This window comes from Falsibacillus albus (assembly GCF_003668575.1).
Classification (GTDB): domain Bacteria; phylum Bacillota; class Bacilli; order Bacillales; family DSM-25281; genus Falsibacillus; species Falsibacillus albus.
The window spans coordinates 122,082-179,752 of the sequence record NZ_RCVZ01000003.1 but is presented as its reverse complement, the minus strand read 5'-3'; the positions used below and the strand labels follow the sequence as shown (position 1 = coordinate 179,752).

Below are 57,671 nucleotides of genomic sequence, written 5' to 3'. Positions count from 1 at the left end.
AAGCGGATTACAGCAGGCGAATGATGGAATTGTTCAAATCATAGACGCTCTGAACAAAGCAAATAATAAATTTGAAACAGCGAATTTAAGCCAACAAACGGTGGCGGAAGGGCTTAAAGGACTGATTGCTGCACTGGACCAGCAAAAAACCGGGTTGGATCAATTGGCGGATGGCCAAGGCATGATCGTCGACAATATGCCGAAGTTTTCCAATGGGCTGGCGGGAATCAATGACGGACAAAAGCAGCTTTTATCAGCTTTCGAAGGGTTAGATTCACAGTTAAGTCAACTGACGGATGGGCTTGATCAAAGTGTGGATGGCTTGAATCAAGTGTCAGAAGGAATTGGATCGGCGCAGGGCTATTTATCCGGACTATCCGGTTCTTCAAGCATGAATGGATTCTACTTGCCTCCTGAAGTGTTGAAAAGCAAGGATTTTGCACAAGCGATCGATGCCTATATGTCGAAGGATCGCAAAGTGATGACGATGGATGTCATATTCAAGGAAAATCCATATTCGAACGAAGCGATCAGCAAGGTGGATAACATAAAATCAGCAGTGAAGAGATCGGTGAAAGGAACAAAGCTTGAGAATGCGGTAGTGGCTGTCGGCGGGATCACAAGCACAAATGCCGACTTGAACAAGATGTCGAATAATGATTATTCGCGTACGGTTGTGTTGATGCTTCTAGGAATCGGAATCATCCTTGTGTTCCTTTTCCGCTCCATCATTATGCCAATCTATATCATCGGATCGCTCATCTTGACGTACTATACATCGATGGCGATGAATGAAGCCATATATGTAAATTTATTAGGATACACGGGCATAAGTTGGGCAGTCCCATTCTTCGGCTTTGTCATTCTGGTGGCACTCGGGGTCGATTACAGCATCTTCCTGATGGATCGCTTCAATGAATATCGCAATCTATCAGTGGCGGATGCCATGCTGCTTTCCATGAAAAAGATGGGCACGGTCATCATTTCGGCTGTTGTCATCCTCGGTGGGACGTTTGCGGCCATGATGCCTTCAGGTATGCTTTCATTGCTGCAGATCGCTTCGATCATCCTGATTGGTCTATTACTCTATGCATTTATCATCCTGCCGTTATTCATCCCGGTCATGGTGAAGAATTTCGGCAAAGCCAACTGGTGGCCGTTTAAAAGAGAAGAACAATAGCAGATTAAGCCCGCCTCCATCGTGCCTGGCACCAAAGGGGCGGGTTTATCTGTTATTTTTGTATCATTGTTGCTAATTGAAATAAGAAAAAAATTTAATTTCCGCTGCAGGATGCTCGCTTTCCGAGGGCCTCATACGAAGTGAGGTCGTTCGATGTTGGAACACGACGTGCCGAACTTAATCGAACATCCGCCCCATCCTCTCCTCGCTCCGCTGCGGGGTCTCGCCTTGCCCGCTGATTCCTCCGGAGTCTCGCACCTTCCGCTACAATTCAGCATGGTGTAATTATTTTTTTGCAAAGCTGCTAAAATCAACAATTTTTTTATAACAGCTTTTAGAGATGATCAGACTAGAAAGGAGAATATGATGATGGTAGCGAATTGATTCATAGAATAATAGTGAAAGGACCTTCCATCATGTCTAAATCCGATAATATGCTTTCCATTCTTTGGCTCTTGAAAACAAGGAAGCGGATGACCGCCAAAGAGCTATCCGAGGAGCTCGAAATCCATATACGGACGATCTACCGCTATATCGATGCTTTATCTGCCAGCGGTGTGCCGATTATAGCAGAAGCAGGGCATAATGGAGGGTACAGCTTGCTGGACCACTCAATAGAAGCCCCGCTGTTTTTCAATCTTGAAGAGCAGAAGGCGCTGATTCATGCAGCCTCGTTTGCAAAAGAGGCAGGCTATCCATTTGGCAAAGAATTAGAGGCGGCCGTTTCGAAGCTGAAACTATACACCAATGAAAGCCAGCGGACCCGGATTGATCGTCATATAAACGGCTTCGAGGTGATCAGCACCTCCCACTCGCATCAGTTGGAAAACTTTTTGAAGGAACTGGAGCAAGCCATGGTCCGGAACCATACCCTCACCATGGTCTATCAAAAGGGCGAAAAAGACACCCGTACATCGAGGAATATCGATCCATATGGACTGGTCCATTGGAAGAATAAATGGTATGTCGTTGCCTACTGCCACTATCGGAATCAACCGAGAAGCTTCCGGGTTGATCGAATTAAGGAATTGACCAACACCGATGCAGTATTTGAAACTCCAGTCGATTTCTCCCCAAGGGAATTTTTCATGAAATGGATGCTTCCCGACCCATGCGAGCAAGAAGAAAAAGTGCTTATCCACCTTCATGGCAGGGAACAAGCAATCGCAGACTTGTGCCAGCATTGGTTTATCGGAAGAGTCGTGAAAGATTGTACGGATAAAGATCTCTATCTGGAAGTGAGTGAAAAGGAAGCGATTTCCTATCTCCCTTACATCTTTATTTCATATGGACAATCGATTGAAGTAAGGAAACCATCTTTTTTAAAGAACAAAATGATCTCAGTCATTCAGGACTTGCTGAACCACCATCAAAATGGCGATCACTGACAGCGGATGTCAGTGATGTCCAGATATAATAAAGGGAACATCTTTATAAAAGGAGAGAATAAGGGCATGAATAAGAAATTCTACGACTACCATGTTTGGGCGAACAAACGAGTGTTTACGCATTTAAAAAGCCTGCCGGAAGGAATTTGCGATAAGGAGCTGGACAGCGGCTTCCCTAGTATATCCGCCGTTTTGAAGCACATCTATTTAACCGATTTTGTTTGGCTGCAAACGATGCAAGGGTCTGCCTTTGATGAGACCCGGCAGTTAGCAGTCAAGAAAAGAGGACTGATTCAAGAGCTTTCTCTACAAGAGCTGGAAGCTGAATACGAAGTGCTTGCACATAGCTTCAATAAATTTTTTCAGGAGAATAAGAGTGTCATGGATCAAGGGTTTACGGTCAAACATCCCGAGCTGGGGGAAGTGGAAACGACATTGGCTGATTTAGCGCTGCATGTGTCGAATCACGGAACCTATCATCGTGGAAATATTACAACGATGCTCCGGCAGATTGGACATCCTGGCCCATCGACGGATTATGTATATTTCATTTATGAACACGCGAAGCAATAGATTGGAAAAAATATACACATAATGATGCGATCATGAATAGAATATCACAAGCGGACTTGCCGATAATGGTGGGTCCGTTTTATTTTTTGCCAACTGATCGAATATCTCAAAAAAAAAACAAAAATGAAACAGGATGTAAGGAATTTCGTGGTATATGTCGAATTACATAAGTAGGATGCCTTCATACCTATAAAATCTGAGAATCTACATATGGAAGGGGAAACCATGAAGAAATTATCGATGCTTATTTTTGTCGTGCTCATTATCTCTGCCATCATTCCACTGGTCAATATCATAAAAATTTATCCGCTGTTATTCGGGCAGGCGCCAAAAGTGAAATCAAAAGCGCCCGTCTACAGAGCGGTCATCATCTCCGCTCACCTTGGTGATCCGTATTGGGATGAGATCATCGAAGGTGCAAAGGCTGAGGCGAAATCCAATTCTATCAATCTCGATGTGGAGGGCTCCTATCGTGCGAATCCTGAAGAAATCAAAAAGGCAATGGAAGTTGCAATCGCCTCAAATGTCGATGGGATGATCTTGGTCGGCCTCGAGGAGCCGCGTTTCGGAAGCATCATCGATAAAGCCACAGTGAAAGGAATACCCGTATTTACCGTCGGAGCAGATATCCCGACAAGCCTGCGGAAGGCATACATAGGAACGAATCATGAACAATCCGGGAAGCTCGTTGCTTCCAATCTTCGTAAATTATTCTCCACTTCTGAAAAAATAGGAGTCGTCAGCCTGAACCAGGACTCCGATATTGAAGAGGAAAGGTGGAAGGGACTATTTGAAACTCTATCAAAGACCCACGAGCATATCTATCAATATACGAATGGTGATTCACCTTCCATCGAGACGCAGACAAGGGAATTGCTGAACCAATATCCCGATTTGAAAATTTTCGTCACGATGGGGCCGAATACAGAGGAAAAAGTGATTGACGCGATTGAGGAGCGCTACTCTATGAACGGAATAAAGATTTTCTCGTTCGATGACACAAAAAAGGCGAGGGAATTGCTTTCAAGCGGTGAAATCAATGGTGTCCTTCTCCACTCGAGGCTGGATATGGGAAAGAAAAGCATCCAACTTTTAGCACAGTGGCTAAACAAAGAAAATCTACCATTGCCGACGCATGTTTATACAGATATTCAGTTTATAGAGGATAAAAAATCATGACAAAAATACAAAAAAATATTTTGCAATTAACCTTGACGATTTTAATCATCATGGGCTCGTTTTGGTTTTTGACAAGTTATTTAACAGACCAGGCGACAAAAAAATACAATCAAATTTTAGAGAATTACCTTCTGCTCAACAATATTTCCACTCTCAGCTCCAAAAGTCATGAAAGCTTGAGCACCTTGTTGAATGACCCTACTTCAAAAAATAGAGCGAAATATAATCAAGAAAAGCAGGAATTGCTTTCCAATACGAAAAGACTGTCTGAGGTTGAGGATGAACATAATAAAATCATTCTGACAAACTATGAATCCCTGATTAAGAATCAAGTGGAGGCGATGGATCTGGCTAAGCAATTTTCCGATCTGGGTCTGACGGACACCGTGACGAAATATTATGAAGAAAGCCTGCAAATCTCTCAATTCATCGATGATACGACGCTGGAACTCTTCAAGCAAAAGCTGAACGATCAAAAAAAGCTTTACAAGGCCATGATGGAGCTGAGCAAAAACTTACAGCGATTGGGGATGTGGACACTGACGCTTGTTTTATTCCTCTCCTTGCTGTTCTCCTATTGGTTTTCAAAAGGAATGACAAAATCGATATTCGAGTTGACCGGTGCGGTGAAAGAAATATCTGCCGGCAATCTGGATCGTACGGTGCAGATCGATGGAAAAAGGGATGATGAGATCTCCTATTTGGGACGTGCCTTTGACGATATGAGGCTGAACATCAAGCGGTACGTAGAAGAATTGAAGAATAAAGCCAAACTTGAAAAGGAACTTCAGGAGCATCGTCTGCTTCTAAAGGAAAGTGAACTGAGCCGCCTGCAGAATCAAATCAACCCCCACTTCCTCTTCAATACACTGAATATGCTTTCTAAAAAGGCATATTTAGAGGGAGCGGGTGAAACGAGTGAGCTGATTACATCTGTTGCAAGTGTTTTGAGGTACAACCTCCATGGGAATGACCGGACGGTGCTTCTCCGTGAAGAAATCGTCCTTTTAGAGGAGTATTTAACGATTTTGAAGGCGAGGTTCACCAATCGGATCGAATATCAAATCGTGAATGAATGCCATGCGAATATGATGAAGGTTCCGTGCTTCATATTACAGCCGATTGTAGAGAATGCCTTTACCCACGGCATCGAGCCAAGGGAAAGGGGCGGACATATATATGTTTTCATCAAGGACGATGTGGATGGACTACGTATCACAGTGGAAGATAACGGGATCGGAATGAGCGAGGAAAGATTAAATGAGATACGAATTGGAAAGAGGCGCGAAGGTCAAACGACTGGCGGCATCGGATTAAGCAATGTCATGAAGCGTCTGGAGCTTCATTACGGGCAAAAAGGCTTGCTGAAAATTATGTCTGAAGAAGGAAATGGAACACGGATCGAGATTTTGTTGCCAAATGAACAAAGGGAGGATTTAATTTGAAGCTATTAATTGTCGAGGATGAAGAAATCGAACGAATCGCATTGCTGCAAATACTTTCACAATCCCATGCCGAGTGGGAGTTCTGTCTGGCCGAGAATGGCAAACAGGGAATCGATGCGGTAAAAGGATGGGAGCCTGACGTCATTTTGATGGATATTAAAATGCCGCTCATCGACGGTTTAGAAGCATCTGAGAGGATATTAAGGGAACATCCTTTCATCAAGATCATCATCGTTTCTTCCTACGACACATTTGATTATGCTCAAAAGGCATTGCGGATCGGAGTGAAGGATTACTTGCTGAAGCCGAGTAAACAAAAGGAAATCATTCATACGGTTGAAAAAGTCGTCCTGGAGGCAGCGGAAGAGAAAAGGGACAGGGAAAAAGAATTGGTCCTGACTCAAAGGGTAGAGGCTATGCTGCCATTTGTCGAAAGTGACATTGTGACACAGCTTATCTTTGACTATGTTCATGCGATTCATTTGGAAGAGAGCCTCAAATTGGTCGAAGTGGATGAAACAGTTCATTTTTATATGCTCGTCCTTCGGCTCGATGGGGGGACAAAAGAGGAGAGAGCCGCTGGATTCAATGTGATCAAGGCTGCCTTGAAGAGCAGGAATAAATGCTGGTTCGGACCATTTTCCGGGTCACAGGCACCTATCATTTTATTTTACTCCGAACAGCAAGCATCCTATAGGTCACATGCCTACCAATGTACCCAGCATATCTTCGATTCTCTCAAACCCGGAAATGTGGAAGCGACTGTTGGCATCGGGAGGATGGTAATGAATTTGGAAGAGGTCAGAACCTCCTATTATGAGGCGTTGAGAGCTTCGGGTAAGGCTTTTCAAAAGAAGCGGATCAGCTTTTATACAGAGCTTATTGAAAAGGAGGACGATGGGGCATCGATGTGGGTGGAAATCGAACAAAACATCATGGAGCAGTTCTATCTTGGAAATGAGGATCAGATTAGGAGTCTATTGGCGAATTGGATGGAACAGCAGGCAGCATCTCAAACAGCCTGTGAGGAAATCCAACAAAAATTGATCGATTTGTTTGCCATTATGAAAAGGTACCTCGAGGAAATCGGCTATAGCTATACGAAATCCTTTCCATTAATGCCGCTATTGACTTACAGGCATTTGAAAGCAGAACTGAATCAATCGCTCGATCATTTGTTTTTGTTTCTAGAACAGAACAGCCAGAAGCACGAATCAGAAATTGCATACAAAGTAAAAAAATATATAAAGGATCATTTCACGAAAAAGGATATGTCGCTTGATACGCTCGCCGAAGCGTTCCAGCTGACTCCCCAGTATATAAGCAAAATTTTCAAGGAACAGTGTGAAATCAGCTACATCGATTTCTTGACGAAGTGTCGGATCAAGCATGCCAAAAAGCTGATGGAAGGGCAGAAATCGTTGAAGGAGATTGCCTATTTGGTCGGCTATCAAGATCCGAATTATTTTAGCAGGGTTTTCAAAAGGACATGCCAGATGTCCCCTTCCCAATATAAACGCTCCTTGATTGTTTCAAAAAGATAAGCACAATTTTTGAAAGCGCTTTAAGATAGTGCTACTCATTTTAAAAAAGTGAAGGAACTATTACAATTGAACCGCTTTCATTGATGCTAGTCTAATAGTGTAAGAGAAATGAAGAGGAGATGAAGGGGAAATGAAAAGAACAAAGGGATTAGCCATTATCAGTCTTATTCTTGTGCTTCTGTTATCGCTTGTTGGTTGTACATCGGGCACAGATACTGCCGCAAGCGGCGCAAAATCAAAGGATAAAAAAGACGGGAAAATTACGATCGGTTTCTCGCTTGACACATTAGAAGAGGAACGCTGGCAAAAAGATAGGGACTTATTCGTTAAAAAAGCAGAAGATCTTGGAGCAAAAGTAAACGTTCAAGCAGCAAACGGCGATGATGCAAAGCAAATCTCCCAAGCTGAGAACTTGATCAGCCAAGGGGTCGACATCCTCGTAGTCGTTCCACATAATGCCGAAGTTGCGGCTTCAATTGTGGAAATGGCACATAAAGAAGGCGTCAAGGTAATTTCTTATGACCGTTTGATCAAAAATTCAGATGTGGATCTATATGTATCATTTGACAACGAACGTGTAGGGGAAATGCAGGCAAAAGCGATCACTGCCCTTGTACCGAAAGGGAACTATGTCATGATCGAAGGAGCGGACACGGATAATAACGCTCATTTATTCAAAAAAGGACAGATGAATATCCTTCAGCCATTGATTGACAGCGGGGATATCAAGGTTGTCTACGATCAATGGACGGATGAATGGGATCCTGCCAATGCGTTGGCGAACATGGAAAATGCGTTGACTGCGAATAAAAATAAAGTTGATGCTGTTGTGGCAGCAAACGACGGAACAGCGGGCGGAGTCGTTCAAGCGCTGGCAGCACAAAACCTTGCAGGAAAGGTACCGGTTTCCGGTCAGGATGCCGAGCTGGCGGCTGTGAAACGAATTGTAGATGGGACACAAACGATGACGGTATATAAACCGATTAAATTGATTGCTGAAACAGTCGCTGAATTATCAATCAAAATGGCGAAAGGCGAAAAAGTCGATACAACAGCTACAGTAAACAATGGCAAAATCGATGTTCCATCCATTTTGCTTGACCCGATCGCCGTAACAAAAGATAACATTGACGACACGATCGTCAAGGATGGATTCCATTCCAAAGAAGATATCTATAACTAATAGCTGTGGTGTACGGGGCTGATTCATGGATGCGGGCAAGGGAAAAGCTGCTCAATATGGATCAGTCCCATCCATTTAGCGGAAGACGAATATGGTAAGGAGGAAATATAAGCGTGAGCATAGCACTGGAAATGAAATCTATCACCAAGGAATTTCCCGGTGTAAAAGCATTGGATGATGTCACCTTTCATGTCAATACAGGGGAAGTCCATGCCCTTTGCGGAGAAAATGGCGCCGGGAAATCTACGCTGATGAAGGTGCTGAGCGGACTTTATCCACATGGCACTTATTCAGGAACGATATTGATCAATGGCAAGGAACAATCCTTTCAATCCATAAAAGACGCCGAAGAAGCAGGGATATCCATCATTTATCAAGAACTGGCATTGGTAAAACAGATGACCGTCGCCGAGAATTTGGTCCTTGGCAACGAGCCCTCCAAGTTTGGGATCGTCAATAAGAACGACATGGTCCAAAGAACGGAAAAATGGCTCAATGAAGTAGGATTGGAAGGCGTCCGGGCAGACACCGTAACAGGGACGCTTGGAATCGGACAACAGCAGCTGATTGAAATCGCCAAAGCATTATCTAAAAATGCGAAGATCCTTATTTTAGATGAACCGACAGCCGCCTTGACCGAAAAAGAAGTAAAAATCCTATTGGAGATTTTAAGGGAGTTCAAGAAAAAAGGTGTAACGTGCATTTATATTTCCCATAAGCTCAGCGAAGTGTTCGACATAGCTGATCGAATCACTGTGCTGCGGGATGGACAAACGGTTGCCTCCCATTCGGTGGCTGACCTAGATGAGGATAAAGTCATCGCCTACATGGTCGGACGAGAAATAAAGGACCGCTTCCCGCGGCTTCCATCCGAGGCTAAAGAATCGGTGCTGTCCGTAAAAAATTATTCTGTCTACAAAGCGGAGCTCCCGGATAAAAAGGTCATCGATAACGTCTCTTTTGAAGTAAGAAAAGGTGAAATCCTCGGTATTGCCGGGCTAATGGGTTCGGGGAGGACAGAGTTGGTGATGAGCCTATTCGGGGCATACCCTGGAAAAAGTGAAGGCTCCGTTGAAATCGAAGGGAATAACGCAGCCATTAAAAATACATCGCAGGCCATTCAACACGGTTTGGCCCTCGTTTCCGAAGATCGAAAAAAATATGGCCTCGTACTCAATATGGATATTAAAAACAACATATCCATGTCAAGCCTGAAGAGTATATCTCCATTTTCCATCATCAATCGGAATGAAGAAATCCTTGGAGGAAACTTTTATAAGCAAAAGCTTCGTGTGAAAGCACCGACCATCGAAACAGTCGTCGGGACTTTAAGCGGTGGGAACCAGCAAAAAGTCGTTTTGGGTAAATGGCTTATGACAAAGCCGAAGGTCCTGATTCTCGATGAGCCGACCCGTGGAATTGATGTAGGGGCAAAGCTTGAGATTTATCAAATCATGAATGAGCTGGTGAAAGAAGGAGTGGCGATCGTCATGATATCTTCCGAGCTTCCGGAGGTTCTCGGGATGAGCCATCGCGTGCTTGTCATGTCTGAAGGGAAATTCACGGCAGAATTCAATGCGGAAGAAGCGGATCAGGAAAAAGTGATGAGAGCAGCGACGGGAGGAAAGGTTTCATGAATACAATTACGAATAAGACCAATGTTGATTCAAACGTGGTTGTAAAGGAAAAAAAGGTGAACTTATTTAAGCTCGATATGCGGGCATATTCGATGATCGGGGCACTGCTGGTCATTTGGATTTTATTTACTATTTTAAATGATACATTTTTGACTCCAAGAAATCTGTCCAATCTGTTTTTGCAAATGTCTGTTACCTCCATTCTATCGATTGGAATGGTGCTTGTCATTGTATCCGGTCAAATCGATTTATCCGTCGGCTCACTGGTTGGTCTGACCGGTGGGGTAGGGGCGATATTGAATGTTTGGTTCGGATGGAGCCCGGTCGCTGTCATCGCCGCGACAGTGATCCTCGGAGCATTGATTGGTCTGTGGCAAGGCTGGTGGATTGCCTATCGGGCGGTTCCGGCATTCATCGTTACGCTCGGGGGGATGCTCATATTCAGGGGGGTTCTGACAGGGATCACGGACAGCCGCACAATCGCTCCGCTGACACCAGACCTGAAAATTATCGGGCAAGGCTATATCATCCCGCTGGTAGGAATGATCCTCGGTACGGCGACCTTGATTTTTACCGTATACTATATCATCAAGCAGCGAAATGATCGGATTAAATATGGTTTTGAAGTATTGCCGATGAAATGGACGGCGGCCATGATCATCGGGATTGGCGCATTGATCATGGGATTTGTGTATTTAATGAATTCGTATCAAGGTATTCCCATTCCATTTATCGTTGTCATCGTTTTGGCAGCAGTCTTCACGTTCATTGCGAAGAGTACGGTATTCGGCAGACAAGTTTACGCACTTGGCGGAAATCCAGAAGCGGCCGTTCTTTCCGGGATTAACATCAAGCGCAGGATCCTGATGGTATTTGTCCTAGGGAACACGTTGGCTGCAATCGCTGGACTCATCCTTACGGCCCGGGTCAATGCGGCAACGGTAAGCGCCGGAAATATGTATGAATTGGATGCGATCGCGGCATGCGTCATTGGTGGAACGTCACTGATGGGCGGCATCGGCACCATCCCTGGGGCCATCGTCGGCGCATTGGTCATGGCAAGCCTCGATAACGGCATGAGCATCATGAACATTGATTCCTTCTGGCAGCTGATCGTAAAAGGAAGCATTCTGATTTTAGCTGTCTGGTTCGATATCTACAGCCGGACGAAAAATAAAACTTCGTAAAACTCCGTCCCGAATGGGGCGGTTTTTTTATGATTTACTGGTTCAGGATTGGGGAGTGATCTCAAATACTCTTTTTGAGATCTAGTATCCAGCAAAATAAGCTTTCAACAACATGATTGAGACCTGAAATCGGATTAAATCGTCAAAAGGGTGTCCCAAAGAGTCCGGAGGAGACCTAAAATCCGATTAAATCATCAAACCAATGTATCAATTGAGTCCGACCCAATATGACACCACCGACTCATTCACTCTATTTACAGCAGCCACAAGGCCAACCGACCATCCTCCTCGTAAACATCTGAACATGGACAACTTGCAGAATTCACAAAATTGCGATTATAATGACAAGGATAAACGATTAAGGGGAGGACATAATGAGTCAAATCATTCAATCTTTTCAAAAAGACATCCAAATCTTAAAAAATGTGAAATTAAATTATCTTTTGCATGTTCCGAAAGACTATGAAACTTCTACGCAAACATATCCACTCGTCCTTTTTTTGCATGGAGCGGGGGAACGGGGAAGCGATATTGAAATTGTGAAGCGGAATGGACCTCCCAAGCTTGCAGAAGATCACGATTTTCCGTTCATTCTTGTATCTCCGCAATGTCCACTGGAAGTAGAGCGATACTCCAATTGGCTTCTTCATGAAGAAGCGGTCATGGCGCTGCTGGATGAAACGATTTCGAAATTCAGGATCGATGAAAGCCGGATATACTTGACAGGATTGAGTATGGGCGGCTATGGAACTTGGGAGATCGGAAAAAAACATGCCGATCAATTTGCGGCGATTGCCCCTATTTGCGGCGGGGGATCTTCAGATGGGATGGAAGCACTTAAAGATGTACCGGTTTGGGCATTCCATGGTGCAAAAGACGATATCGTTCCCATTGAAGAAAGTGAACAATTAGTCAATGAGTTAAGGCAAAAAGGCGGGAATATCGAATTTACGGTCTATCCAGAGGCAGGGCATGACTCCTGGACCGAAACATACAGCAATCCGAAATTCTTCGAATGGCTGCTGAGCCACAGTAAAAAATAACAAAAGGGGTGGCCCCTCGGTGCCTGGCACCAAAGGACCACCCCTTTATGTTTTTGAATTGTCAAAAATATACGAAAAGACTATTGAAAACGATTACATTAAGATTTATAATAAGCTCATACTTAAAAGTGAAACGTTTCGACAACTTTGTTGTTGTTTTTTAAATTCATATTTTTGAAACGTTTCAATTCAATAATTATCCAAATATTTTTTTGAAAATTGATTGAAACGTTTCAAATAAGGGGGATTTTATTTGGCAACGCTGAAGGATGTGGCAAAGCATGCGGGGGTAAGTGTCTCGACCGCATCATACTCGATAAATGGGAATCCCCTGGTTGCGGTGGACACGAGAAAAAAAGTAATGGATGCAGCAAAGGAAATCGGATATCGTCCAAACGGCCCCGCCAAGAATTTAAAAGAACAAAAAACGAAGATCATTGGCTTGTTTTTGAGCGGTTTTACAGGTCCGTTTTTTAACGACATGATGGAGGGCATTCAGGATGTGGTGATGGAAAAGGGATATGAGCTGGTGGTCAGTTCCTCTGTAGACCGGCACCGAATGCTCGTTGAACGCTACGTGGATGGAGCGATTGTATTAAATTACCACATGGAAGACGAGCTTTTATATTCATTGGCAAGTGAAAAGCTCCCCATTGTCGTTCTTGATCGGGAATTAAATCATTCTAATATTCAAAATGTACTTTTACCGAATAATGAAGGCGCGAGGAAGGCAGCAGAATACCTGATTGAATCAGGACATAAGAGGTTGGGATTCATTGCCGGTTCAGAAGAATCATATGATGGTGAGCAGCGGTTGTCAGGCTTTCGCGAAGAGCTCTTGAAAGGAAAAATCCCTTTTCAGATCGAGGATTTATTAAGGGCGGATTTCACCGAAGAAAGTGGATACCAAGCCATGAAAATACGCATGGAGAAGGACAAATCGGGAATCCCGACCGCATTCTTATGTGCAAATGATGAAATGGCGATGGGAGCCATCAGGGCTATCCAGGAATATGGGTTAAACGTACCAGAGGACATTTCCATCATCGGCTTTGATGATATCAATGTTGCACAGTATTTTACGCCATCTCTCACAACCATGCGGATTCCAAGGAAAGAATGGGGGATAAATGCTGCGCATACGCTGTTCGATATGATAGAGCGGAAACCGGATAATGAGCTGGCTTCCATAAAAGTTGATTTCATGAAAAGAAATTCAGGTTAATGGGGGGATAAAAAAATGATCAATGTAAATGCCGGAAAGATAACGGTCAATGATAAAGATTCCTTCATTTTTGGGGGAGAACTTCATTATTTTAGGGTTCCCAAACAGGATTGGAGAGACAGAATCAGACAGATCAAAGCCGCAGGTGCAAATATGATCAGTACATATGTACCTTGGATATTTCATGAAGCGGAAGAAGGCGCCATAGATTTGACTGGGGAGACGAGGCCGGAAAAGGATTTTCATACTTTCCTCCAGATCGTCAAGGAAGAAGGCATGTACTGCCTTGTTCGGCCAGGTCCGTATGTCATGGCAGAAATCATTGATCACGGTGTACCGACATGGTTCATTGAAAAGTATCCTGAAGCACTTGCGCAAACGAGTGAAGGGGAAATGCATCCTACTCGTGTGGTCAGCTATATGCATCCACTTTTCCTTGAAAAGGTGGAGAAATGGTATGAGGCTGTCTGTGCGGTAATCGCACCATATCAGGCGGGAAATGGAGGACCGGTCATTCTTTTTCAATTGGACAATGAGGTCGGGATGTTTCATTGGGTCATTAACCAGCCGGATTACAATGAATCGACTTTAGCTCAATTTGAAGGCTACATAAGAAGCAAATACAGCGATGAACAATTTGAATTAGAGTTCAATAGACCATCTTCCAACATTCATGAACTCACTCATTCCATTGTCAAAAAGCCAGAAGAGAATGATGCATTCTCACTCAGGAATGAATTCAGTCTTTTTCTGCGCCAGCATTATCGCAGATTCATAGAATACTTGAAAGAATCAGTTGAACAAAAGGGAATAACTATTCCTTTTGTCGTAAATATCCACGGGTTCCATACAATCGATATTGTCAAACGAGGGACGATGTATCCAATTGGGATATCCCAGTTGCTTGAAGCGGCAAAAATAGAAAATGTATTGATGGCGGGAGACTATTATATCGGCAATATCGAATACGACAACTTCATTGATATCGTACTCGCCAACTCATTTACAAAAGCCATCCAATGGAAGGAACAGCCATTGTTTTCTGCAGAATTCCAAGGGGGATGCAGTCATGATAAACCGAGGCTGCAGCCATCGGCATTCGACTTGACCACCCGGTTATGTGTGGCAGACGGAATGAACGGAATCAATTACTATATGTTTTCGGGTGGAGAAAACTATGAAAATATCGGATTGCTGGGGAGGAGGCATGAATGGCAGGCACCTTTATCCTCCAAAGGCGAAATGCGGCCGCATTATCGAGTGATCTCGCATTTGGGGAACATGTTCAATGTTTTCAATTCACCATTGCTGGAGACCAAGCCAGAGGTGGACACCCATTTAGGATTTTATCCGGATTATTACATGACTGAATTCCATGATGATCATACAAAATCGATGATCGACCAAATACAGCATGGGCGGGAAGCATTTTTATACAACGGAATGGCAAAGGCATTAAGAACGAACAATATCATCTTCGACAGTGTGAACTTGTTGGATGAGCAGCAGATTGATCCAGGGAAGGTGCCGACGCTTTGGATTTTTGCTTCGGAGTGGATGGACGAGCCTGTGCAACGGAAATTGGCGCAATATTTGCAAAATGGAGGTCACCTGATCCTATTCCCTACGATTCCGACAAAAACGTTGAGGAACAAGCCTTGCACCATCTTAAGGGACTTCATCGATGTACGGATAAAGGGGACGGAACATCACGGTTTTGTCAATGTTGCCGGAATCGATAGTGTAAGTGCTGCGTTTATTGAAACATATGAAGTCCGGGAAGGGGCTTTCGGGTGGATAGAACATGAGGAAAAAGAAGCGGCTGCCTTCCAGAAAAAGATCGGAAAAGGCATGTTGACGATGTTTGGAATCGGGATGGAAATTGATTTTTATCATAAAAATTCAGTGGTTAAAAGGCTTGCCGAGAAAGCAGGCGTGCATTCCCGCTTCCGCCTTCAGGATGAGGTGGATATCAGTGTCCGGAAGAGTGACGAAGGGACACAGTTCTTTTTCCTCCAGAATTTTGACGAATACGAAAAAGAGACTGTCATTGAATATAAAAATCAACTTCTGTTTGGCGGAAAGAAAATTGTCGTTCCGCCCCGAAGTGGACTGATGCTCCCTTATCAGGTGGAACTTCACGATGATCTGAAGCTGGTATTCGGAACAGGTGAAATTTTTGGATCGGCCAATACCGAGCATGAATTGAAATTCGATGTAAGAATGGTTCAGCAGCAAGAAGAATTCAAATTCATTTCGAAGACTTGGGAGCCGATGAGCAATGGAATGGTTGAGGTTTCTAAAGCATCAAATCAAGAGTTCATTGTCCGGATGCGGAAATCAAATCCGACGGCAACCATTCACTTTCAACTTCAACAAAGGTAGTAACAGGCTATCAAAGCCGTTAATACAAATAGGCTGTTTTCTAAAAGATTGTTTGAAAGAAAAGGATGAATCAACGACTATCAACCTTTGAAATCGCAGCAAACTTTACGAAAAGAGCCAAAAAAAACAAAGGAAAAGGGTGGGAAATGTATGAAAAAGATAGTTTCTGTGGCAGTTTCGGCTGCATTGGCACTTTCTTTGGCTGCCTGCAGCTCAAAGGAAAAAGCGAGTTCTGACAAGGAAAGCAGCAAGGACCCGGTAACCATTTCATTTGCCAGCTGGACGCTCGGGACTGAAAAGGAACAAAATCTGGAGCGTTTGATGATCAAGGCATTTGAAGAAAAAAATCCGGATATCAAGGTAAAAATCGATGAATCCATCAGCACCTCCGATTGGAATGGTACGTTGTCGGCTGCAGCAAGCGGCGGAAAAATGCCGGATGTGTTTGCACTGCCGCAAATCCCATTGGCGCTGTCTAATAATTGGCTGATGGACATCACAAAAATGACGGAAAAGGACAAGGACTTTGCCAAAATTTCGAAGGCGGTGCGCGACTCTGCCACTTATAATGGAAAAGTTTATGCAGTCCCATATGCACAGCATTTCCTTGGATATTTCGTCAATAAAGATTTGTTTAATGATGCAAATCTGGACTACCCCGAATATGGACCTTCATTGCAGGAGTTTACAGATGCAGTCAAAAAAGTCACCAATATCAATAAAGGGATTGCTGGATTGAATAATCCATTCTCCATTTCAGATTGGTATCCGGCTGCAGCAAACAAGGATATGGGCTGGTATACGTATAAGGATGGACAATATTCGCTTGATAGCAAGGAGTTCATCAAAGGTGTGAACCTTGCGAAGGAATTTGCCACAAATGGCTACACGTATGAAACGTTGACGGATGAGCAAAAAGCGAACTTCAAAGGCGAAAACCCAGAAGAAGTTTGGCTTCAAGGCGGAGTGGCTGTGAAATGGGATGGTACTTGGGCAGCTCCTCAAGATGCAAGTTTCGATTGGGACTTCATCGGTATCCCTGGCGGCAGAACAGTCGTAACGAATGACTTTGTCGGCATCTCTAAATCAAGCAAACATCCTGAAGAAGCTTATAAATTTGCAAAATGGATGTCATTTGGAAAAGAAGGATTCATGAAACGAATGAAAATCGCAGATGAAAAAGGAAAGATGATGAACACGCTTCCTGTAAGCACTGACAAAGATGTTTTGGATGAGTTCTTCTCCATCCAAGATGTCCCGGGGATCCGTACAGCATATGACAACCTCGATAATGCGATTGTCGAGCCGGTCAAAATCATTCCTGGCTACGTAGATGCAAGGTTTGAAGGACAAACCGGGGTCAAAGCGGGAGACAATGAGAACGCAACGGTCGGCCAATTGATGGATAGTTTTGTGAAGGGCGACTTGAAAGTGGAAGATTATGCGAAACAACTGGATCAAATGGCAGATCAAAAGACAAAAGAAGCGATGGATTCTTTAAATAAGTAATGCTCAATTTTTCGGGGAGGTTGATTGTATGAAATTCAGAAAATTGATTTGGCTGATGATGATTTTTTTCCTCATCATTCCGCAAGGGTTTGCAAAGGCGGAGGATACGAAAAGCGTCGTACAGCCTGCTCAAAAAGTGGTGGAAGATCGCTATCATACCGTCCTCGAAAATTGGAAAAATGATGGATTGGGCAGTGCCTCGGATTTCGAGGCGACTGTCCATCCGTCAGATTTTAAAGGTATGGATGAAAAGGATTTACTCCCTGAAGCGAAAAGCAAAGGTTATGGAGATCGTGTTTTCTATTGGCATAATCATAATTCTGCCTCGTTTGAGGTCGATGTCAAAGAAGATGGTTTATACGAAATTTCATTCGATTATTTTCCATTAAATAAAGAGGTTGTTCCAATAGAGGGCTCAATCAAAGTCAATGGAGAGTTTCCCTACTATGAAAGCAGGCGGATCGTCTTCCCGAAGAGCTGGGAAAATGTAAAATCTAAATTTGAAAAAGATCGCTTTGGAAATGAAATCATTCCGAAGCAAAAGGCGATCGCTAAATGGGAAACAATCAGTGCTGAGGATGCAAGCCATCTCCAGCCGGATGCATTGAAGTATCATTTGAAAAAAGGGATGAACGAAATCACCCTTTCCAACCTGCGCGGAGAGATGCTCATCGGAAGCATCAAAGTACATTCCCCGACTGAAGTTCCAACGTATAAGCAATACATAAAAAGTCATCATGATCAGCCGGCAGTCGATGAAATGATAACGCAAGAAGCTGAAATTCCCCAATCCAAAAACAGCTCCTATACAAGGCCGATGGCTGTACAGGATGCTTCCGTCAAACCGAATGATGCTAAGCTTCTTTTGCTCAATTCATTCGGCGGGGAGTCTTGGGATGAAAGCGGACAGCGGGTAGACTGGGGCGTCGATATCAAAAAGGCCGGATATTATCGACTCACCTTCAAAGTCCAGCAGAATAAGGAGACAGGCGGACCAGTATTCAGAAAAGTATTCATCGATGGATCCGTTCCATTTAAAGAAGTTGCGCATTATACCTTTGACTATACAAAAGATTGGTCGAATGTGACCTTAAGCAATGTTAAAGGCCATCCATATCTATTTTATTTCTCAAAAGGGAAGCACACGCTTTCACTTGAAGCGGATGCTTCGCCGTATGAAGAAGTATTCAATACCACGAATGAAGTAATGAAAGGAATTGAAGATTTATCGCTTTCGATCAAAAAGCTTACGGGAAATCAAATGGATCGTTCCCGCGATTGGAAGATCAGCGAGTACATCCCAGATATTAAAAAGCGGGTTGCCGGGTGGGAGAAGGCTTTGGAGGATGAAAGCAAATACGTCAAGAGCCTCAGCAGCTCGAAAAAAGATCCAAGAGAAGTCGTGTCTTTGAAGCTTGCTGCCAAGAAGCTAAGAACACTGAACGAGAAGCCAGATGAAATACCGAACCGATTGACAGAACTGTCGGAAGGCTCCTCCTCTGTGTCGCAATTGCTAGGCACTCTCCTGATTGATATGCAGAAGCAGCCGCTTCTGATTGATCGATTTTATGTCCATGGAGGAAATCAAAAGGTTCCAAGTGCTGAAGCCAATTTCTTTTCCAAAGCGGCTTTCGGGATAAAGAGGTTTTTCCTATCGTTCCATTCAGGGACATATACCGCTTCGGATACCGATGATAAGACCATTCAAGTTTGGGTGAATCGCCCAAGGCAGTATGTAGAGTTGATCCAGAATATGGCCGACCAAAATTTCACGCCGAAAACGGGCATTCATGTCAAATTTTCCATCATGCCGGATGAATCGAAGTTGATTTTGGCAAGTGCTGCGAAAAAGCAGCCAGATGTAGCCCTTGGCATCAGCAACTGGCTGCCATACGAATTATCCATCCGTGGAGCCGCTGTGGACTTGCACCAATTTCCGGATTTTGAAAAGTTCAGCAAGCAATTTTCACCGGGGGCATTCCTGCCGATGATGGTGGATGATTCGGTCTATGCACTTCCGGAAACGCAAGATTTCTTTGTGCAATTTTACCGGAAAGACATCTTGAATGCCTTGAACATCCCGGTACCGGATACGTGGAATGATGTTGTGGACATCCTGCCGGAACTGCAGCGTGTCGGGATGAATTACTATACTCCGATAGCAGGCGCTGGTGGATTCAAGCCATTTCAGACAACTGCACCATTCATTTACCAATTCAACGGTGATTTGTACAAGGATGGCGGAATGAAAACAGACATCGACAGCGAGCAATCGTTGAAGGCGATTAAATTCATGACCGACCTTAACACGATATACAGTATGCCGCTGCAAGTCCCGAACTTTTACGACCACTTCAGGTATTCAACATTGCCGATTGGTGTTTCCAGTTTTACGACGTACGTTCAATTGACTTCCGCAGCACCGGAAATTGCCGGCTGGTGGGGAATCACTCCTCAGCCTGGAATCAAGCAGTCGGATGGAAGCGTTGCAAGGTGGGCAACCGGATCGGGGCAATCAGCCATGATTTTCAAAGGGACAAAGGATAAGAAAAAATCCTGGGAACTACTGAAATGGTGGATGTCCAAGGAGACACAGACGGCATTTGCCACCAATCTGCAGACGCTTTATGGACCTGAATATATGTGGAATACAGCCAATATTGAAGCATTTAAAAATTTGCCATGGCCGGAAGAGGACAAGAAGGTCATCCTTGAGCAATGGAAGTATTTAAAAGAAGTTCCGAAGACGCCAGGGGCTTACATGGTGGAAAGGGAACTGAGCAATATCTGGAACAAAGTCGTGTTTGACGGTGAGAATACGAGGTCTGCCGTCGATGATTCCGTCATTGCAATCGACAGGGAAATAAGCAGAAAAATGGAGGAGTTTGGATATATGAAAAACGGAAAAGTTATCAAACCATATCGGGTTCCATCCATTGAACAAGTGAAAAGTTGGGCAGGCGAGCAGGATGAAAAATAAAAAAGACTTCGCACCATTATTTTTTCTTTCACCGTATCTATTATTTTTCATCACGTTCATCATCATTCCGGTGGGTGCCGCCATCCTTTTATCCTTTACGTATTTCAATGCCATCGAGTCGCCATCATTCGTGGGTCTTAGCAATTACGTAAGCCTGATCACGCAGGATGAAGTATTCATGCAGAAGGTATTGCCGAATACGTTGACGTTTGCATTGATCGTCGGCCCAGGCGGGTATATCCTGTCATTCATCCTTGCTTGGGCGCTGGCGCAGATTCCTAAGAGGGCACGGACCATTTTGGCGCTGATCATCTATTCTCCATCGATGACGGCAGGGGTTGCCATGTCCGTTGTGTGGATGATCATATTCAGCGGTGACCAGACAGGTTATCTGAATAGCTTGTTGATCACCCTTGGGATCTTGGTGGAGCCGATCCAATGGCTTCAGTCGCCTGACTATTTAATGAAAATCATGATCTTTGTCACGCTTTGGGGAAGCATGGGCGTGGGATTCCTTGCGATGCTTTCAGGGGTGCTCAATATTAACAGTGAAGTATATGAGGCTGGATACATCGATGGAATCCGCAACCGTTTCCAGGAGGTCATCTATATCACCATCCCTTCCATGAGGCCGCAAATGCTGTTCGGTGCGGTGATGGCGGTTGTGGGGACCTTCCAGGCAGGCGCGATAGGTGTCGCTTTATCCGGGGCAAACCCCACACCGCAATATGCGGGCCAATTGATGGTCAATCATATTGAGGATTACGGGTTCATCCGCTACGAAATGGGATACGCTGCAGCAGTATCCGTCGTATTGCTATTGATTGTTTATATTTTCTCCAAGGTGGCATGGAAACTGTTCGGGGAAAAGGACTAATAACGGGGAGTGATCATATGTCAGCCTTTCAAGGCACCAAGATGAATCCAACCAAGTTCCATAAAAGCCAATTTAAATTTTATGCGCTTCTAATCCCTTTGGCAGTTTTCATGGCATTGCCGATCGTCTATATCATCTTCCATGCATTTAAGCCGATAGATGAATTATTTGCCTACCCTCCAAGGTTTTTTGTGCAGAAGCCGACTTTGCAAAACTTTAAGGATCTATTCACGCAGACAAACTCGACAGGCGTCCCGATGATCCGCTATTTATTCAATAGCATCATCGTAACGATCACAGTTGTCGTCTTGACCGTGCTGATCAGCACGATGGCCGGATATGCGCTTTCCAAAAAAGAATTCAAGCTTAAAAAAGCGATATTCGAAATCAACACGCTTGCCTTGATGTTCGTGCCGGCAGCAGTGGCCATACCAAGATATTTACTGATTGAAAAACTTGGATTGATCAATACTTTCTGGGTACATATTTTTCCTTTGCTCGCCATGCCGATCGGATTATTCCTGGTGAAGCAGTTCATAGATCAAATTCCTAACGAATTGATTGAGGCAGCGAAAATGGACGGTGCATCGGATTTTCAAATCTTTATCAGGATCATCGTCCCATTGGTCAAGCCGGCGATGGCGACGATTGCCATCCTTTCATTCCAGCTCGTATGGAATAGCGTGGAATCCTCGACCCTCTATGTAAATGATGAAGGGCTGAAAACCTTTGCGTTTTACATGTCGACACTTGCCTCCCAGGCTACAGGAAACAACGTGGCAGGCCAAGGGATGGCGGCCGCGGCATCCTTGATCATGTTTTTGCCCAATTTAATCATTTTCATCATTTTACAAAGCAAAGTCATGAACACAATGGCGCATTCAGGGATTAAGTAAGTTCTTATCAGAAGGCAGTTTTCTCAAAGGTTGTTGTCTTTAAAAGTTTTTCTTATAAATTCATCATATGTTGTTGATTGGATCGGAAGGTGAGAGACCCGTAGGCGAAGCCGAGGAGATATAAGGCGGATGTTCGATTAAGTTGGGCACATCGTGTTCCAACATCGAACAACCTCACTTCGTGTGAGGCCGCTCGGAAAGCGAGCTTCCTGCAGTGGAAATCCACCCTACTCTATCTTTGATTAATAACAATAAACTTTACCAAAAGAGCTCATCAGAATAGTAGATTCAGCCAAAAGTAAAAACGGAGGGGGGAGGCAAATGCAGAAAATAATTTTAGGGATACTTTGTATGATCGCTATGGTTGTCTTTCCACTGCAGGCGAGCGCCGAAGGATCGGTGCCATATGACACGGAAACTTTATCTGCTGATGGCAGCCAGATAAAGACGCAGACTGCTTATAAGCCTCTTGGGCAATTGCTGCCGGATGAAGAGATGACAAATCCGGAAGATATTTTCATAGATTCAAAGGGCTTGATTTACATTGCAGATTCCGGGACGAAAAAAATCATTGTGGCAAACGAAGACAATGAAGTGGTCGAAGAAGTCGGAAAGGGCGTCCTAAAGGATCCTACCGGCGTATATGTCGATGAACATGGAGATATCTATGTAGCAGATTATGAAAAGGAAAAGATCTTTCGCTTTTCTCCGGATGGAAAATTAGAGAAGACAATTGGAAAACCGAAGTCGCCTCTATTTGGGAGCAAATCATCCTTTAAACCGCAAAAAGTAGGTGTGGACAGAAGGGGAAATATTTATATCATAAGTGAAGGATCCACGAATGGAATCATTCAACTGAGCGGAACAGGTACTTTTTTAGGATACTATGGTGTGAATAATACAGAGGTTTCGTTTAAATCTGTACTGGAAAATCTGCTGACGACAGAAGGCCAAAAAGCCAAGATGTTCAGGAAGACCCCGCCGGCTCCGGGGAATATTGCCATCGACCAACAAGGGTTGATTTATTCCGTCACGCAGGGGACTAAGAATGAAGTGATCAAGAAATTGAACGTGGCCGGCCAAAATATGCTCCCTGATGATATTTCAGATGAATCATCCATGGAAGACGTTACGGTCGATCAGAATGGGAATATTTTCGCTGTGAGCAGCAAAGCGAAGATTTACGAGTTTGACAGTTTTGGAAATCTCCTCTTTGTTTTTGGCGGGGAAGACGATGGCTCAAATAGACTTGGCTTGTTCAAACAGCCTTCAGGCATTGCGGTCGATAACCTCGGTAGACTTTACATAGCGGATAAAGAGAGGGGAATGATCCAAGTCTTCGATACGACCTCCTTCACGAATAAAGTCCATGAAGGGATCGCTTTATATAAAGATGGGCTTTATGTAAAGAGCCAAAAATATTGGAAGGAAGTCTTGCAGCTGAACTCTTCCTTCGGCTTGGCCCACACGGCGATGGGGAAGGCGTACTATAAGCAGCAGGATTATCCTTCGGCGCTGGATGAATTCGAATTTGCCAATGATATTCAAGGCTATTCCGATGCCTATTGGGAAATAAGGCATGAATGGATGCAAAAAAACCTTGGAACGGTATTGCTTCTTATTTTAGGATTCATCATCATCTACTACGTGTTGAAATATTTGGATAAGAAGAAAAAGGTGCTGGCTGTCCCCCGTGCTAAGTGGAACAAGGTTAAAAAAGTCCGGCTTATCAAGGAGCTCTTCTTTCTATTCAGCTTCTTCAAGAAACCGGTGGACAGTTTCTACTATTTGAAAAGAAAGAAATATGCATCCATACTTTCTGCGAGCATTCTATATCTTGTTCTCATCATTGAATACTTAGTCAGCAGGTTCCAGACCGGATTGATCTTCTCTTCCATCGGTCAACAAGATGTCAGCTTGTTCGGGGAATTACTCAAGCTGATCATACCATTGGCCCTTTTCATTATCATCAACTATCTCGTCAGTACGATCAATGATGGGGAAGGGCGCTTGAAGGATATCTATATCGGCACCATTTATGCATTGGCGCCGTATATCGTTTTCATCCTGCCGATTACCTTCCTGACCAATATTCTGACCTTGAATGAGGCATTCATTTACATTTTCTCGATACGGATCGTTTATGCTTGGTGTCTTGTCATCCTGTTCATCATGGTGATGGAAATCCATAACTATGTATTCAGTGAAACAGTACGGAATTTCTTGTTTACCATCTTTGGGATGGTCATCATGATCCTAGTCGTGTTCATTGTATTTGTATTGGTCGATCAAGTATATGATTTTGTTTATTCCGTAATAAAGGAGGCGGTTTTGCGTGTATAAAAAGATTTTGCTGGTGCTGGCCTTATTGATTTTGCCATTGCACGCTATCGCGGAACAATCATCCAAGAAAACTGATCCTCCTGTCCAAAAGGAAGGGAAAGACAATGGGTTTGAGTATGGGTCGCCTCAGTATACAAGACCTGAAACAGAGACAGCGGAAGTAAAGACACAAATACAGAAGCCTTCATTCAACGGCTACGAAAAAGCAGCTGAAAATGATGACTTTGCCCTGTATGTCGAGCCTGAATCATTGGCGATCAAACTGCTGAACAAGAAAACAAATTATGTATGGCAGTCCGGTCTGGATCATCCGGATCAGTATCGTTTGAATAAAACGTGGACTCAAATGGCACAATCAGCGATCACCCTCGATTTTCTGGATAGAAGAGGGAAGGTCCGGACCGAAAGCATCCTGACAAATAAGTCACGTCCGAAAATCACAAAGAAAAAAGATGGTTTTCAAGCAGATGTATATATGAAGGAAGCAAAGCTCGATTTCGAATTGGATGTCACGCTTGAAGATGACGGTGTCACCGTTTCGATTCCATATTCAAAAATTAAAGAAGACAAACGTTCCAAGCTTGTTTCGATGAGGGTCTACCCGTTCTTCGGGGCAGTAAACGAAGATGACGAAAATGGCTATATGTTCATTCCTGATGGAAGCGGTGCGCTCATCCGTTATGAAAAAAGCAGCAGCAAAGCGGATGCTCCTTTCATCGGTTCCATATTCGGAAACGATGCAGGGATACAAAAAAACATTAAAACAACGGAAGGCATCGTGCCGGTGCAGCCGATCAAGATGCCTGTATTTGGAGCCGTCCATGGCGTCAAACAAAATGGATTTGTTGCCGTTGTCGAAGACGGGGCGCCCTACGGTGATATCATGGCCTATCCATCCGGGGTATCAACCGATTTCAATTGGATTGCTTCCCAATTTCATTACCGATATGAATACTTTCAACCGACCAGCAAAGATCGGAAAGGGATCACGGTGTATCAAAAAAATGCAAACCGATTTGATGTGAAGCTGAAATACAAACTGTTATCCGGAAAAGACGCTGATTATGTCGGTATGGCCAAAGCATACCAAAATGACTTGCTGAAGAATCATCAACTAGTCAAAAGAAAAGACGATGCTGACATCCGCCTTGATTTCTTCGGCGGGGAATCCAAAAAAGGCCTGTTATGGGACCAATATATCCCGATGACGGAAATCAGCCGCCTCCCTCAAATGACGGATGAACTAAAGTCTCGGGGAGTCGACAACATGTTTGTCCTATATAAAGGGTGGTCCGAAGGGGGATATACCGGGACCCTGCCGGCCAAGTTTCCTGTTGAAGGGGACTTGGGGAGTAAAGGCGATGTCCAAAATACCATAGCGGACTTAAACAAAAGTCATATTCCAATCTATTTCTCCAGTGACTATACGGAGGCATATGAAGGTGGGGGAGGATTTTCCGGCAGCAAGGATGTCGCGAAGAAAATCAGCTCGGAAACGATTTCCCATCAGGAGGGTGATCAAACCATTTACTATTTATCACCGTGGAAATCGATGGATATGCTTCAGTCAGATGTGGGAAAATTCCACGATTACGGGATAAAGAATGTAGCGATTGATTCCACCGGCTATAAATTGTTTTCGGACTTCAGCAAAACGAAGTCTTCGACAAGGGCGGCATCAATTGATGAATACCATCGATTATTCGGGGATATCCAGAAAAAAATCGGAAATCTGGCATTATATGAACCGAATATGTATGCCTGGAAAGATACAAACAAATATTTAGATGTTCCGATGTATTCTTCCAACTATGTGTTCGTAACCGATACCGTTCCATTCGTACAAATCGTCTTGAAAGGGATCATCCCGCTTTACGCACCTTATTCCAATTATTTCTCAGACCGGGAAGATCAGGTGCTCAGACTGATTGAATTTGGTGTATATCCTTCTTTCCTGTTGACGGACAAGCCATCACGCCTTTTGCACGACACCGAATCCAAGGATATCTATACGTCTGAATTCAGTACTTGGAAAAGTGAAGTCGTGAAGGAATATAAAATGATTAAAGATACTCTCGGAAAGGTTGAGGGTGAAACGATTGTCGGCAGGTCGATTCCGAAGCAAGGGATTGTCAAAGTCGATTATTCAAATGGCGTGTCCATCATCGTCAACTATACGGATGCAGTTTATCAGACTGAAGGAACGGAAGTACAACCAAAAGGATTTGCAGTCATCAAGGGGGGAGCAAAGTGAAGAAGAAAGTGAATTTGAAAAATAGCACAGTAGGCTTTCTATTTGTCTCTCCCTGGGTGATTGGCTTTCTCCTTTTTACCGCTTTCCCGCTATTATATTCGTTTTATTTAAGCTTTCAAAAAGTGAAAATAACGACAAGCGGGATCCAGACGAAATTTATCAAGCTGGAAAACTATAAATATGCATTTCTAAGCGATTCTGTCTTTGTGGACAAAGTGACTCAATATTTGCAGGAATTGATCATTTCAGTCCCGATCATCATCGTCTTTTCCTTGATCATTGCCCTTCTGCTCAATCAAAAGGTGAAGTTCCGCGGCCTTTTCCGGACGATTTTCTTTTTGCCGGTCATCATTGCAAGCGGACCGGTCATCAAAGAGTTGATGGACCAAGGGGTGACAACGATCCCTTCCATTGATCAATATGCCATCTATCAATATTTGAATGAAAATCCGGATGGGTTCATCAATGGCATCCTATTGTATTTGATTAAAAATTTGATCGTCATTCTATGGTTTTCCGGTGTGCAAATCTTGATTTTTCTTGCTGCTCTTCAAAAGAGCGATAAGCAAATCTATGAAGCAGCCAAAATTGACGGCGCATCAAATTGGGAAATCTTCTGGAAACTGACACTCCCGGGGCTCGCACCAATGATCATCATCAACACCATATACACGATTGTGACCTATTCAATCTTCTCATTGAATCCGGTGATCGAACATATCCAGAAAAATATGTTCAAGGTGAACACAGGCTTTGGATATGCATCATCACTGTCATGGATATATTTCATCATCATTGCAGCGGCTTTGGGGATTTCTGTCGGATTCATGACCATCAAGCGAAAGAAGAGTTATTCATGAGGAGGGGCGCAGCATGGAGCGAATCAAAAATTTTGAACTGAATCGATATTATTTAAGGGCAAAGAGGTTCTTCATCGGGATGCAGGGGACGGACGGCCTCCTGATTAAAATCCTGATTTATGGCTTGCTGATCGGAATCGGTTTTGTTTATTTATTTCCGATGATTTATATGGGCGTCTACAGCTTGAAGACGCTTGACGACTTATTGAATCCCCTCGTCAATTGGATTCCGACCAAACTTTATTGGGGGAACTATTCAAAAGCCGACCAAGTTTTGAGTTTTTTCCCGACATTATTTGAAACACTGTATGTGACTGTATTGCCATCGGTTGTGCAGACGGCGGTTGCAGCAGTTGTCGGCTATGGATTCGCCAGATTTGAGTTTAAAGGAAAGAAAATTCTATTCGCACTTGTTTTGGCTACATTCGTGATCCCGCCGCAGGTGACATTGATCCCAAGGTATATTTTTTTCAATGAACTGCACATCCTAGGGAGCTTGAAAGCTTTTCTGCTCCCTGCCGCCTTTGGCCAAGGCATCAACAGTGCGATTTTCATCTTGATATTCTTTCAGTTTTTTAGACAAGTACCGAAAGCTTTGGAAGAAGCGGCGCAGATCGACGGGGCCGGACATTTCCGCATTTTCTTTACAATCGCCCTTCCGATGGCCGTTCCGGCATTCATCATTTCATTTCTGTTTTCGTTTGTTTGGTACTGGAATGAGACGTATTTAGCCGCCATTTATTTCGGCGATGCGTTGACGACGTTGCCGCTGCAGCTGCAGAAATTCGTTGCCACTTACCAAAAGATGTTCCCTGCAGGAATGGGGCTTGGTGAGAACCAATTAAATGAAGGAATCAAGATGGCAGGCACCCTATTATCCATCCTGCCTCTGTTGATCGTCTATTTCATCACCCAGAGATGGTTCGTCGAAGGCGTGGATCGATCTGGGATCACAGGAGAATAAAAAAGGAGTGAAAGCTGTGTCATCAACATCGATCGTTGATTTGGAAGCAAGGAAATGTTTTGATTTTTTTTGGAATGAAGCCAATGCGAATGAGGACAGCCGCGGGTATGGATTGATACTGGATCAATCGGCCAATAAAAAAGTGGCAAGCATCGCTTCTGTCGGCTTTGGACTTTCGGCTATCATCATCGGAATCGAAAAGGGATGGATCACCCGTGAAGAGGGACATGAGCGGACGAAAGGAACCCTCAAAACATTCCTTCATCACGTGGAGCACGAAGGAGGATTCTTCTATCATTTTCTCAATATGGAGACGGCCGAAAAGAATGAACAGTTTTATGACTGTGCCTCGATCATTGATACATCCCTCTTTTTGAATGGCGCGATTACATCGGCGGAATATTTCGGGGGAGAAATTGAACAGCTGTTTGAAGAGATTTACCAGCGGGTTGAATGGCCGATGTACTATGATGAAGACAAAAACCAATATTACATGGGCTACAACACGGGTACGGGCGGATTTCACCATTGGGATATGTATGCAGAACAGATGATGCAGTATTTCCTCGGTGTTGCTTCACCAACACATCCAGTTCCGGTGAAGATCTATGATGGATTCGAGCGCAGGCTGGGGCGCTATGGGGATCATGAGTTTTACAACTCGCCAGGCGGAAGCTTGTTCACCCACCAATACGCCCATGCATGGTTTAGATTTCAGGACTACCTGGATCCCGATCAAATCGATTGGTTTGAGAATTCCGTTCAAGCTTCATTGGCAAACCGCCAGTATTGCATCGATAATCCAGAGGGTTTCAAGACATACCATGAACATTCCTGGGGGTTGACTGCCTGTGCAAGTCCGAAAGGCTATGCCGGCCCGGGAGCCCCTCCTTTCCACCCGAATGTAAGAAAGAACAATGATGGAACGGTAGCACCTGCTGGGGCAGCTGGATCGATTGTATTCACCCCGGAAGAATCGATCAGTGCCATGGAGTATTACTATGAACACCATCCCCAGCTCTGGGGAGAGTATGGTTTCCAGGATGCGTACAACCTGGATGTTTCTCCAGCCTGGTATGCAGACCATGTCATCGGGATTGACAAAGGCATCACGCTTTTGATGATCGAAAATTATCACTCCGGATTGATTTGGGACTTGTATATGAAAAATAAGTATGTCCAGCGGGGAATCGAACGATTGGGGTACAAAAAGAAAGAATCATGATGCTCGCGCGGAAGGTGCGAGGCTCCGGAGGGATTGCACCAGCCCCTCTTAAAGCGAGCATCCTTCCGCAGAAATCAACTTAGTCTTACAAAAAGAATTTATCTGAAAGCGGGGAAGCAAATGATTGAGATCAAGGAGAAACAAATTATCATTGATGGAAAGCCGCAGATCATCATGTGTGGGGAAATCCACTATTACCGGCTAAAAAGGAGCGAGTGGCAGGACCGCATCGATAAATTGAAGTTGGCAGGCTGCAATGCAGTCGCCAGTTATGTGCCCTGGCTCATTCATGAACCCGTTGAAGGGCAGATTGATTTATCCGGGAAGACAAGGCCGGAATTGGATTTAGCGGCATACATAGATTTATGCACAGAAAACGGCCTTTACTTTTTTGTTCGACCAGGACCATTTGTCATGGCGGAAATGAAGAATGAAGGGCTGCCATATTGGATTTATGAGAAATACCCTGAAATCATTCCGGTTTGCTGGAATGGACAGCAGGCAACGACGAAGACAGTGGATTATATGCATCCTGGATTCCTGCAGGAGTGCAAGAGATGGTACAAATCTGTCATGGAGGTTGTCTCACCTCGATTGCAGACAAATGGGGGCAGCATTATCGGTTTGCAGCTCGATAATGAAATCGGCATGCTTTCGTGGGCGAGCAACTGCCCGGATCTAACCGATTTTGTACTGGATGATTTTTTCGTTTGGCTTGATGAACGATACGGCCGGGATGAAGTGGCTGCCAGGTATCCAATCAATCTAAAGGAAATCGAGAAAAGAAATGAAAGCGTCCGTTCGCCAAAAGAGGAATTTGCGCCTGCATTGATGAAAGACCTCGGATATTATATGAGGCACAGGTTCGCTAAATATGTAGCCGAGCTCAGGGGTTATGCGGAGGAATATGGTGTAAAGGATATTCCTTTCGTCGTGAATATCCATGGGACGAGCAACCTGCGCGGACTGACCTTCCCGATCGGAATCAGCCAATTATATGAATCCTATACACAAGGCCCGGGTTATTTATCGGGCTCGGATATTTATTTCGGGGATTTGACGATGGGGACATTCCAGGATTTATATATCATCAATGCGATGATGGATGCGGTGCATACACCGGATCAGCCGCTCACTTCCGTTGAATTCAATTGCGGCGATGGGAATTTTGGCGACAACTACGGAGGGAGATACGATCCATCGGCAGCCGATCTGAAAACGAGGATGTCCATTGCCCAAGGAAACCGCCTCTTGAATTATTACTTGTTTGCCGGTGGAACCAATTATCGGATGGAAGAAAAGCGGGGGGATGGGAACGACCGCATCGCATTTACGGGCGAACGACATGGCTTTGCAGCGCCAGTCAGTCCGGAGGGGAAATTGAACTACACGTTTCCGCGCATGGCACGTGCCATAAAGACCATCATGGCAGTCGAAGAAAAAGCCGCCGTGATGAATGAAGAACGCGATCCTGTGTCTTTCGCTTTCATTCCTGACTATTTCATGACGGAATATCAATACCCTGAAAGTGAACAAATGAAAGAAATCGCATCGAACCTTGAAGGAAATCGTGCCGGAAGTGCTTGGGAAAACGTTGGACGCGCCATGCTCCTTGGAGGCTATCGCTTTGGTTCAACCGACATCCAAAACAACCCATTATCGGTTGAAACAACCCCAGTGCTGGTTCTTCCTTCAGCCCGCTACATGTCTTCAGAAATCCAAGAGAAGTTAACCCTTTATTTGGAGGACGGAGGCGGCCTGCTATTATATGGAGAAATTCCTCAATATGATATGGAAGGCAATGATTGCACCATTTTGGCAGATGCCCTTGGGGTAAGAGTGACCGGGGTCCACAGAGATTTCGATCATAACTATCTATCGCTGTATGCAGAAAACTGGGCTGCGCCGCGACCGGAAGTTCGGACTTATTTCGCCCAAGTCTTCACAGCAGGCGAAAAAGCAGCACCACTTTTGAAAGTTTACAAGACAGATGAAATCTGCGCTGCTGATATTCCTGTCGGCAAAGGAAGGGCGGTCATCATGGCAACCTCCTATTCGTGTGATATTTCGTTCATCAAAGAAATCATCGAAAGGCTGGGAGCGAGTGCCCGGTATTCCCACGACTGCGAGGAGCATGGTGTATTCTTGACCACCACTGCGAATGAAGAGGGAGAAAGGTTCATACATCTATTGAATCTTGATGGATTCGATAAAACATTTCGCATTTTTGAAAATGGACAACCGCTTTTTGACGGTGAGCCGATCATGCTTCAAAGCAGGGATGGTGTCATGCTGCCGATAAACCTTGCTTTAAAAGCCGGAAAAGTGATTGCTTCAACTGCGGAAATCACAAAGAACGATGAGGATTTGATCGAATTCCGCCTGACGCAGCCAGTGGATCGGATTTTGATAGAAAGTGATCGGACAGTGAAAGCTGGCGCGGATTATACAGTTAATAATTCCGGCAATCAATTTACGATTAAATCAAAGAAACATGCGAAAATCGATGACAAGCTTGTCATCGAATTTAAGTAAATGTGAAACCCGGAAGCTGCTGGACGACTTCTGGGTTTTATGTTTGAGTTTGGCAGCTTTTAGCCTTTAATTGGACCATACTTGAGCAAGGATCTTTTTATGAGGCAAAAATCAGCTAAATAAAGCAAAAATCAGGTCTCAAAGCGCCCTATGGGACCAAAAATCGGTTGAAGCAGCCAATAGGATGTCTTAAAGCCTCAAAAATTAATGGATCTTTAGTGAAGACCTGTCACCACACAAGATTTATCTACTAAATTGGACCTTTTATCTGCGAAAATTCCATTTTATCTACGAAAATACAAATATATCTGCGAATTTCCAGATATATCGATTATTCGAGGCAAGTCGACATTTTTCGCCGCCTGTCGCCAATCCGAATTCCACTCCTCATCCATAGAGACGAAAAAGGATCCTGCTCTCATTAAAGCAGGATCCCTTTTATAATAACTATTTTACATAGATTTCAATGATATTGGACTCATTCTTCAAAGCTTGATCCAACGTTTCTTTATGAATCATCATGCCGCCTGAGCGGTAGCGGTTGGATACCGTTTCGATTTTGACCGTTTGGCCATTGATATCCACGCGGGCTTCAGCCTGATTCAAATGGAAGATATATGTGACAGGTTTTCCGTTGTATTGGAAGTCAAAAGTCATGCCATCCAGTTCCTTCGGAAGTACGGGATCAATCACTAGATTCCCAGCTTCGCGGCGTATGCCCAAACAGTTGGAGATCAATTGATTCATATAAATTCCCGGTCCGCTGGAATAGATCCTCCAGCCGCCTTTGACAGGCACGGTGCCATCCCGCAGCTGATCAAAGTTTTCCTGGGCTTCATATCTTGTATTGAATTTTCCGTCTGAACTGCTGAAATAAGTATTGCTTTGGCGTCGTTCTGCATTCCGCACGACATTTTTCAGGCCGACCGGATTGATGATCTCCAATCCGTTCCAAACTTCTTCGTGCTTCCCGAGCTTAGCCATTGCTTCCACGTATCGGATATGAGCATGGACGTATTGAAGCCCGATTTCCCTGCCGAAGTTTGCGGCTTGCTCCGCGCGTTTAAAGTGTTTGCTTACACCGCCTGCATAGTTGGCCGGGCGATTCATCAATCTGACTCCGTCCGGACAGAATAGTTTGTCCTTGATGATTTGATAGTGATGTTCTGCTTCCTCTGCCGATAATAGTTCACTGATGATCCCTCTGTTCATCGGGAGCAGGCGATAATGTATGCCTGTTTTCGAATCGCTTGGATGAAGCATCAATTCTGGTGATTCCGACTGTTCCAAATATAAGAACCCAGGAAGGACGTCTGTCTGCAGCATGTAATTCCTGAAATCCTTCTCGATTCCTTCAGCAAGTGCCTGCAGTTCATTGGATTCTTCCTGCATGACGCCATTGAGCAGGGTGCCAAGCTTATGAATGGCCTGATAGGTCAAGGCGACTGTCCAGCTGCTGACCATAAATTGCTTCAACTGGGCATTGGCTGGCTGCAGAGTATCGTCCCAATCTCCATCCCCATAAGAAGACAAATGGGTATCGTGAAGGAAATGTGAGCGAATATAATCCATCTGCTTCTTAACATGGTCGAGAAGTGGAGCTCCACTTTCAGTAAATTGATAGCTTCCGCGCTTCGTATATGGAATGGCTTCTTCCAATATTCCGAAATCCCCCGTTGCAGCCAGATAGTCGCTGATGACTTTCAGCGGCCAAACGATGATATCTCCATGACTTTCATCCTGCTGTATCGGGGAGTAGCGGTCGAACATGAACCACTGCGGCCAATCTCCCTTGTCTTCATATTGATGGGAGTAGACCGTTTTGATGATTTCCTTGACTGTTCCATATTTCTGGGTGGCCATGAAATATTCTGTAGGACCCTGGCAGACATCCCTTGTTCCCCAAGCAGCACCGCCATATTGTTCGAGGCCGTGTGGAACGGAAAAATGGACAAGCATATTATGTGTGTACCACCATGCCAATGAATTAACTTTTTGAATCGGCTGTCCTTTTACAGTTAGATTGAAGCCGTTCATTACGCCCTCAAAAAATTCTCGATAGCGTTCAATCTCGGATAAAACGTCCCTCTGCACGAAAGGAAGATCTTCATTATGTAGCAATCCCTGGATGGAAAGCGTCCATTCCGCTGCGTTCTCCACATCCAAAAGGAGAAGGGAGGCATCCTGGCATCCATGCTTAAATGTACTGCCGGCTCCTGTCACCTCGAATTTATACGTCAGATCAGGATAGACCGAGGCGCTGTCCGACTTTTGATCAGCGCGGATGGAGGCGGATCCTTCTTTGAGTTCTAGATGGAATGGAACCTCGTATTCGTTGTTGTTCATGGTGATCTGATTGGTCATAAGGAAACGGTAAGATGAACCTTCAGTCGATTTCACGTGCAAATGGATTTCAGGTGAGTCGACTACCGTGTAATTAGTGATGACAAGAACATCATTTTTCAGCTTGTAAAACCAACGGCAATAGTTGAACCCGATTTCGAATAATGATGGCATTGACAATAGATTCAATTCTCCATCGACTTCAACATATAAGCGCTGCCCGGACGTTTTTGGCACGTTCAATGCATTTCGGGTATTTGTCAGCATTTTGTTGAATGATGTATTTCCAACGACAAGTTGAGAATTAAAGATCCCTGTCATATAGGCAGTGGTTGTCAGGACTCCTTCTTTTACGTGGTCATTATCACCTGTCATGAGAATGTGGCCATGTGTTCTTTCAACGAGCAGCTCCTTTTCCTTCAGCACAATATGCTCATGCGTATCCGTGAAGAAGGAGAGGAGCTGATCACCGTCCCATTCTTCTTCATGGCGGTTTGGAAATAGCTTTTGAACTTCATCCATGGTCATCGAACTTGTTTCTAATGGCTTAACATTGGATATTGATTCATCGATCTTTTCGACTTGCTGTAATCCGGTTGTTTCCGAAGTCTTTACTTGTTCCCATACGGCTAAAACCTCATCTTCGAATTCCAGCGAATCAATTGCATTGGGGTGGTTTTCCTTGAATAGGCCATAAAACACAAACTGCTGCTTGCTGCCTGACAATTGTACGCGTTCCGATTGCAGGGCAGTAAAGGCGAATTCATATTGATACACTTTGTTTTCCAAAGCCGGTTTCGTCAGGATTTCAGGGATATTTGTTTCCTTATAGGAAAGGCCATAAAACTGGAATCCATCCGTCGAATAGCCGATTGTCTTATTGAGTGAACCTTGCTGGATATATGGGAAACCGCCCTGCATCGGCTGATTCTGGCGGGAGCAGACGACATAGCCTCGTTTTTCATCTTCAAAAACTGTGTGATCCATATATTGCGACATATACGCTTCGTTGGAACGGACAGCCCCGCGGTCTGCCAATCCCAAGTCCTGTGCATATATGATATCGGCTTCCTTGTCCGATCCCTCCAGGACAACATCCCAAAACCAAATTCCGCTGTCGGTCAAGGTGAACGTTACTGTATAATCAATTTGTTCAACTGAGCCCTTCCAAACTGCCTGAGTTTCAGAAACACTGAAGGTGCTGTCAGATTGGATTCCAACCAGTGGATAAAATTGAATACCAGCCGGATTATGGATTCGCAGGTAAATGTTATTTAAAGAACCATCTATAGTATTCGAAATCAATTGGTTGATCATGATGGCATTATGGCTTGCTTCTTTCAAATCTCCGGAATTTAAAAAGGAAAAACGGAAATTCCCGGACTCCAGAATAAATTGGTTTCGTTCTTTTACATTCTCCATGAAAACATCCCCTTTATTTTAATAATTCAAACGTACATTCCTTTAGTTCCTTGCTATTCGGTCCGACAGAAGCAATGAATTTCCCCGGGTCACTATTGAATTCAAGATTAGAGTGATAGTATTTGAGCATTTCCTCATTGATGGTGAATTTAACTTCTGCGCTCTCCCCAGGTTGGAGGAGGATTTTCTTGAAAGCTTTCAATTCTTTAAGCGGGCGGACCACTTCACCTGAAAGGTCGCGGATATAAAGCTGCACTACTTCTTCACCAGCAAGCTCTCCGGTGTTTTGAACATTGACAGTGAGCGTGACGGAAGCATCTGGATGCAGCGTATCAGTCGATAAAGCGGCTTCGCTGTAGCTGAATGTTGTGTAGCTCAGGCCATATCCGAATGGGAATAGTGGTTCATTCGGAATATCTAAATATTGGGATACATATCGCTCCTGGGCATCAGGGGCACCCTGCGGCCTCCCGGTATTGAATGCATTGTAGTACACAGGCACCTGGCCGACTGAATATGGGAATGACATGGTTAATTTCCCTGAAGGGTTTTCGTCGCCAAATAATATGTCTGCCACTGCATGGCCGCCTTCAGACCCTGGATACCATGCTTCCAATACAGCATTCGCTTCATCGATCACTCCATGTAGATCAAGTGGCCGGCCGTTGAACAAAACTGCTGCCATCGGTTTATTGAGCTCTTTCAGTTTGGCGATCAATTCGAGCTGGATATCGGGTAATTGAATATTGGAGCGGCAGCCGGCTTCTCCGCTCATTTCAGAAGCTTCCCCTAGGGCCAATACGATAACATCCGCAGACTCTGCCGCTTTTACAGCGCCATTTATTAGTTCTGTAGTTCCCGCTTCGATTCCGCAGCCTTTTTCTACGATAAGTTTTGCCCCGAGCAGCTTCTCGCTGATTCCGGATGAGAGTGTTGCGGCATCTTCCCTTGAACCGAGCCAAGACCAAGGTCCTAAAACATCACCATTTTCTGCAAACGGCCCGATCAGTGCTACTGATTGTTCCTTGCTTAACGGGAGCATGCCATCATTTTTCAATAGCACGCTGGAATTAACGGCGAGTTCCCGTGCAGCTTTCCGATGCAGCTCACTGAAGACAAGTTCCTTTTCACGCTTTTCATCTGCCCCGCGGAAGGGATTCTCAAAGAGGCCGAGCTTTTGCTTCAATTCGAGAATGCGCATGACTCCTTCATCAATGATGCTTTCGTCAATCGTATTTTCCTCTACCAGCTCTTTTAGATGATTGACATAGCAAGCAGTCATCATTTCGATATCGACACCGGCATTGATGGCCTTTAATGCAGCTTCCTTTTCATCCTCGGCGACTCCATGAGGGATCATTTCCTTCACTGCACCCCAATCTGAAATCAAAACGCCATCGAAGTTCCATTCATCTCTGAGCAAATCCCTCATTAATCTTTTATTCCCCGTGGCAGGGATCCCGTCCACGACATTGAAGGCAGTCATCACCATTTCACAGCCTTCATCCAATGCCGCTTTGTACGCAGGAAGATAAGATTCACGCAAGGTTCTTTCTGAAATATCGACTGTATTGTAATCACGTCCGCCTTCAGGAGCACCATATGCAGCGAAATGTTTGACACAGGCTGCGACACGGTCAAGGTCGTTAGTTAAATCCGAACCTTGGAACCCTCGGACAAAGGCTTTGGCATATTCACTATTTAAATAAGGATCTTCACCAGTCGACTCCATCACCCGTCCCCAGCGAGGATCACGGACAAGGTCAACCATCGGGGCGAATGTGACATGGACACCGGATACAGCCGCTTCCTTGGCAGCAATTTCTGCACTTTTTTCTGCCATGCCTAAATCCCATGAGCAGCCGATTGCCAACGGAACCGGAAAGATGGTTTTGAATCCATGCACAATATCTGACATGAACAATAGGGGGATTCCAAGTCTGTTTTCATTTAAGTGTGCCTTTTGGATATTGATGATTTCCTCTGCTCCTGAGGCACCGAGCACTGATCCTGAATTTTGGATATCTTCCTCTCTTATTCCCATTTGTTCCATTGGGCCCGTGATTTGTCCTTCATGATTTGAGCCTTTGAAGAAAGGGGTTGCCAGTTGCAGAAGCTGGGCGATTTTTTCATCCAGCGTCATTTTTTTCAGTAAAGATTGCAGGAATTGCTCGTTCATTGTTTTCCTCCTAAACAATTGATTGATCGTAAAAAATTGAAACGTTTCGATTCAGAGTGAATAGAATTCTCCAATATTCATTTCTATGTAACAAGGAGAAGAAACATTGGAAACACTAATAAATACCTATGAAACTAAAAATATGAAAGAATACCATACGACAAAAATAAAGAAATTTCACAAAGTTGTTGAAAGCGGATTCATGTTTTATTATAATCAAAACATCGAAACGTTTCAATTGAAAAATCAAAAGATTCTATTTTTAAGGGGTGATCTGAACATTCAATGTTATGAATCTCTCAAACAAGTTCTATCCAGTTAGTTCGAAAGTGTATATACGGATTGCTGGAAACGATTTATGATAAGTAAGGACTTTACCAATATCAAAGAATGTTTCAAATGCATCATACTCTTCTTCGATTGAAGACCAATATTTCATTTATATCATCTATTACTTAGAAATCAGCAAAATAATAATGAAAAGGAGATTGACTTCAATGAAAAAATCCTTAGCGCTTTTGTTTGTATGCATCATGGCTTTGGCTTCCGTCCTTGGAGGATGTTCAGGCGGATCCGACGATAAAAATACCTTAACCGTATGGGCGATGGGTGAAGAAGGAAAAAAACTGAATCAACTGGCAAAGAAATTTGAAAAAGAAAATCCCGATATCCATGTAAAAGTACAAGCTATTCCATGGGCTTCCGCTCACGACAAACTGTTGACAGCCGTAGCGTCTCAAAAAGGCCCGGATGTCCTGCAGCTAGGGACGACTTGGGTTCCGGAATTCGCAGATGCTGGTGCATTAAAGGACTTGACGCCTTATTTGGATAAATATCCGAACTTCAAACCTGACAATTACTTCGATGGTGCCGTGCAAACGATGAAATCTGACGGGAAGATCATCAGTATACCTTGGTATGTAGAAACGCGTGTATTGTTCTATCGCAAGGATTTACTTAAAGATGCAGGTTATGATCAAGCTCCGGCAACTTGGGACGAGTTGAAGGATGCTGCTACGAAGCTTGCTGCACGCGGCGGCAAAAATCTTGGAATTGATATTGACAGAAAAGATCAAATCACCCCATTCATCTTTGCATGGCAAAATGGCTATGATTTCAAGATGGAGAATGGAAAAGGCAACTTTGATGATCCTAAATTCAAAGAAGCAATGAAATATTACAGCAGCTTTTTTAAAGAAGGGCTAAGCTCGACGACTGACGGCGTGGATATTGTACAAGCATTCAAGGATGGGCAAAAACCGATGTTCATCAGCGGACCTTGGATGATCAAGATCCTGAATGATCAGGCGCCTGATTTAAAAGGAAAGTGGTCAGTAGCGGTGCTTCCTAAGAAGGAAACGAATACTTCCAGCATCGGCGGGGCGAATTTCTCCGTATTCAATAGTTCAAAGCATGTAGACCAAGCATTGAAATTCATCAATTACGTTTCAAAAGTCGATACACAATTGGATTGGCTTAAGATTTCCGATGCACTTCCATCTAGGAAAGAAGCTTGGAACGATCCTGCTCTGAAGGATGATCCGATGTTTGCCACTTTCGGAGAACAGTTGAAAAACACAAAGACTTCTCCTCAAATTAAAGAGTGGGAAGCAGTTGCACAAGATTTGATCGACGCACTGGAAAAAGTCAATGTCGGCGGTGCAGATTTAGACAAAGAAATGAAGGATTTTGAGAAAAAAGCAAATGATGCTCTGAAAAAATAATTTTGAAGATTTAAGATCATAATGTCACAACTAAATAACGGTGTGAAAATATGGAGCTACGGGTGTAAATGATTACGACCTCTCATGAAAAATGAGAGGTGGGTGAATGTCCGTACTCCATTTTTTCACACAATTCCATTCTTAGTTGGAGGCTGGAAAGATAGGTGGGTTTCAAATGGGGAATGTTTACAAGAACAGGCATCCATACATGTTCATTGCGCCGGCGGTTTTGATCTTGGCTGTGTTCAGCATCATTCCGATCATCGTGGCGTTTATCATCAGTTTTACCGATCTTGATTTAAAGGGTCTCGCGGACTGGTCCAACATTCATTTTATCGGAATGCAAAACTACAGCGACTTGATATCGGATGATTTATTTCATAAATCCATCCTTAATACATTGTTTTATGTCGTGATTGGAGTTCCGCTCGTCATTGTTTGTTCACTCGGGATCGCGTTGATGTTGAATTACGGACAGTCGATGGTCTTCAAAGTATTCCGCGGGGTTTATTACATGCCCTCCATTACCAATATCATTGCCGTAGCGGTTATCTGGGGCTATTTGTACAATCCGGAATACGGACTATTCAATTACATCCTGTCCTTGCTGCATTTGCACGAAGTCCCTTGGCTGCAAGATCCGACCGTTGCCAAGTTATCCTTGATATTACTGGCTGTCTGGAAGGGGATCGGGATCAACATGATCATTTTCCTTGCCGCGCTGCAGGGCATTCCGAAGTCTTATTATGAGGCGGCTGAGATGGATGGAGCGAATAGATTGCAAATCTTATTCAATATTACGATTCCATTGCTCCGCTATGCCACATTTTTCGTCACCATCACAACCTTGATCGGCTGGCTGCAATTTTTCGAAGAGCCGTTTGTCATGACAGATGGAGGTCCGTTGGATGGGACGATTTCAATGGCATTATTCATCTATCAAAAAGGCTTTCAATATAGTAAGTTCGGCTATGCAGCAGCAGGTTCATTCATTCTTTTCATCATTATCATTGCTGCCACATTGATTCAATTTAAATTCAGAAAGTCTGACACGGAATTCTAGATTACAAGCAATGGAGTGAATAATATGGCTTCTAACACCAAAAATCGCAGTATTGAAAAAACGATTGTCACTTTGTTATTGATTCTGGGAGGAGTTGCCGTTTCCATCCCGTTCATTTGGATGATTTCAAGCTCTTTCAAGCCTGAAAGCGAAGTGCTGCAAGTTCCGCCGACGCTGATGCCGGAACACCCCACCCTCGAAAATTATTTAAATTTGTTTAGGGATATGAACTTTGGCGTGTATCTTCGCAACACATTGGTCATTGTCTTTTTCTCTTTTGTAGGCTTGCTGCTGAATGCCATGGCAGGATACGGCTTTGCTAAATTCGATTTTAAAGGAAGAGAAAAAATCTTTTATATTGTTTTGGCTACGATGATGATCCCGGCACAAGTGACGATGATTCCTGTTTACTTGATTTTAAATGAAATGGGTCTGACCAACACGATGGCTGGAATCATCCTTCCAGGACTTGCTGCAGCATTCAGCATCTTTTTGTTCAGGCAATTTATGACGACGATCCCTACAGACCTGATTGAAGCTGCAAGACTGGATGGAGCAGGAGAGTTTTATATATTCTTTAAACTGATCATCCCGATTGCCAAGCCTATCTTTGCAGTACAGGGTATCCTGACGTTCATCGGGGCATGGAATAGCTTCCTATGGCCATTGATCATCGCCAATGATGAAAGTCTGTATACCTTATCCGTCGGGTTGTCATTGCTGCAAGGGCAATATGCCAATAACTTTGCCTTACAGATGGCGGGAGCTGCCTTTATGGTCGTACCGATCATTATCATTTTTTCATTCTTTCAAAAGTATATCGTGGAAGGATTTACAATGTCTGGTTTGAAATAACGTTCGCGCAGGAGGAATTATGGAAACAAAATGGTGGCACAAATCAACGGTTTATCAAATTTATCCGCGCAGTTTCAATGACTCCAGCGGAGATGGGATCGGCGATATCAAGGGTATCATCGAGAAACTGGACTACTTATCGCTTCTTGGCATCGATGTCATATGGCTGAGCCCGGTCTATGAATCCCCCAACGATGACAATGGATATGACATCAGCGACTACTATACGATACATGAAGAATATGGAACAATGGAAGATATGGAGAGGCTGATCAAGGAAGCGGCCGATCGCAATATCAAAATCATCATGGATCTGGTCATCAACCATACCTCGGATGAACATCCTTGGTTTATGGAGTCCAAAAAATCCACGGATAATCCTTATCGGGATTTTTATATTTGGCGGGACGGCAGAGGGGACAATCTGCCTCCAAACGATATCCAATCGGTTTTCAGTGGTCCTGCATGGGAATTCGATGAAGCGTCAGGGCAGTATTACTTTCATTTATTCAGTAAGAAACAGCCTGATTTAAATCTTCATAATGAAACCGTCCGCCATCATCTTTATGACATGATGAAATTTTGGCTGGATAAAGGGATCGGCGGTTTCCGAATGGATGTAATCGATCTGATCGGGAAGGAGATCGATCATGGGATCGTAGGAAATGGTCCGAAGCTTCATCATTATCTTCAGGAGATGCATGAAAAGGTTCTGGCAGGATATGATGTGATGACGGTCGGAGAAACACCTTCGGCCACGACGGACATGGCAAAGCTTTATACAGGACCGGGCAGAAATGAACTGGATATGGTCTTCACCTTTGAGCATATGTCCCTGGATGAAGTGAAGGGGAAAGGTAAATGGGAGTTAAAACCGTTGGATTTGGTAGAATTGAAGGTAATGTTTTGTAAATGGCAGACAAATCTTCATCAGCATGGATGGAACAGTTTATATTGGAATAACCACGATCAGCCGAGAATCGTTTCAAGGTGGGGGAATGATCAAGAATTCCGCATCGAATCGGCAAAGATGCTTGCGACCGTCCTGCATCTCATGCAGGGGACTCCCTATGTCTATCAAGGCGAAGAAATCGGCATGACCAATATTCGATTTGAATCGATCGATGAATATAAAGATATCGAAACACTTAATCTTTTCAAGGAAAAAATAAAAGAGGGAAAAGACGCATCAGATGTAATGGCATCCATTTATGCAAAAGGCAGGGACAACGCAAGGACACCGATGCAATGGGACGCATCACAGCATGCCGGCTTCACTGGTGGGACCCCTTGGATACCGGTCAATTCAAATCACCATTCTATTAATGTCAATTCTGCTGTGGAGGATCCAAATTCCATTTTTCATCATTACAGAAAACTGATTGCCATGAGAAAAGAAATGGATACCATTGTCCATGGAAAATTTGAATTGATCAATGGGGATCACCCTGAAGTTTTTGCTTATACAAGAAAGCTTGGCAATGAAGTCATCCTGGTGATTGCCAACTTCTATGGAAGACATCCGGATTTTATACTTCCTGATGCGTTATCATTCGAAAGGGCCGAGCAGCTCATCAGCAATTATCCGGATTCACCTGTTGATCCGAAACATGTTCAATTAAGGCCGTACGAAGCGCTGGTTTTTAAGCTGTGTGGTGTGAAATAAGTGAGGTACCCTTTATAAAAAAGGTATAATAGAACTATTAGAACTAATGGGGTTGAAAATATGGCAACAATCAAAGATGTGGCAAAGATGGCGGGTGTGGCAGTTTCAACAGCTTCCTATGCGTTGAACAATACGAACAAGGTCAGCCCCGCTACAAGAAAAAAAGTATTCGAAGCAGCAAAACAATTGAACTATCAAAAAAATGGTTTGGCATCGGATTTAAAAAAGACAAACACAAATACGATCGCTTTGATATTAAGCGACCTTTCCGGTCCCTTTTATTCTGAATTGATCAAAGGGGTCCAGGATGTGACCATGGCCAATGGCTATGATTTGATTGCCTGCAGCTCCATCGGAGGCAATCAATCCACTGCCGTGAAATTCCTGAAAGAAAAACGGGTGGACGGAGTCATCATCCTTGCGCATAACATCAGCGACGATATTATTTTGGACTCTGCAAGGGAGGGGTTCCCGATTGTTGTCCTGGATCGGAAGCTGGAAAATGAACATGTCCTGCATGTCGAAGTCGACAATGTCCACGGGGGTTATTTGGCCACTGAGTATTTAATCGAACAAGGACATGAGGAAATCGCTTATATCAGCGGTCCGTACAATTCTCATGATAATGAACTCAGGTTTGAAGGGTATATGGAAGCCTTGAAAAATCACCACCTTCCTTATCAATCCAAGTGGAAAATTTCCGGAGACTTTACTCGTGAAGGCGGATATAAAGCGACCAAGATGCTGATTGCCCAAGGAGATCTTCCACAGGCTGTTTTTTATGCGAATGACGAGATGGCCTTGGGAGGAATGCAAGCGTTTTCGGAGAAAGGCATTAGCATCCCTGAAGATATTTCAATCATAGGGTTTGATGATATTCAATTGTCAGAATATCTTTCTCCGCCGCTGACCACAATCAGGCAGCCGAAGTATGAAGCGGGTGCACTGGCTGTTCATTCTGTGTTCCAGGAACTTGCCAAGGAAAAGGTCGATCGATATTACAAGCTGTCGACTGAACTGATTGAAAGGAAATCGGTCAAACGATATGACAAGAGCCGCTCTTAGCTTAAAAGAAGCGGCTTTTTTTATTTTTGTTAAATATCTGACTTTTTGATTTAAAAAGCTTGAAAAGAAAAAAATCGATGATAAGATAGAAATATATTAATTAATTAAATGAATTAATTAATTAATGACGTTGACTATTTGGGGTGAATGAAATGATGGAAATGGGTTGTCATCTCTTTCCGTGGAATGCCATGCTTCAAAATGAAGGCGTATTTTCAAAGAAAGTGAGTTTGCTGCTTTCATGGATAAAGGAAAATGGATTCAATTCCATAGAAATAGGATCCCACTTTATTCCATATGGCAAGGAGAAAGAATTTGACGGCTGGATTAAGCAGCATGGACTGAAAATTGCAGGAGTACATACTGGAAAACCGTTCTTTTTATCGGGATTTCAGGAAAACGAAATGGAAGATGTCGCAAAGGATATTTCAAGATTGAAAGAAGCGGGAGCAGAAAGAATCCTTTTCAGTACTTGGGGGAGCAAGAGTGTTGAGAAAGAAAGAGTCTCTGCTTTGATTCAGCATTTACATCTGCTCGGTGGAATAGCCCATGAGCATTCCATTTCTCTTTTATATCACAATCATGATCACGAGTTCCTCGATGGTGCATCGGGAGCAGAGCGGATAATGAAAGAGACCGATCCTAAACTGGTTTCTTTTGCACTTGATATTGGATGGATTCAGCTTGCGGGAGTCGATATCTTTTCTTTCTGGGAAGCGCATCAAAATCGGATAGAATATGTCCATCTCCGGGATGTAAGAGATTGCCGATTTGTAGAAATCGGTGAAGGAGAAATTGATTATGTCAGAGTGGTATATAAAATGAAAGAAACCAAAAAGCTGAAAGCAGCCATAATCGAAATGGAATTAGGCGACAATTACGGCGGTGGATTCACCGAACCTGAAAAGAGTGTCCTTGCTTCATATCATCATCTTCAAACCAATTTAAATATGAAAAAATAGAGAATGGAGGTCCTCTATGAGTCTAAGAATCGGAATTGTTGGAACGGGCAGCACGATTGGAGTGGCTACAGATCATTTGCAAGGCATTCGGGCTTGTCCCAATTGGGAATTGACAGCAGTATATGATGTCATTGCCGAAAATGCTGAAAAGTGGGTAAAGCGAAATGACCTTTCACCCACCATTATTTGCTCAAGTTTAGAGGAACTCTTGGAGAAAGTCGATGCCGTCTCAATCTGTACCGATAATTTCTCGCATGGAGCGATTGCTAGAAAGGCATTTGCGGTAAAGCTGCCGGTGCTTTGTGAAAAACCACTTTCCGTCAATTATCCGGAATCTATGAAATTAGCGCAGGAAGCAGAAGAGGCTGGAGTGGCGAACTATATGGGCATGCAATACCGTTATCACCCCTATGCACAGCTTATAAAAGAATTGATAGATGAAGGTAAGCTAGGACAAATATTTTCATACCGTCATAAACTTGGGGGCGGAAGGATCGGTAATCCGAATCTTCAGTTGGAATGGAGAATGAAGAAGGAAACATCTGGCCCTGGTTCGGTTGCTGATTTCGGGATCCATCAAATTGATCTCATACAATTTTTCTTAGGTGAGAATTGCGGAAAAATCAAATCTGTTCAGGCAGAGCTTGGCACCTATATTCCAGAACGAGGGAATGGGAACGACCTTGGCGCTGTAACGAATGATGATCTTTCCGTTATCATTGCCAGAATGGAAAATGGAGCAATGATTTCGCTGAATAATTCAAGGCTGCTCCCTCAAGATGGCGATGGGCTTGAAATCGTCGGTACGAAGGGGGCGGTGTATATGAACCAGAATGGGGAGATTTTTTTCAGGGGAAAAGATGAACATGGGAATTGGTTGGGTGCCTCTGAAGAAGTGAAACCGAAAGGAAAGCACCAATTTATTGGAGCGGCGAGAGGGAAACAATATCAGGAATTCTATGAAATCATTACTGAAAATAAAGACTATGAACTTTCCTTCGCATATGCCGCAAATGCAGCAAAAATCATCGATGCCGCCGTCGAATCGAGTGAACAGGGAAAAAGGATAATCCTAAAATAAATAAAAAAGGAGAATCACAATGGAAAATACAATGATTAATCAACCGGAAAATGGAATGGGACTCTGTCCACTATTTGATCCTGAAAAAGGAAAGACCGTCATTGAACCATTGGGCAGCAAAGAGGGTTATTGGGCAGGAGCACCTACAATATTGTTCGATGAAAAGGAACAGATCTTCTACTTATATTATAGGTTAAGGAAGCCCCGTGGATATGGCGAAGATGAGAGAGGATTCGAAGTCAGGATCGCGCGCAGCGAAGACGGGGAAAACTTCGAGGATATATGGAGCCTCCATAAAAGAGAGCTTCAATCCAGCTCGATTGAAAGGTCTTCATTGATCAAAATCAGTGATCAGCTTTACCGCCTTTATATCAGTTATGTCGATCCAGCAGATAATCGTTGGAGAATCGACGTAATGGAAGCAGCTTCCCCGGCAGAATTTCAAGCTGCTTCAAGAAAGAAGGTGCTGACTGCCGCTGACCTGCCTTCTGCAGAAGGTGTAAAAGACCCGTATATTCTTTTTCACGATAACCGTTATTATATGTATTTTGTCTATGCCAAAGGAATCGAACATGCCGAATCAATGAAAATGCATGAGACCGGCGATGTCCATAATACCGGGTTGGCAGTTGCACCTACCGGATTGGCCGTTAGTGAGGACGGACTGGCTTTTAGATGGATCGATACCGTTTTGCCTGTCAGTGAATCCGGATGGGATCAGTACCAATCCAGGCTTACGACTATTATTCCGTCGGGCAGCGGATATATGGTTTTGTGGGACGGCAGTGTAGGGGTAGAGCAAAATTATGAGGAGAAGGTTTCCACTGCTGTCACGTACGACTTAAGGACTTTTGCCAAAGTCGGGCATCAAGGTCCTGTGCTGGAAACATCGCTGAAAAAAGCGGTCAGATATGTGGATGCTATCGTACTTGAAGGACAGATTTGGTATTATTATGAATATTCCAGGGAAGACGGTGCACATGAGCTTCGTCTTTGCAAAGTGAAAATTTAAGCTCATCAAGAGTATTTGAGGAGATTCCGTATGTCATTGATCGGCCAAAATACATTGCGAACAAAACATTTAAATAGAGCATTGGTCCTGCAAACATTGTTGAGATTGAACATGCCTTCAAGGCAGGAGATTGCTTCGTATACGAAACTTACACCTGCAACGATCACGAATATCATTAATGAATTGATACAGGAAGGCCTGGTAATGGAGATTGGCAGCATGGCCACGGAGCAAAGGAAAGCTGGACGCAAAACGATCCTTCTGGATTTGGTGGAGGAAGCACGGATGGTGCTGGCGGTGCATATTCGCAGTGATAAGGTTGAACTGGCGATTGTAACGCTGAAAGGGAAGGTCGTTTATGATACTTCCTTCAACATGCCAGCTAATGCTGACCAAGAACAATTCCTTGATTTTTTGATAGAGAAAATTGAAGGGTTTATATCCGAACATAAGAACACAAAGATAGCATGCATCGGGATCGGATCGGTAGGCCTTGTCGATTTTGACAATGGCTTGATTATAGAAGCAGAGCACATGGGATGGAGACAATTTGAGCTGACTAAGATCATTTCTGAACATTTCAAAGTCCCTGCTTATATCGATCATCATGTAAGAGGCATGGCCCTTGCTGAAAAAATGTTTGGTTCATGTAAGAGACATTCGGATTTTTTGTGTGTATTTATCGGACAGGGGATTGGTTCGGGCATGTACTTGAAGGACCAGCTCTATAGAAGCGAGGGCACAGGGGCAGGTGAAATCGGGCATATGACATATCAGCCTGAAGGAAGGCTTTGTTGGTGCGGTAATCGAGGGTGTCTTGAAAGATACGCATCAGAGGGGGCCATCTTGGCGGAGCTCGACTTCACCTCCATCGATCAAATCATTACTGAGTATCGAAATGGCAGCTCTCCAGTGATAAAAGAAATAGAAGCAGCCACTAAGAAGATATCCGTTGTGCTGACATCGTTCATCAATATGTTTCATGTGCAAAAAGTCATCATTGGCGGAAAACTAACTCAAAATGACATGCCGCTTGTCCGTCAGATCGAATATGAAGTGAATCATCAATCCTTCTTGGCTAAAAGAAGAAAAGTCGAGATCCACCCTTCCAATATGGAGGAGCATATCGGTGTCATTGGGGCTGCCAGTATAGCTCTGCTATATGGGGTTTACTCGGCAAAAGCAGAATGATGGTTTTTTTACAAAGATTGTTGTTTTTCTTAGTTTTTTTATAATAATTTTTCGTTTGATGTTGGTTGGAGCGGAAGGTGACGAGACGCCGGAGAGAAAAGCGGGACAGGGGAGCCCCCCGCAGCGAGGAGAATCAACGCTGTCTCTCGGAAAGCGAGCAGCCTTCTGCGGAAACCAGATTTGCACAACCTTTGATGATTAGCAGCAAACTTAGCCGAAATGAGCATTAAGAAACCAGCGAACAATAAGCAGCACCAATTATGAAAACAACCGAGGATAAAGGATGAGAATATGAAGCTTGGATATTTGACCAACAGTTTGGTCCATCATGGAATTACTGATTTAAATGAGATTGTGGATTGGTCGATCCAACATGGATTTCAGGCATTGGAAATCGGGCCGAATATCCCATTTGACCAATTAAAGAGAGTGATTGAAGAAAAAAGTATTACCATCTCTGCTCTGACTTATTGCAGGAACTTTCTCAGCGCAAATGAGGATGAAGCGAATCACCATCGCATGGAGCTTAAGTCGCGCGTGGAAAAGGCAGGAGAACTAGGGATTCCAATGGTGGTCACCTCTACAGGAATCTGTTCCGATGCCAGAGGGGATTTCTACGATGACTTCGATGCCATCAGGTCCAAGCCGGAGAACAGTCTGGATCAAGTGTGCTCATTCTTCGATGAAATCATTCAATTGGCAGAACGGGTCAATGTAAAAGTGGCATTTGAAAACTGCCCGCTTATGGGGAACATTGCTATCTCACCTGATTTATGGGCTGCCTTGTTTGAAAAGCTTGATTCACCAAATGCAGGTCTGGCATATGATCCCTCCCATCTGATCTGGCAGTTTATCGATCCATATCTGCCCATTAAAGAATTCAACGAGAGAATCATCCATGTCCATGCCAAAGATACGGAGATCGACCATGAACGCCTTAAAAGAAAAGGTTTTCTAACTGACTTCAGTTGGTGGAGGTACCGCCTCCCAGGCCTGGGTGAATTAAAATGGTCAAAATTCCTTTCAGAGCTAGCGGAAATTGGATATGAGGGAACGATCAGCATCGAACATGAGGACCCGGTTTGGGGCGGAGATCTGGAAAAGACCAAACAAGGACTGCTCCTCTCCAAGCGTACGCTTGAAAATCAGCCCAGCTTCTTTTAAGAAGGCTCTTTTCTCAAACTTTGTTGCTTTAACGACTAAAATAGGATTGTCCATTCAATTTTTTATCTTTAAAATGGCCAAATAAGCGAGCATCCTGCAGCGGAAATCAACCTTGCACAACTTTTGATGAATAGCAACAAACTTTACGAAATGAGCGTTACGAAATCAGCCTTCAAGAAAAATGAAATTCAATGGTTGATGCATTCAGGATGTAGAAAAAAGGGATCGAGAGGTTGTCCTCTCGATCCTTTTTATCATTTTTCTGACAATTATATTTGATTATTGTACGTGGTTAATATGTTTGTCCGTTCGTTTCCGCTGCAGGCATGATTGACGAAAATACAACCCTCTCCTATACTGAGAAAAGCTGATAAAAGAAACTAGGTGAGAAAATGGATTTTCAAATAAATTTTTTATCGTTCTATGTCGTCAATGTAGAAGGAAAAGGTGAAAACGCCGATAAGCGCTTCAAGCATTTTCAGACACTGAACGAGCAGGAATATGAGAACGGTCCGCTTAGGGAATTCCTTGATGGAGAGCTTGCCAAAATCGTGAAACGCAAAGTGACGAGGCATCCGAAAACGGAAGAAGTCCCGACAAAAATCGGTTATTTCATTGTGGAGGAGGGGCATGACCTGACTTCCAATCCGAACTTCAACCTTTTTCATCGAGTGCGGTACGCCGAAGACAAGGACGTCTTCCAGACGGAGTGTGAAAAGTTTGCTGCTGCCTATGTCGATACAAGTGCGGTTCGCGGAGGTGTTTTTTTAGTCGCTCAGGCTAAAATGCGAAAGTATTTTGATGAACCATTCGTATTCATTTTAAAATGTGATTTTGAACCAAAGGTAGCATCGATTTCGGATGAATCCACATTGATCAGGAATGTAGAAATGGCCATCACGACCAAGAACATGAAATCGATTCAATACCCATATATGCCAGAAGAGGGGATGCTGGATGAGAATGAATTAAAAATCCATCAATCCTCCCATGCAAGATACTTTGAAGATTTCCTGAAGTATGTGGAATATGGCCAGTCGATGCCGGAAATCGTGAAAAATCAAGTCATGGATATCGTGAAAGGGCATATGGAAGAGGCTTATGAGCCTGAGAGCGAAGAGCTGGAAGAATTGGAATCGGCGATGGAAGTCTGGTCGGCAAGTGAGAAGAGGGATATCCAGGAACGGTTCAACACGGAACAGGTCATGGAGGCTGCCGCCCAAATCGTTGAGCACACACCTGATTTGGAGCTGAAGATGAAACTTGATTCTGTTGCGGTCAAAGGGCTGCTTTCTGATTTTGGAGAAACGGTGCATATGGCGAAGGTCGGCCATAAATACGTTTTGGTCGTCGAAGCCGACTCGGTCGTATTTGAAAAAGGTTTTTCGCCGGTCGAGTTCCTGAAGCCAGATGATCTCGAACAGGTCATTGACAGGATACGAAAGAAGCAGGGATGACATAAAAAGGCTCTTCCGCCTAAGCGGAAGAGCCTTTTTATATTAAACCTTTGTTGCTTCCTCTGAGTCGGCAACCTCCACTCTCGGTTCATCGAGTGCGGCATGAACCCCCCAATAATAGAAGATCAACGATCCCACCGCCGTTACGATGGTATCTGTCGGAGCGGTGAAGATAAAATGGTCGAGCGGGCCATAGCTTCCGATATAAGACATCAGCATCAAGTAAATGTAATAGAAGATGACCCAAGATCCGGATTTTAGGTGGAGCTTGATCATGTCTTTCGTGAACTCTTTTTCCTTATACGTAAAGATGAAATAAAGGACCAGAGATAAAATGATGATAGGCATCAAGAATGAGATGACCTTCCATTTGCTCCAATAAACGACCAGCGTTGCGGCAACGAATGCCAGCGGTGCCAAAAAGTTTGCTGCCTTCAAAAAGAATGGCCGTTTCATATCCGGCATTTTATGCCTCAATGCCATAAGGGATACCGGGCCCACAACGAATGTCAACGCCTTGGCTGAAGTGCTGGCATCAACGAGGTCTTTCCATGCCTGGAACCGCGCAGGCATCATCCATAAGATGGACAGGAATAGGGTCAGCCAGAGCGCAGAGCGAGGCAAGCCTGTCCGTGGATCGATTTTTTGAAACACTTTAAAAAAGTATCCATTTTTCGCCCAGGCAAATAGGGAGCGTGCGGTTGCTGAGAAATATATGTTCCCTGTAGCCGAAGGAGAGATGACTGCATCGATCAGTACAAGATTGGCAAGCCAGACCAATCCGATTGCGCTTGCAAGGTCTGCCCATGGAGATTCGAAGTGAAGGGAACTCCATCCGCCGTCTTGAAGCATATCCGGTGGTACAGCGCCTAAAAAAGCCAGCTGCAGCAATAGATATATTAATAGACCAATCAAAACGGACAAAATAATCGCGAACGGTATGCCCCTTTCCGGTTTCTTCGCTTCCCCGGCAAATTCGATCGGCTGCCGGAACCCATTGAAGGCAAAGACGATCCCTGCACCGGTGACTGCAGCAAATATTCCCTTGATCCCGCCGGGCTTGGCGCCGTTTACATGGAAATTCGCGGCATTGAAATGCATCAATAACACACTGATGATAATGACAGGGACGACAAATTTAAAAATGGTTAAGAAAGAATTTAGTTTTCCAAAAAAGTTGACGCTCCAATAATTCAATAAAAAGAACAATAAGATTAAACTGATCTGGACGACGAATCCCCAGAATGTCGGCGTCCCATCCTTATAACCAAGACCGCCGAACCAATACTCCAAATAGCCCCTTACTGCCTGCGCCTCGATGCTGACAACCGCAGAATAGGCAAGCATTGAAATGAAGCCGATCAAGAATCCGACAAGCGACCCGTGTGTAAAGTCAGGATATCGGACGAATCCGCCGGCGACCGGCATGGCAGCACCAAGCTCTGAGTAGACAAGTCCAATTAAAATGATGATGACTGCCCCGAGCAGCCATGAAATCCATGCATACCCTCCTGCATATTGAGCCCCTGTTGCGGCTGCATACAACCAGCCTGAGCCGATGATTGAGCCGATTCCCAAAAATGTTAAATCAAGTGTGCTCAAATCTCTTTTGAAACGGCCTTTTTTACTTTTCTGTGCCATAAATCCACCCCTAATATCTGAAAATATGTAGATAGCATAATTTACCCTTTTTATAAATTTTTAATCTTCTTATCGATAATAATCAAAAGATGTTTTCGTAAATATTGTTGTTTAAATCCTAATGCCGACTTTAACGTAAAAATAGCTATTTTGAAGTTGAACCTTTGCTTAAACAATCCTGCTCTATTAGCTAAAGCAACAATGTATGGGAATAGAGCTTAATCAAAAGATGTGCAAACGGAAGATAAACGTATAAAATCGAGTGGTTTACAAAAAATAAAAAATACTGATATTCGTTGGTAAATGAAGTAAGTTTAGCAGCAAGTATGTACGGGATATTGTAAATTATCAACTACTACTTTAAGAGAGGGTTATTTACCATGAATAATCAAAAATTAGGATTTTGGGTACTGACGGCATTAGTGGTAGGCAACATGGTCGGATCGGGGATTTTTATGCTTCCGAGATCATTGGCAGAGGTGGCAAGCCCAGGAGGAGTGATTTTGGCGTGGGTCCTGACGGGAACCGGGGTGCTGCTCATCGCTTTGGTATTTGGAAATTTGTCGATTCGAAAACCAGAAATGACAGGCGGCCCGCAAATATATGCCAAAGCCTTATTCAAACCAGGATCACAGGCTTCGATCCTTTGCGGCTATTTGGTTTCATGGGGATATTGGGTGGCTAATTTCACAGGGAACGTTGCAATCATTACGACTTTTACAGGATATTTATCCACCTTCTTCCCGATTTTGACCAGTAAATCAGATTTCTTTCAAATTGGCGGATACACCGTTCATGTCGGGAATTTCCTTACTTTTGTCGTTTGCTCTGCATTGTTGTGGTTTTTGCATTTTATCATCCTGAAAGGGGTCGAAGGGGCAGGGCGACTGAATTTGGTTGCAACAGTCGCCAAGGTTGCAGGATTTATCCTGTTTATTGTAGTGACGTTATTTGCATTTGAAAAGAGCAATATATTCCCTTTGATAACTCCCGTTCATGACAAGGCAGGCCAAACGGTTTCATTGATGGGACAGATAAATGGTGCTGCAGTGGCAACATTATGGGCTTTTGTCGGTGTGGAATCAGCAGTCGTCTTTTCATCAAGGGCCAAAAATAAATCAGATATCAAGAAAGCTACGATTACGGGGCTGTTGATTGCGACATTCATTTATTTGGGAATTACCATTTTGGTCATGGGGGTCTTATCTCATAATCAACTGATCCATTCTGCTAAGCCATTAGTCGATGCGCTGTCAGAAGCAATCGGTCCAAGCGGTGCGTATATACTTGCTGCATTGGCGTTGATCAGTTTATTCGGGGCGACGATCGGCTGGATTCTACTCAGTGCAGAAGTTCCTTATCAGGCTGAGAAGCAGGGGCTGTTCATAAAAATATTTGGGAATACGAACAAGTACGGTGCGCCTAATACTTCTCTCATCATTACAAACGCAGCATCCCAGCTGTTCATTTTCTCGACGATATCTTCATCCATTTCATCGGCATTTGATTTTGTGATTTTTGTGGCAACATTGGCCTTTTTAGTGCCGTATTTAATATCAACCGTTTATCAGCTGAAGCTTGTCCTCAAAGGAGAGACCTATGAGAACCAAAGGAAGAATCGATGGGTTGATGGAGTGATTGCTGGATTGGCAACTTTTTACTCATTATGGGTCATCAAAGCGGGAACTGCCGATTTGAAAACATTCTTATTTGGAGTTGCACTATTGGTGTTTGGGATTATTTTCTATCCGTTTGTTCCAAAACCAGGAAAAGAGTAGGCTGATTTTCATGCTTATAAAGCCATTTGATGGGAAAACTCCGCATATATGGTTCTGTTTATTGAAATTACTAACTGAAAATATGAAAAACATATAGAATTCTGAAATATTCAACTATATAATAAGTTCCGTACTAAAAGGAGGACATCAAATGAGCTTATGGAGAAAGAAAGACATCGGTACAATGATGGAAGGTGCAAAACAAGGAAATCTTTCCAAAGATCTTGGAGCTCTTGATTTAACGATGCTTGGGATTGGCGCCATCATCGGGACGGGGATATTTGTGTTGACAGGAACAGGGGCTTTAACGGCAGGGCCAGGTTTGATATTTTCATTCATTATAGCCGCAATGGCCTGTTTCTTTTCAGCCCTTTCATATGCTGAATTTGCTTCTACGGTTCCGATTTCCGGTTCAGTATATACGTATACGTACGCTACGCTGGGAGAATTAGTCGCATGGATCATCGGCTGGGATCTCATCCTTGAATATTTGCTGGCTGTCAGTGCAGTTTCTGTCGGCTGGTCAGGCTACTTCCAATCCTTGATAGGAGGACTGGGAATTCATGTCCCGAAAAGCTTATCAGCAGCACCTGGGGCGATTCCTGGAGCAACCACTTATTTCAATTTGCCGGCTTTTCTGATTGTCGTTGTCATAACACTCTTGCTATCAATTGGTGTGAAACAGTCCAAAAGAGTCAATAATATTATGGTTTTTGTGAAGCTGGCGGTGGTTTTGCTGTTTATCTTTGTTGGGTTCAGCTATGTGAAGCCGGCCAATTGGCATCCGTTTCTCCCATTCGGATTCAGCGGTGTGTTTTCGACTGCAGCTTTGGTATTCTTTGCTTTTATCGGTTTTGATGCAGTCGCCTCAGCGGCTGAAGAAACGAAGAATCCCAATAAGAATTTGCCTAGAGGAATTTTATTTTCCCTATTAATTTGTACATTGCTATACGTGGTGGTTTCTGGAATCATGACAGGGATTGTTCCATATAAACAATTCAAGGGGAATGTGGATCATCCAATCTCACTTGCTATTCAAGTTGCTGGGATCGATTGGGTTGCCGGGATCATTGACCTCGGAGCAATTCTTGGAATGACTACAGTCATGCTGGTCATGCTTTACGGACAAACGAGGATCATGTTTGCGATGTCCCGTGACGGTTTGATGCCAAAAGGATTTTCTGAAGTCCATCCGAAGTTTCGCACACCATTTAAAGCGACTTGGTTTTTAGGCATCATTGCTGCACTCATGGCATCTTTTCTGCCGCTCCAAGAACTGGCAGAGCTTGTGAATATCGGAACGTTGTCAGCATTCGTCCTTATTTCTGTCGCAGTCATTGTCCTGCGTTATACGAAGCCTGATTTGAAAAGGGCTTTCCGTTGTCCGGCAGTGCCGATCATTCCAGGACTGGCCATCCTGTTTTGCGGCTTTTTGATATCGCAGCTTGGGAGCGCCACGTGGCTAAGGTTTGGTATTTGGCTCTTGATCGGGCTTATCATCTATTTCCTGTATTCACGCAAGCATTCCAGACTCAACGATGAATCATAATCAGCAGAAGAGAGGCTGTCCCAATAATTTGGACAGCCTTTTTTGCAATTAACATCATTCCCTCATCTGATATCAACTGCAAATTTTAATACGTAAAGATGTAATTTTCTATTGAATTGCCTCAAATCTAGCATTACAATTATCTTAAATAGACAGAAAATTTTCAAAAAAGAAAAGGGGGGGAGAATGGATGAAAAAGATATTTATTGGATATTGCCAGGTCGTCTCTGATGAAGCTTATTTGCCCCTAAATCCTTTTGCCGCAGCACGATTAACATTGAATAAGGATGGGTGGTTGCAATGGCGAAAGAGATAAAGCAAGGTTCGCTTATATTCCTCGCCGCCGTCCTTCTCTATGGATGCTTTGCCGCCCAACAAAAATATTTTCCCGGCATGCATATGGATATTCCCTCGATACATTTAATATTGGAGTTTTTCAGTATATTCATTTCCTTCAGCATTGCTCTACAAGGCCTTACGTTCTACAATCCTTATGCACCTTACAGAATCATCGTACTCTCAAGTGTGTTTTTTGCCGTCGGAGTATTAGATTTTCTGCATGTATTAACTTATGAAGGCCTCCCCCTCTTAAGTGTTCATTTTTCTGAACTATCCATCTATTTCACCTTGATCAGCAGACTGTTAGAAGCAGGTATGCTATCCATCTTATTTTTCGTTCCGGAAAAGAAACGGAATTACCGAGAGTTAAAGCAATCTTCCTTCACATTGATCCTATTAATCGTGATTTTGGTCATCGTATTTGTTTTCACCTATTCACCTGCTTTTCCATCACTTTACCATGATGGTTCTCCAACGTTGTTCAAATATACAGCGGAATTATTCTATTTCATTTCCCATTTGATGATCGTGATTTTGGGCTTCATATACTACCGTAAAATAAAAAGAATTGAAGCTCTCCAATTATGCATATCCGCCTTCTTCCTTTGTTTATCGTCGCTGGCCTTCACTCCGTTTGGAAAGGTGCATGCAGGAGCAAATTTCACTGCACATATACTAAAAATAGCCGGTTATATATATTACTTTAAGATCGTCTATTCAATATTAAGCAAGCAGCCTTACGAGAAATTGAAAGGGTTGTCCAATAAT

General features: G+C 43.7%; 40 protein-coding genes (2 of these 40 cut by a window edge). 37 read left to right on the top strand and 3 right to left on the bottom strand.

Features of this window, described 5'->3' with window-relative positions:
* The 22 genes from D9X91_RS05890 to D9X91_RS05785 all read left to right on the top strand — a co-directional run.
* Nucleotides 1–1,180, top strand: partial view of an MMPL family transporter gene (locus D9X91_RS05890; protein WP_121679654.1) — the 3' end only. The gene continues 1,949 nt to the left of window position 1, outside the view; the window shows 1,180 of its 3,129 coding nt (coding positions 1,950–3,129); the start codon falls outside the window, past its left edge; the stop codon is at nucleotides 1,178–1,180.
* Nucleotides 1,181–1,596: 416 nt separating this feature from the next.
* The gene (locus D9X91_RS05885) at nucleotides 1,597–2,568 is read left to right on the top strand and encodes a helix-turn-helix transcriptional regulator (protein ID WP_121679904.1); all 972 of its coding nucleotides are present in this window, start codon (nucleotides 1,597–1,599) and stop codon (nucleotides 2,566–2,568) included.
* A 66-nt stretch (nucleotides 2,569–2,634) separates the two neighbouring features.
* Nucleotides 2,635–3,141 (top strand): DinB family protein, encoded by a 507-nt coding sequence (locus D9X91_RS05880; RefSeq protein ID WP_158598248.1) that lies wholly within the window; start codon nucleotides 2,635–2,637, stop codon nucleotides 3,139–3,141.
* A 225-nt stretch (nucleotides 3,142–3,366) separates the two neighbouring features.
* The gene (locus D9X91_RS05875; RefSeq protein WP_158598247.1) at nucleotides 3,367–4,320 is read left to right on the top strand and encodes a sugar ABC transporter substrate-binding protein; all 954 of its coding nucleotides are present in this window, start codon (nucleotides 3,367–3,369) and stop codon (nucleotides 4,318–4,320) included.
* Nucleotides 4,317–5,765: a sensor histidine kinase gene (locus D9X91_RS05870; RefSeq protein ID WP_121679651.1), complete on the top strand. Its 1,449-nt coding sequence runs from the start codon at nucleotides 4,317–4,319 to the stop codon at nucleotides 5,763–5,765. Before D9X91_RS05875 ends, D9X91_RS05870 begins: the two co-directional genes overlap by 4 nt.
* Entirely contained in the window at nucleotides 5,762–7,309 is a 1,548-nt protein-coding gene (locus tag D9X91_RS05865) for a response regulator (RefSeq protein WP_121679650.1), read from the top strand. The genes D9X91_RS05870 and D9X91_RS05865 overlap by 4 nt, the downstream gene beginning before the upstream one ends.
* 130 nt (nucleotides 7,310–7,439) lie before the next feature.
* Nucleotides 7,440–8,492 (top strand): D-xylose ABC transporter substrate-binding protein, encoded by a 1,053-nt coding sequence (xylF, locus tag D9X91_RS05860; RefSeq protein ID WP_121679649.1) that lies wholly within the window; start codon nucleotides 7,440–7,442, stop codon nucleotides 8,490–8,492.
* Between the two features lie 131 nt (nucleotides 8,493–8,623).
* Nucleotides 8,624–10,129: a xylose ABC transporter ATP-binding protein gene (locus D9X91_RS05855; protein WP_121679903.1), complete on the top strand. Its 1,506-nt coding sequence runs from the start codon at nucleotides 8,624–8,626 to the stop codon at nucleotides 10,127–10,129.
* On the top strand, nucleotides 10,126–11,316 hold the full coding sequence (locus D9X91_RS05850) for a sugar ABC transporter permease (RefSeq protein ID WP_121679648.1): 1,191 nt from the start codon (nucleotides 10,126–10,128) through the stop codon (nucleotides 11,314–11,316). The genes D9X91_RS05855 and D9X91_RS05850 overlap by 4 nt, the downstream gene beginning before the upstream one ends.
* Nucleotides 11,317–11,690: 374 nt before the next feature.
* Nucleotides 11,691–12,359, top strand: coding sequence for a carboxylesterase family protein (locus D9X91_RS05845; RefSeq protein ID WP_121679647.1), 669 nt, complete (start codon nucleotides 11,691–11,693; stop codon nucleotides 12,357–12,359).
* 253 nt (nucleotides 12,360–12,612) lie between these two features.
* Nucleotides 12,613–13,584, top strand: a complete 972-nt coding sequence (locus D9X91_RS05840) for a LacI family DNA-binding transcriptional regulator (RefSeq protein WP_121679646.1) — start codon at nucleotides 12,613–12,615, stop codon at nucleotides 13,582–13,584.
* A gap of 15 nt (nucleotides 13,585–13,599) precedes the next feature.
* Nucleotides 13,600–15,969, top strand: coding sequence for a beta-galactosidase (locus D9X91_RS05835; protein WP_121679645.1), 2,370 nt, complete (start codon nucleotides 13,600–13,602; stop codon nucleotides 15,967–15,969).
* Nucleotides 15,970–16,119: 150 nt separating this feature from the next.
* Nucleotides 16,120–17,478 carry an ABC transporter substrate-binding protein gene (locus D9X91_RS05830; RefSeq protein ID WP_121679644.1) on the top strand — a complete coding sequence of 453 codons (1,359 nt, stop codon included), beginning with the start codon at nucleotides 16,120–16,122 and terminating at the stop codon, nucleotides 17,476–17,478.
* A gap of 28 nt (nucleotides 17,479–17,506) precedes the next feature.
* Nucleotides 17,507–20,458: an extracellular solute-binding protein gene (locus tag D9X91_RS05825; RefSeq protein WP_233569710.1), complete on the top strand. Its 2,952-nt coding sequence runs from the start codon at nucleotides 17,507–17,509 to the stop codon at nucleotides 20,456–20,458.
* Nucleotides 20,448–21,335: a carbohydrate ABC transporter permease gene (locus D9X91_RS05820; protein ID WP_121679643.1), complete on the top strand. Its 888-nt coding sequence runs from the start codon at nucleotides 20,448–20,450 to the stop codon at nucleotides 21,333–21,335. Before D9X91_RS05825 ends, D9X91_RS05820 begins: the two co-directional genes overlap by 11 nt.
* 17 nt (nucleotides 21,336–21,352) lie before the next feature.
* Nucleotides 21,353–22,231, top strand: a complete 879-nt coding sequence (locus tag D9X91_RS05815) for a carbohydrate ABC transporter permease (protein ID WP_121679642.1) — start codon at nucleotides 21,353–21,355, stop codon at nucleotides 22,229–22,231.
* Between the two features lie 321 nt (nucleotides 22,232–22,552).
* Complete coding sequence (locus D9X91_RS05810) at nucleotides 22,553–24,574, top strand: hypothetical protein (protein ID WP_121679641.1); 2,022 nt, start codon at nucleotides 22,553–22,555, stop codon at nucleotides 24,572–24,574.
* Nucleotides 24,567–26,828: a DUF5696 domain-containing protein gene (locus D9X91_RS05805; protein WP_121679640.1), complete on the top strand. Its 2,262-nt coding sequence runs from the start codon at nucleotides 24,567–24,569 to the stop codon at nucleotides 26,826–26,828. The genes D9X91_RS05810 and D9X91_RS05805 overlap by 8 nt, the downstream gene beginning before the upstream one ends.
* Nucleotides 26,825–27,688 (top strand): carbohydrate ABC transporter permease, encoded by an 864-nt coding sequence (locus D9X91_RS05800; protein WP_121679639.1) that lies wholly within the window; start codon nucleotides 26,825–26,827, stop codon nucleotides 27,686–27,688. Before D9X91_RS05805 ends, D9X91_RS05800 begins: the two co-directional genes overlap by 4 nt.
* 13 nt (nucleotides 27,689–27,701) lie before the next feature.
* Nucleotides 27,702–28,652 (top strand): carbohydrate ABC transporter permease, encoded by a 951-nt coding sequence (locus tag D9X91_RS05795; RefSeq protein WP_199738079.1) that lies wholly within the window; start codon nucleotides 27,702–27,704, stop codon nucleotides 28,650–28,652.
* Between the two features lie 16 nt (nucleotides 28,653–28,668).
* Nucleotides 28,669–29,877 (top strand): glucoamylase family protein, encoded by a 1,209-nt coding sequence (locus D9X91_RS05790; protein ID WP_121679638.1) that lies wholly within the window; start codon nucleotides 28,669–28,671, stop codon nucleotides 29,875–29,877.
* Between the two features lie 120 nt (nucleotides 29,878–29,997).
* Nucleotides 29,998–32,412: a beta-galactosidase gene (locus D9X91_RS05785; protein ID WP_121679637.1), complete on the top strand. Its 2,415-nt coding sequence runs from the start codon at nucleotides 29,998–30,000 to the stop codon at nucleotides 32,410–32,412.
* Nucleotides 32,413–32,859: 447 nt separating this feature from the next.
* On the opposite strand, the gene D9X91_RS05780 is transcribed toward D9X91_RS05785, so the two are convergent.
* Entirely contained in the window at nucleotides 32,860–36,177 is a 3,318-nt protein-coding gene (locus D9X91_RS05780; protein WP_121679636.1) for a GH36-type glycosyl hydrolase domain-containing protein, read from the bottom strand.
* 13 nt (nucleotides 36,178–36,190) lie between these two features.
* The gene (locus tag D9X91_RS05775) at nucleotides 36,191–38,356 is read right to left on the bottom strand and encodes a glycoside hydrolase family 3 N-terminal domain-containing protein (RefSeq protein ID WP_121679635.1); all 2,166 of its coding nucleotides are present in this window, start codon (nucleotides 38,354–38,356) and stop codon (nucleotides 36,191–36,193) included.
* Between the two features lie 106 nt (nucleotides 38,357–38,462).
* On the opposite strand from D9X91_RS05775, the gene D9X91_RS05770 reads away from it, so the two are divergent.
* From D9X91_RS05770 to D9X91_RS05715, 12 genes are all read left to right on the top strand, one after another.
* Nucleotides 38,463–38,678 carry a hypothetical protein gene (locus tag D9X91_RS05770; protein ID WP_121679634.1) on the top strand — a complete coding sequence of 72 codons (216 nt, stop codon included), beginning with the start codon at nucleotides 38,463–38,465 and terminating at the stop codon, nucleotides 38,676–38,678.
* Nucleotides 38,679–38,853: 175 nt separating this feature from the next.
* Nucleotides 38,854–40,080, top strand: coding sequence for a sugar ABC transporter substrate-binding protein (locus D9X91_RS05765; protein ID WP_121679633.1), 1,227 nt, complete (start codon nucleotides 38,854–38,856; stop codon nucleotides 40,078–40,080).
* Nucleotides 40,081–40,255: 175 nt separating this feature from the next.
* A complete protein-coding gene (locus tag D9X91_RS05760; RefSeq protein ID WP_233569709.1) occupies nucleotides 40,256–41,143 on the top strand; it encodes a carbohydrate ABC transporter permease in 888 nt (295 codons plus the stop codon).
* A gap of 24 nt (nucleotides 41,144–41,167) precedes the next feature.
* Nucleotides 41,168–41,998: a carbohydrate ABC transporter permease gene (locus tag D9X91_RS05755; RefSeq protein ID WP_121679632.1), complete on the top strand. Its 831-nt coding sequence runs from the start codon at nucleotides 41,168–41,170 to the stop codon at nucleotides 41,996–41,998.
* 19 nt (nucleotides 41,999–42,017) lie between these two features.
* Complete coding sequence (locus tag D9X91_RS05750) at nucleotides 42,018–43,664, top strand: glycoside hydrolase family 13 protein (protein WP_121679631.1); 1,647 nt, start codon at nucleotides 42,018–42,020, stop codon at nucleotides 43,662–43,664.
* A gap of 60 nt (nucleotides 43,665–43,724) precedes the next feature.
* Nucleotides 43,725–44,729 (top strand): LacI family DNA-binding transcriptional regulator, encoded by a 1,005-nt coding sequence (locus tag D9X91_RS05745; protein WP_121679630.1) that lies wholly within the window; start codon nucleotides 43,725–43,727, stop codon nucleotides 44,727–44,729.
* A gap of 152 nt (nucleotides 44,730–44,881) precedes the next feature.
* Nucleotides 44,882–45,691 (top strand): sugar phosphate isomerase/epimerase family protein, encoded by an 810-nt coding sequence (locus D9X91_RS05740; protein ID WP_121679629.1) that lies wholly within the window; start codon nucleotides 44,882–44,884, stop codon nucleotides 45,689–45,691.
* A 16-nt stretch (nucleotides 45,692–45,707) separates the two neighbouring features.
* Nucleotides 45,708–46,772 (top strand): Gfo/Idh/MocA family protein, encoded by a 1,065-nt coding sequence (locus D9X91_RS05735; protein ID WP_121679628.1) that lies wholly within the window; start codon nucleotides 45,708–45,710, stop codon nucleotides 46,770–46,772.
* Nucleotides 46,773–46,791: 19 nt separating this feature from the next.
* Nucleotides 46,792–47,784: a glycoside hydrolase family protein gene (locus D9X91_RS05730; protein WP_121679627.1), complete on the top strand. Its 993-nt coding sequence runs from the start codon at nucleotides 46,792–46,794 to the stop codon at nucleotides 47,782–47,784.
* A gap of 30 nt (nucleotides 47,785–47,814) precedes the next feature.
* Nucleotides 47,815–48,975 carry an ROK family transcriptional regulator gene (locus D9X91_RS05725; protein WP_121679626.1) on the top strand — a complete coding sequence of 387 codons (1,161 nt, stop codon included), beginning with the start codon at nucleotides 47,815–47,817 and terminating at the stop codon, nucleotides 48,973–48,975.
* Nucleotides 48,976–49,266: 291 nt separating this feature from the next.
* Nucleotides 49,267–50,139 (top strand): sugar phosphate isomerase/epimerase family protein, encoded by an 873-nt coding sequence (locus D9X91_RS05720; protein ID WP_121679625.1) that lies wholly within the window; start codon nucleotides 49,267–49,269, stop codon nucleotides 50,137–50,139.
* A gap of 392 nt (nucleotides 50,140–50,531) precedes the next feature.
* Nucleotides 50,532–51,596 (top strand): DUF3900 domain-containing protein, encoded by a 1,065-nt coding sequence (locus tag D9X91_RS05715; RefSeq protein WP_121679624.1) that lies wholly within the window; start codon nucleotides 50,532–50,534, stop codon nucleotides 51,594–51,596.
* Nucleotides 51,597–51,638: 42 nt separating this feature from the next.
* Here the strand turns inward: D9X91_RS05715 and D9X91_RS05710 are convergent, their stop codons facing one another.
* A complete protein-coding gene (locus D9X91_RS05710; protein WP_121679623.1) occupies nucleotides 51,639–53,237 on the bottom strand; it encodes an APC family permease in 1,599 nt (532 codons plus the stop codon).
* 380 nt (nucleotides 53,238–53,617) lie between these two features.
* On the opposite strand from D9X91_RS05710, the gene D9X91_RS05705 reads away from it, so the two are divergent.
* The 3 genes from D9X91_RS05705 to D9X91_RS05695 all read left to right on the top strand — a co-directional run.
* Nucleotides 53,618–55,015: an amino acid permease gene (locus D9X91_RS05705; protein ID WP_121679622.1), complete on the top strand. Its 1,398-nt coding sequence runs from the start codon at nucleotides 53,618–53,620 to the stop codon at nucleotides 55,013–55,015.
* A 151-nt stretch (nucleotides 55,016–55,166) separates the two neighbouring features.
* Nucleotides 55,167–56,564, top strand: a complete 1,398-nt coding sequence (locus D9X91_RS05700; RefSeq protein ID WP_121679621.1) for an amino acid permease — start codon at nucleotides 55,167–55,169, stop codon at nucleotides 56,562–56,564.
* A gap of 300 nt (nucleotides 56,565–56,864) precedes the next feature.
* On the top strand, nucleotides 56,865–57,671 hold the 5' portion of the coding sequence (locus D9X91_RS05695; RefSeq protein WP_121679620.1) for a SpoIIE family protein phosphatase. The gene runs 1,080 nt beyond the window's last position; 807 of the gene's 1,887 nt are visible here — the first part of the coding sequence; its start codon is at nucleotides 56,865–56,867; the stop codon falls past the right edge of the window.

Bases quoted from the DNA above. Each gene is read 5' to 3' on its own strand.
- D9X91_RS05755 (WP_121679632.1), top strand. From the start codon at position 41,168: ATGGCTTCTAACACCAAAAATCGCAGTATTGAAAAAACGATTGTCACT.
- D9X91_RS05825 (WP_233569710.1), top strand. From the start codon at position 17,507: ATGAAATTCAGAAAATTGATTTGGCTGATGATGATTTTTTTCCTCATC.
- D9X91_RS05850 (WP_121679648.1), top strand. From the start codon at position 10,126: ATGAATACAATTACGAATAAGACCAATGTTGATTCAAACGTGGTTGTA.
- D9X91_RS05760 (WP_233569709.1), top strand. From the start codon at position 40,256: ATGGGGAATGTTTACAAGAACAGGCATCCATACATGTTCATTGCGCCG.
- D9X91_RS05750 (WP_121679631.1), top strand. From the start codon at position 42,018: ATGGAAACAAAATGGTGGCACAAATCAACGGTTTATCAAATTTATCCG.
- D9X91_RS05830 (WP_121679644.1), top strand. From the start codon at position 16,120: ATGAAAAAGATAGTTTCTGTGGCAGTTTCGGCTGCATTGGCACTTTCT.
- D9X91_RS05775 (WP_121679635.1), bottom strand. From the start codon at position 38,356: ATGAACGAGCAATTCCTGCAATCTTTACTGAAAAAAATGACGCTGGAT.
- D9X91_RS05795 (WP_199738079.1), top strand. From the start codon at position 27,702: ATGGAGCGAATCAAAAATTTTGAACTGAATCGATATTATTTAAGGGCA.
- D9X91_RS05785 (WP_121679637.1), top strand. From the start codon at position 29,998: ATGATTGAGATCAAGGAGAAACAAATTATCATTGATGGAAAGCCGCAG.
- D9X91_RS05855 (WP_121679903.1), top strand. From the start codon at position 8,624: ATGAAATCTATCACCAAGGAATTTCCCGGTGTAAAAGCATTGGATGAT.
- D9X91_RS05740 (WP_121679629.1), top strand. From the start codon at position 44,882: ATGATGGAAATGGGTTGTCATCTCTTTCCGTGGAATGCCATGCTTCAA.
- xylF (WP_121679649.1), top strand. From the start codon at position 7,440: ATGAAAAGAACAAAGGGATTAGCCATTATCAGTCTTATTCTTGTGCTT.
- D9X91_RS05845 (WP_121679647.1), top strand. From the start codon at position 11,691: ATGAGTCAAATCATTCAATCTTTTCAAAAAGACATCCAAATCTTAAAA.
- D9X91_RS05735 (WP_121679628.1), top strand. From the start codon at position 45,708: ATGAGTCTAAGAATCGGAATTGTTGGAACGGGCAGCACGATTGGAGTG.
- D9X91_RS05880 (WP_158598248.1), top strand. From the start codon at position 2,635: ATGAATAAGAAATTCTACGACTACCATGTTTGGGCGAACAAACGAGTG.
- D9X91_RS05715 (WP_121679624.1), top strand. From the start codon at position 50,532: ATGGATTTTCAAATAAATTTTTTATCGTTCTATGTCGTCAATGTAGAA.
- D9X91_RS05885 (WP_121679904.1), top strand. From the start codon at position 1,597: ATGTCTAAATCCGATAATATGCTTTCCATTCTTTGGCTCTTGAAAACA.
- D9X91_RS05725 (WP_121679626.1), top strand. From the start codon at position 47,815: ATGTCATTGATCGGCCAAAATACATTGCGAACAAAACATTTAAATAGA.
- D9X91_RS05875 (WP_158598247.1), top strand. From the start codon at position 3,367: ATGAAGAAATTATCGATGCTTATTTTTGTCGTGCTCATTATCTCTGCC.
- D9X91_RS05780 (WP_121679636.1), bottom strand. From the start codon at position 36,177: ATGGAGAATGTAAAAGAACGAAACCAATTTATTCTGGAGTCCGGGAAT.
- D9X91_RS05705 (WP_121679622.1), top strand. From the start codon at position 53,618: ATGAATAATCAAAAATTAGGATTTTGGGTACTGACGGCATTAGTGGTA.
- D9X91_RS05730 (WP_121679627.1), top strand. From the start codon at position 46,792: ATGGAAAATACAATGATTAATCAACCGGAAAATGGAATGGGACTCTGT.
- D9X91_RS05700 (WP_121679621.1), top strand. From the start codon at position 55,167: ATGAGCTTATGGAGAAAGAAAGACATCGGTACAATGATGGAAGGTGCA.
- D9X91_RS05720 (WP_121679625.1), top strand. From the start codon at position 49,267: ATGAAGCTTGGATATTTGACCAACAGTTTGGTCCATCATGGAATTACT.
- D9X91_RS05820 (WP_121679643.1), top strand. From the start codon at position 20,448: ATGAAAAATAAAAAAGACTTCGCACCATTATTTTTTCTTTCACCGTAT.
- D9X91_RS05835 (WP_121679645.1), top strand. From the start codon at position 13,600: ATGATCAATGTAAATGCCGGAAAGATAACGGTCAATGATAAAGATTCC.
- D9X91_RS05745 (WP_121679630.1), top strand. From the start codon at position 43,725: ATGGCAACAATCAAAGATGTGGCAAAGATGGCGGGTGTGGCAGTTTCA.
- D9X91_RS05870 (WP_121679651.1), top strand. From the start codon at position 4,317: ATGACAAAAATACAAAAAAATATTTTGCAATTAACCTTGACGATTTTA.
- D9X91_RS05815 (WP_121679642.1), top strand. From the start codon at position 21,353: ATGTCAGCCTTTCAAGGCACCAAGATGAATCCAACCAAGTTCCATAAA.
- D9X91_RS05710 (WP_121679623.1), bottom strand. From the start codon at position 53,237: ATGGCACAGAAAAGTAAAAAAGGCCGTTTCAAAAGAGATTTGAGCACA.
- D9X91_RS05765 (WP_121679633.1), top strand. From the start codon at position 38,854: ATGAAAAAATCCTTAGCGCTTTTGTTTGTATGCATCATGGCTTTGGCT.
- D9X91_RS05810 (WP_121679641.1), top strand. From the start codon at position 22,553: ATGCAGAAAATAATTTTAGGGATACTTTGTATGATCGCTATGGTTGTC.